General features: G+C 73.3%; 43 protein-coding genes and 2 pseudogenes (2 of these 45 cut by a window edge). 27 read left to right on the forward strand and 18 right to left on the reverse strand.

What is annotated here, in order from left to right:
• The 3 genes from I003_RS0111770 to recX form a co-directional block, all read left to right on the forward strand.
• On the forward strand, positions 1-341 hold the 3' end of the coding sequence (locus I003_RS0111770) for a TAXI family TRAP transporter solute-binding subunit (RefSeq protein WP_027771717.1). The gene continues 661 nt to the left of window position 1, outside the view; only the last 341 of its 1,002 coding nucleotides appear in the window; its start codon lies off the left edge, out of view; the stop codon is at positions 339-341.
• 180 nt (positions 342-521) lie between these two features.
• Positions 522-1,658, forward strand: a complete 1,137-nt coding sequence (gene recA / locus I003_RS0111775) for a recombinase RecA (RefSeq protein ID WP_027771718.1) — start codon at positions 522-524, stop codon at positions 1,656-1,658.
• Positions 1,659-1,661: 3 nt separating this feature from the next.
• On the forward strand, positions 1,662-2,345 hold the full coding sequence (gene recX, locus I003_RS0111780; RefSeq protein WP_027771719.1) for a recombination regulator RecX: 684 nt from the start codon (positions 1,662-1,664) through the stop codon (positions 2,343-2,345).
• A gap of 345 nt (positions 2,346-2,690) precedes the next feature.
• Here the strand turns inward: recX and lexA are convergent, their stop codons facing one another.
• Positions 2,691-3,482 (reverse strand): transcriptional repressor LexA, encoded by a 792-nt coding sequence (lexA, locus tag I003_RS0111785; protein WP_027771720.1) that lies wholly within the window; start codon positions 3,480-3,482, stop codon positions 2,691-2,693.
• Between the two features lie 501 nt (positions 3,483-3,983).
• On the opposite strand from lexA, the gene nrdR reads away from it, so the two are divergent.
• Both nrdR and I003_RS0111795 read left to right on the forward strand, forming a co-directional pair.
• Complete coding sequence (gene nrdR / locus I003_RS0111790; RefSeq protein WP_027771721.1) at positions 3,984-4,571, forward strand: transcriptional regulator NrdR; 588 nt, start codon at positions 3,984-3,986, stop codon at positions 4,569-4,571.
• Positions 4,572-4,720: 149 nt separating this feature from the next.
• Complete coding sequence (locus I003_RS0111795; protein ID WP_027771722.1) at positions 4,721-7,603, forward strand: vitamin B12-dependent ribonucleotide reductase; 2,883 nt, start codon at positions 4,721-4,723, stop codon at positions 7,601-7,603.
• A 132-nt stretch (positions 7,604-7,735) separates the two neighbouring features.
• Here I003_RS0111795 and I003_RS0111800 read toward each other — a convergent pair whose 3' ends face one another.
• On the reverse strand, positions 7,736-8,659 hold the full coding sequence (locus tag I003_RS0111800; RefSeq protein WP_037720670.1) for a LysR family transcriptional regulator: 924 nt from the start codon (positions 8,657-8,659) through the stop codon (positions 7,736-7,738).
• A gap of 96 nt (positions 8,660-8,755) precedes the next feature.
• On the opposite strand from I003_RS0111800, the gene I003_RS0111805 reads away from it, so the two are divergent.
• The 3 genes from I003_RS0111805 to I003_RS0111815 are packed head-to-tail and all read left to right on the forward strand — an operon-like array spanning position 8,756 to position 10,892.
• Positions 8,756-9,178 carry a RidA family protein gene (locus I003_RS0111805; protein WP_027771724.1) on the forward strand — a complete coding sequence of 141 codons (423 nt, stop codon included), beginning with the start codon at positions 8,756-8,758 and terminating at the stop codon, positions 9,176-9,178.
• A 53-nt stretch (positions 9,179-9,231) separates the two neighbouring features.
• On the forward strand, positions 9,232-9,837 hold the full coding sequence (locus I003_RS0111810; RefSeq protein ID WP_027771725.1) for a YdbC family protein: 606 nt from the start codon (positions 9,232-9,234) through the stop codon (positions 9,835-9,837).
• A gap of 23 nt (positions 9,838-9,860) precedes the next feature.
• On the forward strand, positions 9,861-10,892 hold the full coding sequence (locus I003_RS0111815; RefSeq protein WP_486584185.1) for an ADP-ribosylglycohydrolase family protein: 1,032 nt from the start codon (positions 9,861-9,863) through the stop codon (positions 10,890-10,892).
• Positions 10,893-11,126: 234 nt separating this feature from the next.
• Here the strand turns inward: I003_RS0111815 and I003_RS0111820 are convergent, their stop codons facing one another.
• The gene (locus I003_RS0111820; RefSeq protein WP_027771727.1) at positions 11,127-12,674 is read right to left on the reverse strand and encodes an MFS transporter; all 1,548 of its coding nucleotides are present in this window, start codon (positions 12,672-12,674) and stop codon (positions 11,127-11,129) included.
• A 114-nt stretch (positions 12,675-12,788) separates the two neighbouring features.
• Here I003_RS0111820 and I003_RS0111825 point away from each other — a divergent pair, with 114 nt between their 5' ends.
• From I003_RS0111825 to I003_RS0111835, 3 genes are all read left to right on the forward strand, one after another.
• Positions 12,789-13,427 carry a TetR/AcrR family transcriptional regulator gene (locus I003_RS0111825; RefSeq protein ID WP_027771728.1) on the forward strand — a complete coding sequence of 213 codons (639 nt, stop codon included), beginning with the start codon at positions 12,789-12,791 and terminating at the stop codon, positions 13,425-13,427.
• Positions 13,428-13,546: 119 nt separating this feature from the next.
• Positions 13,547-14,260, forward strand: coding sequence for a ribonuclease HII (locus I003_RS0111830; protein ID WP_027771729.1), 714 nt, complete (start codon positions 13,547-13,549; stop codon positions 14,258-14,260).
• A 120-nt stretch (positions 14,261-14,380) separates the two neighbouring features.
• Entirely contained in the window at positions 14,381-14,965 is a 585-nt protein-coding gene (locus tag I003_RS0111835) for a hypothetical protein (RefSeq protein ID WP_027771730.1), read from the forward strand.
• Between the two features lie 42 nt (positions 14,966-15,007).
• Here the strand turns inward: I003_RS0111835 and I003_RS0111840 are convergent, their stop codons facing one another.
• A complete protein-coding gene (locus tag I003_RS0111840; RefSeq protein ID WP_027771731.1) occupies positions 15,008-15,658 on the reverse strand; it encodes a hypothetical protein in 651 nt (216 codons plus the stop codon).
• A 371-nt stretch (positions 15,659-16,029) separates the two neighbouring features.
• Between I003_RS0111840 and I003_RS0111845 the strand changes: the two genes are divergently transcribed.
• Positions 16,030-18,189: a DEAD/DEAH box helicase gene (locus tag I003_RS0111845; protein ID WP_027771732.1), complete on the forward strand. Its 2,160-nt coding sequence runs from the start codon at positions 16,030-16,032 to the stop codon at positions 18,187-18,189.
• Between the two features lie 32 nt (positions 18,190-18,221).
• Here I003_RS0111845 and I003_RS0111850 read toward each other — a convergent pair whose 3' ends face one another.
• Complete coding sequence (locus I003_RS0111850) at positions 18,222-18,665, reverse strand: VOC family protein (RefSeq protein WP_199784280.1); 444 nt, start codon at positions 18,663-18,665, stop codon at positions 18,222-18,224.
• Positions 18,666-18,729: 64 nt separating this feature from the next.
• Positions 18,730-19,599: a methyltransferase domain-containing protein gene (locus I003_RS0111855; protein ID WP_027771734.1), complete on the reverse strand. Its 870-nt coding sequence runs from the start codon at positions 19,597-19,599 to the stop codon at positions 18,730-18,732.
• A 198-nt stretch (positions 19,600-19,797) separates the two neighbouring features.
• On the opposite strand from I003_RS0111855, the gene I003_RS0111860 reads away from it, so the two are divergent.
• The 9 genes from I003_RS0111860 to I003_RS0111900 all read left to right on the forward strand — a co-directional run bounded on the left by I003_RS0111860 (position 19,798) and on the right by I003_RS0111900 (position 34,711).
• On the forward strand, positions 19,798-21,096 hold the full coding sequence (locus tag I003_RS0111860; RefSeq protein ID WP_027771735.1) for a DUF4192 domain-containing protein: 1,299 nt from the start codon (positions 19,798-19,800) through the stop codon (positions 21,094-21,096).
• A gap of 209 nt (positions 21,097-21,305) precedes the next feature.
• Positions 21,306-23,741: a glycogen debranching N-terminal domain-containing protein gene (locus I003_RS0111865; protein WP_037720673.1), complete on the forward strand. Its 2,436-nt coding sequence runs from the start codon at positions 21,306-21,308 to the stop codon at positions 23,739-23,741.
• 75 nt (positions 23,742-23,816) lie between these two features.
• Positions 23,817-24,572, forward strand: coding sequence for an NUDIX domain-containing protein (locus I003_RS0111870; protein WP_027771737.1), 756 nt, complete (start codon positions 23,817-23,819; stop codon positions 24,570-24,572).
• A 216-nt stretch (positions 24,573-24,788) separates the two neighbouring features.
• Positions 24,789-26,798 (forward strand): ATP-binding cassette domain-containing protein, encoded by a 2,010-nt coding sequence (locus I003_RS0111875; protein WP_027771738.1) that lies wholly within the window; start codon positions 24,789-24,791, stop codon positions 26,796-26,798.
• A 67-nt stretch (positions 26,799-26,865) separates the two neighbouring features.
• Entirely contained in the window at positions 26,866-27,879 is a 1,014-nt protein-coding gene (locus I003_RS0111880) for a FadR/GntR family transcriptional regulator (protein WP_027771739.1), read from the forward strand.
• A gap of 628 nt (positions 27,880-28,507) precedes the next feature.
• The gene (locus I003_RS0111885) at positions 28,508-30,097 is read left to right on the forward strand and encodes an RNA polymerase sigma factor (protein WP_027771740.1); all 1,590 of its coding nucleotides are present in this window, start codon (positions 28,508-28,510) and stop codon (positions 30,095-30,097) included.
• A 276-nt stretch (positions 30,098-30,373) separates the two neighbouring features.
• Positions 30,374-31,327: a patatin-like phospholipase family protein gene (locus I003_RS0111890; protein ID WP_027771741.1), complete on the forward strand. Its 954-nt coding sequence runs from the start codon at positions 30,374-30,376 to the stop codon at positions 31,325-31,327.
• Complete coding sequence (locus I003_RS34195; protein WP_106966278.1) at positions 31,299-33,680, forward strand: protein kinase family protein; 2,382 nt, start codon at positions 31,299-31,301, stop codon at positions 33,678-33,680. The genes I003_RS0111890 and I003_RS34195 overlap by 29 nt, the downstream gene beginning before the upstream one ends.
• A gap of 188 nt (positions 33,681-33,868) precedes the next feature.
• Positions 33,869-34,711 carry a serine protease gene (locus I003_RS0111900; RefSeq protein WP_027771742.1) on the forward strand — a complete coding sequence of 281 codons (843 nt, stop codon included), beginning with the start codon at positions 33,869-33,871 and terminating at the stop codon, positions 34,709-34,711.
• A gap of 204 nt (positions 34,712-34,915) precedes the next feature.
• Here the strand turns inward: I003_RS0111900 and I003_RS0111905 are convergent, their stop codons facing one another.
• Positions 34,916-35,146 (reverse strand): DUF7455 domain-containing protein, encoded by a 231-nt coding sequence (locus I003_RS0111905; RefSeq protein WP_027771743.1) that lies wholly within the window; start codon positions 35,144-35,146, stop codon positions 34,916-34,918.
• Positions 35,147-35,578: 432 nt separating this feature from the next.
• On the opposite strand from I003_RS0111905, the gene I003_RS0111910 reads away from it, so the two are divergent.
• Positions 35,579-37,693 carry a DNA topoisomerase IV subunit B gene (locus I003_RS0111910; RefSeq protein ID WP_027771744.1) on the forward strand — a complete coding sequence of 705 codons (2,115 nt, stop codon included), beginning with the start codon at positions 35,579-35,581 and terminating at the stop codon, positions 37,691-37,693.
• Positions 37,694-37,732: 39 nt separating this feature from the next.
• Here I003_RS0111910 and I003_RS0111915 read toward each other — a convergent pair whose 3' ends face one another.
• The 7 genes and pseudogenes from I003_RS0111915 to I003_RS0111945 all read right to left on the reverse strand — a co-directional run bounded on the left by I003_RS0111915 (position 37,733) and on the right by I003_RS0111945 (position 46,836).
• Positions 37,733-38,818 (reverse strand): alpha-mannosidase, encoded by a 1,086-nt coding sequence (locus I003_RS0111915; RefSeq protein WP_027771745.1) that lies wholly within the window; start codon positions 38,816-38,818, stop codon positions 37,733-37,735.
• Positions 38,819-38,949: 131 nt separating this feature from the next.
• Positions 38,950-40,674: pseudogene (locus I003_RS0111920) on the reverse strand (glycosyl hydrolase family 28-related protein); the annotation flags it as partial.
• A 66-nt stretch (positions 40,675-40,740) separates the two neighbouring features.
• The gene (locus I003_RS0111925) at positions 40,741-42,399 is read right to left on the reverse strand and encodes a glycoside hydrolase family 13 protein (protein WP_027771747.1); all 1,659 of its coding nucleotides are present in this window, start codon (positions 42,397-42,399) and stop codon (positions 40,741-40,743) included.
• A 50-nt stretch (positions 42,400-42,449) separates the two neighbouring features.
• Entirely contained in the window at positions 42,450-43,331 is an 882-nt protein-coding gene (locus tag I003_RS0111930; RefSeq protein ID WP_037720676.1) for a carbohydrate ABC transporter permease, read from the reverse strand.
• A gap of 16 nt (positions 43,332-43,347) precedes the next feature.
• Positions 43,348-44,298, reverse strand: a complete 951-nt coding sequence (locus I003_RS0111935) for a carbohydrate ABC transporter permease (protein ID WP_027771749.1) — start codon at positions 44,296-44,298, stop codon at positions 43,348-43,350.
• Between the two features lie 2 nt (positions 44,299-44,300).
• Complete coding sequence (locus I003_RS0111940) at positions 44,301-45,695, reverse strand: extracellular solute-binding protein (RefSeq protein ID WP_027771750.1); 1,395 nt, start codon at positions 45,693-45,695, stop codon at positions 44,301-44,303.
• A gap of 136 nt (positions 45,696-45,831) precedes the next feature.
• Complete coding sequence (locus I003_RS0111945; protein ID WP_027771751.1) at positions 45,832-46,836, reverse strand: LacI family DNA-binding transcriptional regulator; 1,005 nt, start codon at positions 46,834-46,836, stop codon at positions 45,832-45,834.
• A gap of 200 nt (positions 46,837-47,036) precedes the next feature.
• Between I003_RS0111945 and I003_RS0111950 the strand changes: the two genes are divergently transcribed.
• Complete coding sequence (locus tag I003_RS0111950; protein ID WP_027771752.1) at positions 47,037-47,963, forward strand: sucrase ferredoxin; 927 nt, start codon at positions 47,037-47,039, stop codon at positions 47,961-47,963.
• Positions 47,964-48,200: 237 nt separating this feature from the next.
• Positions 48,201-48,441 (forward strand): annotated as a pseudogene (locus tag I003_RS36855) (histidine kinase); the annotation flags it as partial.
• A gap of 51 nt (positions 48,442-48,492) precedes the next feature.
• Here I003_RS36855 and I003_RS0111955 read toward each other — a convergent pair.
• From I003_RS0111955 to I003_RS0111970, 4 genes are all read right to left on the reverse strand, one after another.
• Positions 48,493-50,133 carry a sodium/solute symporter gene (locus tag I003_RS0111955; protein WP_027771753.1) on the reverse strand — a complete coding sequence of 547 codons (1,641 nt, stop codon included), beginning with the start codon at positions 50,131-50,133 and terminating at the stop codon, positions 48,493-48,495.
• The gene (locus I003_RS0111960; RefSeq protein ID WP_027771754.1) at positions 50,130-50,813 is read right to left on the reverse strand and encodes a DUF485 domain-containing protein; all 684 of its coding nucleotides are present in this window, start codon (positions 50,811-50,813) and stop codon (positions 50,130-50,132) included. Before I003_RS0111960 ends, I003_RS0111955 begins: the two co-directional genes overlap by 4 nt.
• Positions 50,814-50,898: 85 nt before the next feature.
• Entirely contained in the window at positions 50,899-51,861 is a 963-nt protein-coding gene (locus tag I003_RS0111965; RefSeq protein WP_027771755.1) for a pyridoxal-phosphate dependent enzyme, read from the reverse strand.
• Between the two features lie 88 nt (positions 51,862-51,949).
• Positions 51,950-54,403 carry a DNA topoisomerase IV subunit A gene (locus I003_RS0111970; RefSeq protein WP_027771756.1) on the reverse strand — a complete coding sequence of 818 codons (2,454 nt, stop codon included), beginning with the start codon at positions 54,401-54,403 and terminating at the stop codon, positions 51,950-51,952.
• A 177-nt stretch (positions 54,404-54,580) separates the two neighbouring features.
• Between I003_RS0111970 and I003_RS0111975 the strand changes: the two genes are divergently transcribed.
• The 3 genes from I003_RS0111975 to I003_RS0111985 form a co-directional block, all read left to right on the forward strand.
• A complete protein-coding gene (locus tag I003_RS0111975) occupies positions 54,581-55,942 on the forward strand; it encodes a M16 family metallopeptidase (RefSeq protein WP_027771757.1) in 1,362 nt (453 codons plus the stop codon).
• A 20-nt stretch (positions 55,943-55,962) separates the two neighbouring features.
• Positions 55,963-57,327 carry a M16 family metallopeptidase gene (locus tag I003_RS0111980; protein ID WP_037720687.1) on the forward strand — a complete coding sequence of 455 codons (1,365 nt, stop codon included), beginning with the start codon at positions 55,963-55,965 and terminating at the stop codon, positions 57,325-57,327.
• Between the two features lie 150 nt (positions 57,328-57,477).
• A protein-coding gene (locus I003_RS0111985; protein WP_027771759.1) for a GntR family transcriptional regulator crosses the window boundary here: on the forward strand, positions 57,478-57,671 show its beginning. 496 nt of this gene lie beyond the right edge of the window; the window shows 194 of its 690 coding nt (coding positions 1-194); the start codon lies at positions 57,478-57,480; its stop codon lies off the right edge, out of view.

The raw sequence follows: 57,671 nt of genomic DNA on the forward strand, positions 1-57,671 counted from the left end.
AGATCGAACTCGTGCCGCTCGGCGACCTCCTCGGTGCCCTCCACGCCCAGGGCGAGCTGGCCCGCTACTACCGCGCCGCGGTGATGCCGCCCGACGCCTATCCCACCGTCCAGCGCGACACCGCCGTGCCGACTCTCGCGGTGGCGAACCTGCTCGTCACCACGGACCGGGAGGATCCGCGGCTGACCGAGAGCGTGACCAGCACGGTGATACGGGACCGGGACCGGATAGGCCGCGTGGTCCACGCGGCACAGCGGGTCGACCTGCGCACGGCGGTCTTCACCGACCCGCTGGAGCTGCACGAGGGCGCGGTGCGCTACTACCGGGAGGAAAAGCCGTAGAGGCCGCGCCGGACCCGTCCGCGATTCGCCGGCGCGGGTTGACAGTGAAATCGAACATAGGTTCACATGAGGGGGTGGCCGGGTTCTCCACAGGCCGGGCCGACGCGCGGCGCGTTGTCAGTGGCAGGCGCTAGCGTCAGTGACGTGAAGCGATCGACTCAGACATCCCGGGTGGAACCCATGGCAGCGACTGACCGCGAGAAGGCGCTCGACGCCGCACTCGCCCAGATTGAACGGCAATTCGGCAAGGGTGCCGTGATGCGCCTCGGCGAGCGGCCGAACGAGCCCGTGGAGATCATCCCCACCGGGTCGACCGCGCTCGACGTGGCGCTCGGCGTGGGCGGTCTGCCGCGTGGCCGCGTGGTGGAGGTGTACGGCCCGGAGTCCTCCGGCAAGACGACCCTGACGCTGCACGCGGTGGCCAACGCGCAGCGGGCCGGCGGCACGGTCGCGTTCGTCGACGCGGAGCACGCCCTCGACCCGGAGTATGCGAAGAAGCTCGGCGTCGACATCGACTCCCTCATCCTCTCCCAGCCCGACAACGGCGAACAGGCACTGGAGATCGCGGACATGCTCGTCCGCTCCGGCGCGCTCGACCTGATCGTCATCGACTCCGTCGCGGCGCTCGTCCCGCGTGCGGAGATCGAGGGCGAGATGGGCGACTCCCACGTCGGCCTGCAGGCCCGCCTGATGAGCCAGGCCCTGCGGAAGATCACCAGCGCGCTGAACCAGTCGAAGACCACCGCGATCTTCATCAACCAGCTTCGCGAGAAGATCGGCGTGATGTTCGGCTCGCCCGAGACCACCACCGGCGGCAAGGCGCTGAAGTTCTACGCCTCGGTGCGCCTGGACATCCGGCGTATCGAGACGCTCAAGGACGGCACGGAGCCCGTCGGCAACCGCACGCGCGTGAAGGTGGTGAAGAACAAGGTCGCGCCCCCCTTCAAGCAGGCCGAGTTCGACATCCTCTACGGGCAGGGCATCAGCCGCGAGGGCGGTCTGATCGACATGGGCGTGGAGCACGGCTTCATCCGCAAGTCCGGCGCCTGGTACACGTACGAGGGCGACCAGCTCGGCCAGGGCAAGGAAAACGCGCGGACGTTCCTGAAGGACAACCCCGACCTGGCCAACGAGATCGAGAGGCGGATCAAGGAGAAGCTGGGCATCGGCCCGAAGTCGGAGAACCCGGAGGGCGAGCCGGGCGCGGACGCGGGCACCTCCGCGGCCGCGGTGGACGGCGCCGCCCCGGCGGGGAAGAAGACGGTGCCGGCCCCGGCCAAGACCGCGAAGGCGGCCAAGGCCGCGGCCAAGAGCTGACCCGTGGTCCGGCGCACCGACTGGCCGCTCCCGCCCCCGGACGACGGCGGTCCGCCGTTCGGGGACGACCCGGAGGACGGCGCCGCCCGGCGGGGCGGACGCCGGCGGCGGGGCGGACGCGGTCGGCCGGCGTACGGCGAGCGGGCCGGGCCCGAAGACACCCGTGCGGAGGGCCGGGCGCGGGAGACGTCGCTCAGCCCGGAGGAACGGGCGCGGTCGATCTGCCTGCGGCTGCTCACCGGGGCGCCGCGCACCCGCAGGCAGCTCGCGGACGCGCTGGCGAAGCGGGACGTCGACGCCGAGGTGTCGGAGGCCGTGCTCGACCGCCTTGAGGCGGCCGGGCTGATCGACGACGCGGCGTTCGCCGGCGCCTGGGTGGAGTCCCGGCACCATGGCCGGGGTCTGGCCCGCCGCGCGCTCGCGCGCGAACTGCGCACCCGAGGCGTGGCGTCCCCGGTGGTCGACGAGGCGGTGAGCCGGCTCGATGCGGACACCGAGGAGGAGACCGCCCGCGAGCTGGTCGCCCGGAAGCTCCGCGCCACCCGCGGACTGGACCGCGAGAAGCGCATCCGGCGCCTGGCGGGCATGCTGGCTCGCAGGGGCTACGGGGAGGGGCTGGCGATCCGCGTCGTGCGCGAGGCGCTGAAGGCGGAGGGCGAGGACATGGAAGACCTGCTGGAGGACTGAACGGCAGGGGCTGCGGCGCCCGGGGCGCGCTGCGGAGCGGGAAACGGCCCCCGCGTCCTGAGTCCTCCCGGCGTCACGACGCCGGGCGGACGAAGCAGGGGCTCTGCGCTGCCGTGGATGCCTGGCCCGGCAGCGAGTCGAACGGTCCGGAGTGACGCGGGTCCTTCGCGGGCCGGGGGCGGTGTCCTCGCCGCCCGTGCCCGCCGCGCACCCGTGTCGTACGCGAGGCAGTGCCTCCGCAGTGCCCGCGTGTCCGGCCGCCGCCGCGGCCGGTTCGCGACACTCCACGCCGCCCAAGGCGGCGGCCCGGGGCCAGGTCCCGGGCCAGATAGAGCGTGCCGGGCCTCAGACCCGGCGGAGGACCGCGACGACCTTGCCGAGGATCGTGGCCTCGTCGCCGGGAATCGGCTGGTACGCCACGTTGTGCGGGAGCAGCCACACGTGGCCGTCCTCGCGCTTGAAACGCTTGACCGTGGCCTCGCCGTCCAGCATCGCGGCGACGATGTCGCCGTTCTCGGCGACCGGCTGGCGGCGCACCGCGACCCAGTCGCCGTCGCAGATCGCCGCGTCGATCATCGAGTCACCGACGACCTTCAGCACGAACAGCTCGCCGTCTCCGACGAGCTGCCGGGGCAGCGGGAACACGTCCTCGACCGACTCCTCGGCGAGGATCGGGCCGCCGGCGGCGATCCGGCCGACCAGCGGCACGTACGACGCGGCGGGCTTGCCCGTGGTGTCGGTGGCGGCCTGGCTGGAGGGCGTCTCCGCGCCGCGCACCTCGTACGCCCGCGGCCGGTGCGGGTCCCGGCGCAGGAAGCCCTTCCGCTCCAGCGCCATGAGCTGATGCGCGACGGACGAGGTGGACGAGAGGCCGACGGCCTGGCCGATCTCGCGCATCGACGGCGGGTAGCCACGGCGCTGCACCGAGTCGCGGATGACCTCGATGACCCGGCGCTGGCGCTCGGTCAGGCCCGAACTGTCGGCCCTGATGCCCGGCGGGCGTCCCGGCATGGAGCGCTTGGGTGGCTGCGCCTCGCCCTCACGGCCGTCCCCGGAAGGCGGCGTGAGCTGCGGCTCTGCTGCCTGCGGGGGCCGTTCGTGGGCGGCGATGGCTGCGGTGTCTGCGGTAGTGGTCACGTCGGCGGGCCCCTCTCGAGACGGTTCTCTCTCTCGTAGGACCAACGGTAGTTCCTTTCGAAAGGTTGCGCCAAACACACGTTCGAGTGAAAAACTTCGGTTTCACTTCCGTGATCCATCAACTGGGTGTAAAGCGCTTGCCGGGCGCGGTGCGCCGCCGGCCGTCCGCCCCGTGCCGCCTTGTCTCCCACGGGGGATGCCGTCCAGGTTGTCACCCTCGCCCCCGCGGCGTCGCCGTCCGTGCGCTCACGTAGGCTGCCGGTGTTCCGTGCGGCTCCCGTCCGGACGCCTGCCCGGTCTCCGGGCACGCCAACACTCTCTCCGCCCTCAATGGCAGCCAAACCCCAGATCTAGTGGTTAGATGGGTGTCAGCAGCCCACAAGTTGTGGTCCCCCTTCCTCTCACCGGAAGGGCATCCCATATGCTTGGTGTCTGCTCCGGCGGGCCGCGGGGGGTCGCCGGACCGAGTGCCGTGCGCGAGAAGGGGAGCGTGAAGGAACGATGCACTGCCCCTTCTGCAGGCACCCCGACAGCCGGGTCGTCGACAGCCGCACCACCGACGACGGTGCAGCGATCCGCCGCCGCCGGCAGTGCCCCGACTGCTCGCGCCGTTTCACCACGGTGGAGACCGCGTCCCTGATGGTCATCAAGCGCAGCGGGGTCACCGAGCCCTTCAGCCGCGCCAAGGTGATCACGGGCGTCCGCAAGGCGTGCCAGGGCCGCCCCGTCACCGAGGACGCGCTGGCCCAGCTCGGCCAGCGGGTCGAGGAGGCGATCCGGGCCACCGGCAGTGCCGAGGTCTCCAGCCACGACGTCGGGCTCGCCATACTGGGCCCGCTGCAGGAGCTCGATCTCGTCGCCTACCTGCGCTTCGCCTCCGTCTACCGTGCCTTCGACTCCCTTGAGGACTTCGAGGACGCCATCACGCAGTTGCGGACCGCGGACAGGCCCCCCGCCGACAGCGGCAACCCGGACGGACAGGACGACCGGGCCCGACCTCCCGCGCCGGGCGACCCCGGCGCGCCCGGCCGCAGTCCGGGCCGCGGCGAGGCCCCGGGAGTCCCCTCACCCGGCAGAGCGGCCGGCTGACGTCCACCGCGGCCCACCCCGTCATCCACACACCCGGCCGGCGTCCGGTGCAGTGCGCCGTCCGCCTGCGGACAGCAGATCAAGAACAGGAAGCGTGCCCGGGAAGATGCGGGCACATCAGGGCGTTCACGCCCGTATAGGGAGGCGGCATGACAGAGACGACGAGCGGTCCGGCGCGTAGCACCCGCAAGGGCGGCGCCAAGGGGAACAAGGGCCTGCGCATCGAGCGAATTCACACCACCCCCGGTACTCACCCGTACGACGAGGTGGAGTGGGCGCGCCGTGACGTCGTCATGACCAACTGGCGCGACGGTTCGGTCAACTTCGAGCAGCGCGGCGTGGAGTTTCCCGAGTTCTGGGAGGCGAACGCCGTCAACATCGTCACGAGCAAGTACTTCCGCGGTGCGGTGGGCACCCCCAAGCGGGAGACCAGCCTCAAGCAGGTCGTCGACCGGATCGTGAAGACCTACCGCAAGGCCGGCGAGGACCACAGGTACTTCGCCTCGCCCGCGGACGCCGAGATCTTCGAGCACGAGCTGGCGTACGCCCTGCTGCACCAGGTCTTCAGCTTCAACTCGCCGGTGTGGTTCAACGTCGGCACGCCACAGCCCCAGCAGGTCAGCGCCTGCTTCATCCTCTCCGTCGACGACTCCATGGAGTCGATCCTCGACTGGTACAAGGAAGAGGGGATGATCTTCAAGGGTGGTTCCGGCGCCGGCCTCAACCTCTCCCGTATCCGTTCCAGCAAGGAACTGCTCTCCTCCGGCGGCAACGCCTCCGGACCCGTCTCCTTCATGCGCGGCGCCGACGCCTCCGCCGGCACCATCAAGTCCGGCGGCGCCACCAGGCGCGCGGCGAAGATGGTCGTGCTCGACGTCGACCACCCCGACATCGAGGCGTTCATCGAGACCAAGGTCAAGGAGGAGGAGAAGATCCGCGCCCTGCGTGACGCGGGCTTCGACATGGACCTCGGCGGTGACGACATCACCTCCGTGCAGTACCAGAACGCCAACAACTCCGTGCGCGTCACCGACGACTTCATGAAGGCCGTCGAGAACGACGCGCAGTTCGGCCTGCGCGCCCGGATGACCGGCGAGGTCATCGAGGAGATCGGCGCGAAGAAGCTGTTCCGGCAGATGGCCGAGGCCGCCTGGGCCTGCGCCGACCCCGGGATCCAGTACGACGACACCATCAACCACTGGCACACCGCGCCGGAGTCGGGCCGTATCACCGCCTCCAACCCGTGCAGCGAGTACATGCACCTGGACAACACTTCGTGCAACCTCGCCTCGCTGAACCTGATGAAGTTCCTCAGGCAGGACGCCGACGGCCGGCAGAGCTTCGAGGTCGAGCGGTTCGCCAAGGTCGTCGAACTGGTCATCACGGCGATGGACATCTCCATCTCCTTCGCCGACTTCCCCACCCCGAAGATCGGCGAGAACACCCGCGCCTTCCGCCAGCTCGGCATCGGCTACGCCAACCTCGGCGCCCTGCTCATGGCCACGGGCCACGCCTACGACTCCGACGGCGGGCGCGCCCTCGCCGGCGCCATCACCTCTCTGATGACCGGCACCGCCTACAAGCGCTCCGCGCAGCTCGCCGCCGCCGTCGGCGCGTACGACGGCTACGCCCGCAACGCCACCGCCCATAAGCGGGTCATGCGGCAGCACGCGGACGCCAACGGCGCGGCCAAGCGCATGGACGACCTGGACACGCCCGTCTGGGCCGCCGCCACCGAGGCGTGGCAGGACGTGGTCCGCCTCGGCGACAAGCACGGATACCGCAACGCCCAGGCGTCGGTGCTGGCACCCACGGGGACCATCGGCCTGGCCATGTCGTGCGACACCACGGGCATCGAGCCGGACCTGGCGCTGGTGAAGTTCAAGAAGCTCGTCGGCGGCGGCTCGATGCAGATCGTCAACCAGACGGTGCCGATGGCCCTGAAGCGGCTCGGGTACCAGGAGGAGCAGATCGAGGCGGTCGTGGCGCACATCGCCGAGCACGGCAGCGTCATCGACGCTCCCGGGCTGCGGCCGGAGCACTACGAGGTCTTCGACTGCGCCATGGGCGACCGGGCCATCTCCCCGATGGGGCACGTCCGGATGATGGCCGCCACGCAGCCCTTCCTCTCGGGCGCCATCTCCAAGACCGTCAACATGCCGGAGAAGGCCACGGTCGAGGAGATCGAAGAGGTCTACTACGAGGGCTGGAAGCTCGGGCTCAAGGCGCTCGCCATCTACCGTGACAACTGCAAGGTCGGCCAGCCGCTGTCGGCGAAGAGGAAGGAGGCCGACAAGGTCGCCGGCAAGGCGGAGGAGACGATCCGCGAGGCCGTGGAGAAGGTCGTCGAGTACCGCCCGGTGCGCCGCCGCCTCCCCAAGGGGCGCCCGGGCATCACCACGTCCTTCACGGTCGGCGGCGCCGAGGGCTACATGACCGCCAACTCCTACCCGGACGACGGGCTGGGCGAGGTGTTCTTGAAGATGTCGAAGCAGGGATCGACTCTCGCGGGCATGATGGACGCCTTCTCGATCGCGGTCTCTGTGGGCCTGCAGTACGGGGTGCCGCTGGAGACGTACGTCTCGAAGTTCACGAACATGCGCTTCGAGCCGGCGGGCATGACCGACGACCCGGACGTGCGGATGGCGCAGTCGATCGTCGACTACATCTTCCGCCGTCTGGCGCTGGACTTCCTGCCCTTCGAGACCCGCTCGGCGCTGGGCATCCACTCCGCGGAGGAGCGCGAACGGCATTTGGAGACCGGTTCGTACGAGCCGACGGACGAGGAACTGGACGTCGAGGGCCTGGCCCAGTCCGCCCCCCGCGCGCCGGCGTCCCCGCCGGCCCCGCCGGTGACGCTGGAGCAGGCCAAGCCCGCCCCGCGGGAGGCGCACACGTCGGCGGAGCTGGTGGAGATGCAGCTCGGCATCCAGGCGGACGCGCCGCTGTGCTTCTCGTGCGGCACGAAGATGCAGCGGGCGGGAAGCTGCTACATCTGCGAGGGCTGCGGTTCGACCAGCGGCTGTAGCTGAGACGGGCGGGTCCGCGTCGTGAAGCGCGGCGTGACGTGCCCGCGGCGCTGACCGTACGTTCCGGAGGGGACCGGCGACCGGCCGGTCCCCTCCGGCGTGTTCCGGGGCGGAAGGCGCCGGTGTCCGCTGCGATCAGGGCCGTTGTGGCCCGTGCGGGCTCTTCGCGGCCCCCGCCGCCCGGCGCAGACAGCTCAGGAAGCCGCTGACCGACGGGGGGCGGGCGGTGGCGCGGGGGACGGCTGTGTGGACCGTGCGGATGGGGGCGTCCTCGGGGTGGAGGGCCGCCAGGGCCAGGCCGTGGGGGAGGGCGCCGGCGGCGAGTGCGGGGACGAGGGTGAGGCCGAGGCCGGCGGCGACGAAGCCGAACTTCGCCGTCCACTCGCGGGCGACGTAGTCGATACGGGGCCGGAAGCCCTGGCGCAGACAGGCGCTGATCAGCGTCTCCTCCGGTGTCTGGCTGCCCGCCACCCAGCTTTCGCCCGCGAGGTCCGCCAGCCGCAGCGGGCGGGAGCCGCCGGCCAGGCGGTGGCCGGCGGGCAGCGCCACGAGCACCGGGTCGTCGAGGAGATGCGTCAGCTCCACCGCCTCGTACGCCGCGAGCTGATCCGGATAACCCGCCACCAGCGCCAGGTCCAGACCGCCGGCCGCCAGCGCGGCGACGTGGTCGCGGCTGTAACCCTCGACGTGCGTCACGTGTACGCCCGGGTGGTCGGCGGTGAAGGCGGCCAGCGCGCGGGGGACCAGGGCGGCGTCCGCGGTGGCGAACGAGCCGAGCCGCAGCCGCCCGGCGGCCAGACGGTCCAGGGCGGCGAGGTCGCGGCGCGCGTCGGCCAGCCGGTCGAGGGCGGCCTCGGCGTGGCCGAGCGCGTGGCGCCCCTGCTGCGTCAGCCGGACGCCCCGGGGCATCCGGTCGAAGAGCGGGGCGCCGAACTCCGCTTCGAGCGCGGCGATCTGCCGGGACACGGCGGACTGGGTGAAGCCCAGTTCGGTGCCCGCGGCGGTGAAGGAGCCGTGGCGGGCGACGGCGCGGAAGACCTCCAGCCAGGCGGTGTCCATGCGGGCTCCCGGGAGAGAAGATATGCGGCCTACGCATGGTATGCATGCGGGACATTCGTTGGTCGGATGGATGGCACTCGCCTAGCGTTGCGGCACATGACGCTGCAGAAGACCTTCGACAACCCCGCCGCGGTCCCGCCGCCCGCGGGCAACTTCTCCCACGTCGTACGCCTCGGCCTCGGCGGCGACGGCGCGCTGCTGTTCGTCTCCGGGCAGGTGGCGCTGGACGCCGACGGGCGGGTGGTCGGCCCCGGGGACATGCGTGCACAGGCCCGGCACGTGATGGAGAGCCTGAAGGCGATCCTCGCCGCGCACGGCGGGACGTTCGCGGACGTGGTGAACATCCGCTCGTTCGTCACCGACATGAGCAGGCTCGCCGCGTACGCGGAGGTGCGCCGCGGGTACTTCCCGGGCCCGCCGCCGTCCAGCACCACCGTCGAGGTCTCCCGCCTCTTCCGCGACGGCGCGCTGCTGGAGGTGGAGGTCGTCGCGGCGGTGACCGGCGGCCCGGGGGCGTGAACTGCCGCTCGCACGCCGGTGATCGCCGCTGAGTCAGGCCGTACGATGGCGCGGTGCTGGTCAAGTGGATTCGCTGCACCGTGGTGGACCGCCGGGGTTTCGAGCGGGGGCAGCGGAAGTGGGCGGGGCTGCCCGGAGAGCCGGGTTTTCTCGGGCAGGGCGGGGGCTGGAGCCGGGCGCGCGAGGGCGTCGTGCACCTCGTCGGCTTCTGGGAGAGCAGGGCGCTGTACGACTCCTTCATGGCCCGCTCCCACGACCGGCTCGCGGCGGCCCAGCTCGGCACGTACCGCGACATGCGGGTACGGCTCTTCGAGCACCGTATGGACGTGAAGGTGGGATTCGAGCCGCGGTTCGAGGGCGCGGACGTGATGCGGCTCGCGCACTGCCGGGTGCGTGAGGAGCGGGTGGAGCACTTCACGCTGATGCAGGAGAAGGTGTGGAACCCGGCGATGGCGGGGTCGCCGGGGATGCTGCGGGGGGTGCTGGGACAGTCGGGGGAGGGGGAGTTCCTGGTGCTGTCGCTGTGGTGGTCGGAGGCGGAGCACGGCAAGTACCGCGAGGAGCGGGTGGAGCGGCTGGCGCTGCGCGCGCAGACAGCGGCGGACGTGGCGGCGCTGGCGGGGGACGTGGTGGATCTGGAGGCGTCCTGGACGGTCTGACCGGGGCAGCCGGCCGCTACGCTGTGCCCGAGATGACACCGGATCCCGCTTCCGCCCCTCCGCCGGGCCCGGCCACGCCTGGGGGCCCGGCCCGGGAACCCGCCCCGGCCGCGGTGGCCGGCCCCGGTCCGGGCGCCCGGGTACCCGATGCGCGCCTTGCCCGCGCCCTGGCGAGCCTGCGCGGGCTCTCCGTCGGCGACGCGCTCGGCGCCCGGTACACCGAGCCCGGCAGCTTTCCGCTCCTGGCCCACCGTGAGCTGCCGTCCGCGCCGTGGCGCTGGACCGACGACACGGAGATGGCCGCGTCCGTCGTGGCGGTGCTCGCCGCGCACGGCCGCGTCGAGCAGGACGCGCTGGCGACGTCGTTGGCCCGCCGGCAGAACACCGGCGGCCCGCGCGGCTACGGGCGCGCGGTGAACCGGATCCTGCGGCAGGTGCGCGACGGCGAGGACTGGCGCCGCCTCGCCGCCGCCCTCTTCGACGGGCAGGGCTCCTGGGGCAGCGCCGCGGCGATGCGGGTGGCGCCGCTGGGCGCCTGGTATGCGGGGGACGTCGAGGAGGCGGTCCGGCAGGCGGAGGTCTCGTCGTACGTCACCCATCAGCACCGCGAGGCCGTCACCGGCTGCATGGCGGTGGCCGCTGCGGCGGCGCTGGCCGCCGCTCCGCCGGACGGCTCTCCCGGCCCGGCCCCCGGCGCCGCACTGCTCGACCGGGTGATCGCGCTCGTGCCGCGCAGCGCTGTCGCCCAGGGGCTGCGCCGGGCGCGGGACATGCTCGACTACGACGACGTCGCCACCGTCGCCGCCGTGCTGGGCAACGGCCGCCGTACCAGCGCGCACGACACCGTGCCGTTCGCCTTGTGGTCGGCCGCGCGGCACCTCGGCGACTTCACGGGGGCCTTCTGGGCGACGGCGCAGGCCGGCGGGGACGTGGACAGGACGTGCGCGATCGTCGGCGGAGTGCTCGCCGGCGCGGCGGCCGGGGCGCCGCCGGCGGGGTGGCTGACGCACATGGAGCCGCTGCCGGAGTGGGTGCCGGAGGCAGGGGACTTGTGAACGGGGCCGGCCCGGGCCGTCCCGGGCCGGCACGGCACCGCCGCGGGCCCGCGCGTGACCGGCGCGGGCCCGCGGCGGAGCGGGACGGCGAGGTACGTGGCGCGGGCCGCACCCGTGTCCGGCGAAGCCCGTGGCTACGCGAGGCGAGGCGGCGACACCGCGTCGTACGGGGTGGGGATACCCGGTGACCCCGCCCCGCTACTGGCGGGGCCACCGGCTTTCGGGGGCGCCGCCTCAGCCGACGCCCGGTCCCGCCGCGCCGGAGAGGGCTTCGAGATCGCTCTTGCGGATCTTGATCGCCACCACGGCGACGACCACGGCGAGCAGCACCATGATGGTGGCCGCGACGAACCCCATGGACATGCCCTCCGCGAGCACCTTCTGTCCCCACGGCGGGGGCAGCTCGCCGGTCTTTTCGAAGACCGCCTTCTGATCCGGCGTGGCCTCCGCCATGAACGACGGGATCTGTTCCTTCGCCTCGCCCCTGCTGGCGGTGCCGAACACGGTGGTCAGGATGGACAGACCGAGTGAACCGCCCACCTGCTGGGTGGCGTTGAGCAGGCCGGAGGCGGCGCCCGCCTCCTCCAGCGCGACCCCGGAGACGGCGGCGATGGTGAGCGTCACGAAGTTCATGCCCATGCCGAAGCCGAAGACGATCTCGGGCCCGAACACCCCGCCCATGAACGTGCTGTCGGTGTCCAGGAACACCAGCCAGCCCATGCCGACCGCGGTGATGAGCGAGCCGCCGACCATGAACGGCTTGGGTCCGAGCACCGGCAGGAACCGCTGCGCGAGGCCCGCGCTGACGACGATCGCCACGGTGATCGGCAGGAACGCCACGCCCGCCTTGATCGGGCTGTAGTCGAGGACGTTCTGCGCGAACAGCACGAGGTAGAAGAAGATGCCGAACATGGCGGCGGCCAGGCTCAGCATGATCACGTATGTGCCGGAGCGGTTGCGGTCGGCGAACATCTTCAGCGGCGTGATGGGGTCCTTCGCGCTGCGCTCGACGAGGACGAACGCCACGAGCAGGATCACGGCCGCCGCGAACGAGCCGATCGTCAGGCTGTCACGCCAGCCTTCCTCGGCGGCGCGGATGAACCCGTAGACGAGCGCGGCCATACCGAGGGTCGACGTCAGTGCGCCGGCGACGTCGAAGCGTCCGGGGTGCCGCTCCGACTCGTTGATGTACAGCGGGACGGCGGCGATGATCAGCACGCCGATGGGGACGTTGACGAAGAGCACCCAGCGCCAGTCGAGCCACTCGGTCAGCATGCCGCCGGCGAGCAGGCCGATGGCGCCGCCGCCCGCCGAGACCGCCGCGAACACGCCGAACGCCCGGTTGCGCTCGGGACCCTCGGGGAACGTGGTGGTGACGAGCGCGAGCGAGGTGGGTGAGGCGATGGCACCGCCGACGCCCTGCAGCGCGCGCGCCAGGAGCAACTGCCACGGCTCCTGCGCGAGGCCGCCGAGCAGGGAGGCGACGATGAACAGGGCGATGCCGAAGGTGAAGACGCGGCGGCGGCCGAGGATGTCGCCGGCCCGGCCGCCGAGGAGCAGCAGACCGCCGAACGTCAGGGTGTACGCGTTGACGACCCAGGTCAGGCCGGTGGTGGAGAAGTCCAGATCATCCTGGATGTGCGGAAGCGCGATGTTCACGATCGTCGCGTCGAGCACGACCATGAGCTGACAGGCCGCGATGATGACGAGCGCCATGTTGCGCCGGTCGCCGCGAGGAGCCTTGCCCGTCTCCCGCTGGTTCGCTAGTTGAGAGGTTGTCACCATGTTCCCCATACATGTGAAATAGTGAACGGTAGCGTTCACTGATGAGCAGAGCGTATGCGGCCCCGAGAGGGAACGCAAGCGTTCACTATGTCCGCTAATGGAGAGACCGATATGGGTAGTTCGCGCCGGACCGCTCCCGGAGCGTGCACCGAGACCAGCCAGAGCCAGGCGGGCGGAGTGCGCCGCCGAGGTGACGTGCTGGAACGCGCCATCCTGGATGCCGCCCTCGAACAGCTCGGCGTCGCCGGCTGGAAGGGGCTGACGATCGAGGGCGTCGCCGCCCGCGCGCAGACCGGGAAGGCGGCCGTCTACCGGCGGTGGGCGTCGAAGTCGGCCCTCGTCGCGGACGCGCTGCGGGCCGGGGTGCCGCCGCTGGAGACGCAGCCCGACCGGGGCAGTCTGCGGGCCGACCTCACCGAGTTCTGCCGGGCGCTGCGCGATCGGATGTACTCCAGCGGCGGCCAGGCGCTGCGCGCCGTGCTCGACGAGTGCGACCGCGAGCAGGCCGAGCAGTTCCACGAGGTGGTGATGGGGCAGATCATCGAACCGGGCAAGGAGCGCATCGCGGAACTGCTGCAACGGGGTGTCGAGCGGGGAGACGTCCGCCCGGAGGTGAACGGCGACCTGGTGCTGGACGTACTGCCGGCGATGATGATGTACCGGCACAAGACCACCGGCCGGGACCTCAGCGAGGAGGACATGGACGAGATGGTCGATCAGGTGATGGTGCCGCTGCTGCACGCGGAGTGACGCTCCGGGGGCGGCTCGGGTGTGCACGGCGAACGGGCGGCGCAGGCGTCCCCGAGCCGGACGGGCGGGCCCCGCGGGTGGGTGTGAGGCGCCCGGGGGCCGCGTCGTAAGGTGGAGTTGTGAGTCCTTACGAGCCGCCCAGCCATCGCGTCGAGCGCTCGATTCGCGCCACCACGGGCGCCAAGATCGTCGCGGGCGTCGACGAGGTGGGCAGGGGTGCGTGGGCGGGGCCGGTCACCGTGTGTGCGGCCGTCACCGGCCTGCGGCGCGCGCCCGAAGGGCTCACCGACTCCAAGCTGTTGACGGTCAAGCGGCGTGAGGAGCTGGCCGCCGAGCTGACCGGATGGGTCACCGCTCACGGGCTGGGCCACGCCTCGTCGCAGGAGATCGACGAGCTGGGCATGACGGCCTGCCTGCGGCTGGCCGCGGGCCGGGCGCTGGCGGCGCTGCCCGTACGGCCGGACGCGCTCATCCTCGACGGCAAGCACGACTACCTCGGGGCGCCCTGGCGGGTCCGTACGGTGATCAAGGGCGACCAGTCGTGCGTCGCCGTCGCCGCCGCGTCCGTGCTCGCCAAGGTCCACCGCGACGCCCGCATGGCCGAACTGGGCGCCGAGCGGGCCGAGTACGGGCCGTACGCCTTCGGCGACAACGCCGGCTACCCCTCGCCCGTGCACCGCGCAGCCCTGGAGGAGTACGGGCCCACGGATCAACACCGGGTCTCCTGGGCGTACATGGACGCGCTGGCGAAGTGGCAGCACCTGAAGCGCCCGCGGCTCGCGCCCGAGGCGGCTGAGCTGGAGGCGGCCGGGCAGATGGGGCTGGACATCTGACCTGCGGGCCCCGAAGCCGGGGCCGCAAGCCGCTGCCGGCGCGGCGCGGCGTGACGGCCAGGTCCTTCAGTGGCCCACCCGCTGATGTGCTTGTCACATCGGTTTGATAGACATGCGCCCATGCCTCTCCCTGCCGAGGACTCTCCCACCCACGAGAGCGTCCCGGGCCGCAGTGCGTCCCCTCGTCCCATCCCAGGCCCCCGACCCGTACGGCCGCGTGGCGGCCCCCGTTCCGGCCCCGGCGGCCGCGGCCCCGGTGACACCGCGCCCGGCGCCCGTCCCGCACCCGCCGGCGGCCAGGGCAGGCCCGCCGCCGGCCCGCAGCTCCAACTGATCCCCGCGACGCCCGACGGTGCCGTCGACGCCGCCGACGAAGCCGTCGACCTGCTGCTGGACTCCGGCCGTGCGCCGGCCGAGATCCTGGTCCTCACCACCGGTGAGCTGCACCCGTGGGCGACGCACGAGTTGTCGTTCGGCGAGGACGGCTACTGGGCGCAGGAAGCGGCGGGTGACGACGTCTTCTACGCCGCCGCCGCGGCGTCGGAACGGCTGTCCCGGCGGCCGGTCGTCGTCGTCGCCGTCAACGGCGGCGGCGCCGAGGCGACGGCGGCGGTACTGCCGGCGGCGATGACGCGCGCGACGGCGCTGCTGATCCTCTGCGGCGACGCGGACTACATCAACGGGGTCCTGGGCGTCTCCGCCTGAGGCCCTCTCCCGTGCCCCGCTCGCCGGCGGGGCGTGGGAGGCTCACACGGCCCACGAGATGCCCGCGTCCGCCGCCGCCTGCTGAGATGCCGCCTCCGGCGGCTGCAGTGCGCGGGGGCCCGGTGCCGTGCCGATCCGCGCCGCGGGCGCGTCCGCGGCGAACTCCGCGTCCGCCGGCGGCCCGTCCGCGTACGGGCGGCGGCCACCGCGGCCCTCGCCCAGCACCTGCCAGCCACCGCCGGTGAGCGTGATGTACGCGCCGCAGCGCAGCCCGTGCAACGTGCAGGCGTCCCGCAGCCCCCACATCCACGCCCCGTCCTCCTCCGTCCATCCGGTGTCCCCGGCACGGCAGTACAGCAGTACCGCCGTGCGGACCGGGAAGCGGCGGCGCAGGTCGTGCGGGATGATCCGGCGGAGCCGTTCCAGCAGGGCGTTGCGCAGATCCCAGCCGTCCGCGGCCGCATCGGGGCGCCCCGCCCCGCGCCGGGTGAGCGACGCGCTCGCGCGCAGCCGGTCGTCGGGGTCGAGCACGGCGATCACCGCCGTCCGCGGCGCGGGAAGGTGGCGGGCGTGCAGGCCGGTGACGATCTCGCGGGGATTGCGCAGGAGCGGGATGCCAGCCGCCGCCCACTCGGCGGGCTCGAGGATGCGGCCGGACGGGCCGGTGTCGCCGGTGGCGGGGCCGAAGACCAAGGGCCCTCCCTAAACCTGGGGCGTACGGGACGCACGGCGGGGGCGAACGGGTGTGGGCGCGCAGCGTCGAGCAGCCCGGGGGACCGGGCCGGCGCTGGGAGCGAACCTCAATTCTCGCTGCTGAAATGGCCTGCGGCAATGCGGCATTGCCGACGGGTCCGTCTTCTCCGGCCGCCGGCCGGCCGCGGTACGGACCGCCTGCGGGCCCCGTTCCGGCCGCCGCCGGGCTGCTTCAGGCCCGCCGCCGGGCCCTGCCCTGCCGCTCCCGGGCCGTCGCCGGGCCGGTGTCCCACCGCTGTCCGACGGCGTTTCAGCAGTAATCACCGTGCGTGAGGTGGCTGACTGTCGGTGCCATCGGGTTGCATGGGGGGATGGACGATCAGGAGCTGCGCGCCGAAGCCGACGCCGTTCTCGCCGGTCTCGTCGGTGGCCCCGGCGGGCCGGCCCGGCTGCGCGAGGACCAGTGGCAGGCCGTGGCGGCGCTGGTGCGCGAGCGCCGCCGCGCGCTGGTGGTGCAGCGCACCGGCTGGGGCAAGTCGGCGGTGTACTTCGTGGCCACGGCGCTGCTGCGGCGCCGCGGCGCGGGCCCCACGGTGATCGTGTCGCCGCTCCTGGCCCTGATGCGCAACCAGGTCGAGGCCGCGGCGCGGGCCGGCATCCGGGCCCGTACGATCAACTCGGCCAACCCCGAGGAGTGGGGTGCCATCCACGAGGAGGTCGAGCGCGGGGAGACCGACGTGCTCCTCGTCAGCCCCGAGCGGCTGAACTCCGTGGACTTCCGCGACCGGCTGCTGCCCGAGCTGGCCGCCACGACCGGCCTGCTCGTCGTCGACGAGGCGCACTGCATCTCCGACTGGGGCCACGACTTCCGCCCCGACTACCGGCGGCTGCGCGCGATGCTCGCCGACCTGCCCGCGGGCGTGCCCGTGCTCGCCACGACCGCGACGGCAAATGCGCGCGTGACCGCCGACGTCGCCGAGCAGCTCGGCACCGGCGGCGGCGAGGCCCTGGTGCTGCGCGGCCCGCTGGACCGGGAGAGCCTGCGGCTCGGCGTGGTCCGGCTGCCCGACGCGGCGCACCGCCTCGCCTGGCTCGCGGAGCACCTGGGTGAGCTGCCGGGCTCCGGGATCGTCTACACCCTCACCGTCGCCGCCGCCGAGGAGGCCGCCGCCTTCCTGCGGCAGCGCGGCTTCCCCGTGGCCTCGTACACGGGGCGCACGGAGAACGCCGACCGGCTGCAGGCGGAGGAGGACCTGCTGGCGAACCGGGTCAAGGCGCTGATCGCGACCTCCGCGCTGGGCATGGGCTTCGACAAGCCGGACCTGGGCTTCGTCGTCCACCTCGGCTCCCCCTCGTCCCCGATCGCGTACTACCAGCAGGTGGGCCGCGCCGGCCGCGGCGTCGACCACGCCGACGTGCTGCTGCTGCCCGGCCGGGAGGACGAGGCCATCTGGCGCTACTTCGCCGACACCGCCTTCCCGCCCGAAGCGCAGGTCCGCCAGACCCTCGCCGTGCTGGCGGACGCCGGCCGGCCGCTGTCCGTCCCCGCCCTGGAAGCGGCCGTCGACCTCAGGCGTACGCGGCTGGAGACGATGCTCAAGGTGCTCGACGTCGACGGGGCCGTCCGGCGGGTCAAAGGCGGCTGGACGGCGACCGGGCGGGAGTGGGAATACGACACCGAGCGGTACGCGTGGGTGGCGCGCCAGCGCGCCACCGAGCAGCAGGCCATGCGGGATTACGCGGGCACGCCGGGCTGCCGTATGGAGTTCCTGCGCCGCCAGTTGGACGACGAGGGGGCGGCGCCGTGCGGGCGCTGCGACAACTGCGCGGGCCCGTGGATCGGCGCGGGCGTCTCGGCGGAGGCGCTGACCGGGGCGGAGAAGGAGCTGGACCGGCCGGGGACCGAGGTCGAGCCGCGCAGGATGTGGCCCACCGGCATGGCGGCGCTGGGTATCGACCTCAAGGGCCGCATCCCCGCCGGAGAGCAGGCGGCCACCGGCCGTGCCCTGGGACGGCTCTCCGACATCGGCTGGGGCAACCGGCTGAGGCCGCTGCTCGCGCAGAACGCGCCCGACGCGCCTGTCCCGGACGAGGTGCTGCGCGCGGCGGTCGACGTCCTCGCCGACTGGGCGCGCTCCCCGGGAGGCTGGGCATCGGGCGGAGAGGGGGGCACCGCGCGGCCGGTGGGCGTCGTCGCCGTGCCGTCCAGGAGCCGGCCGCTGCTGGTCGGCTCGCTCGCCCACGGCATCGCGACCGTCGGGCGCCTGCCGTACCTCGGCATGCTGGCGTACGCGGACCCGGACGGCGGCCGCACCGTGCGCCGCAGCAACTCGGCCCAGCGCCTCGCCACGCTGACCGGCACCGTCACCGTCCCCGAGGACCTCGCCGCCGCGCTCGCCGGCACCCCGGGACCGGTGCTGCTCGTCGACGACTACACCGACTCCGGCTGGACCCTCGCCGTCGCGGCCCGGCTGCTGCGCCGGGCGGGAGCCGAGGCGGTGCTGCCGCTGGTCCTCGCGGCGAGCGGCTGAGGCGGGCGGGGGCGGGGGAGGGGCGTCGGGCCTCAGCCGCCGAGCGGCTGGGCGAGCGCGACGATCACGCCGGCCGGGCCGCGGAGGTAGCAGAGCCGGTAGGCGTCGTCGAAGTCGGCCAGCTCGCCGATGAGTTCCGCGCCGTGGGTGTGCAGACGGGCGATGGTGTCCTCGATGTCGCCGACCGTGAACATGACGTTCCTGAGGCCGAGTGTGTTCGGCGGGGCCGCCTCCGGCTGCGTCCTGATGACAGCCGGTGAGTCGAACACCATCAGCTCCAGCCGGTTGTGGCCGTCCGGGGTGCGCATCATGGCGATCTCGACCCGCACGCCGTCGAGCCCGCAGACGCCGTCCACCCACCGCCCCGCGACCGGTGTCCGGGTTTGCAGCTCCATGCCGAGTTCGGTGAAGAACGCGACGGCGGCGTCGAGGTCGTCGACGACGACGCCGACGTGGTCCATCCGCTGAAGGGTCACGGGCCGAGCATAGGCGCGCGGTCCGGCGCCGCCGGGCTGCCGCACCGGACGGGCCGCGCGGTCGCTACGGCTTGCGCAGGAGGTAGAGGAAGTAGCCGAGGTGGTCGCGGACGAAGGTGCGGAACAGCGGGATCGAGGCATCCATCGCCGCGGTCGTCTCGATCCCGAAGTGCTCCTGGATCTCGTCGTGGTGGTCCCGGTAGAGAACGGTCATGACCTCGCCGTTCATGATGACGTCGTGGGTCTGGTTCTCCAGCCTGACGAGCTCGAAGCCCGCCTCGTACACCAGCCGCAGCCCCTCCGCGAGGGACAGCGGTGGCGGCGACGTCCACAGCCGCCGGAACGTGTCCAACTGCGTGCGCGACGGTTCGCCACGAAGCGTGAACTCCGTCATCAGGAACCGGCCGCCGCTCGGCAGCACACGCCACGCCTGGCGCAGCGCGCGCAGGCGGTCGCCGATGTGGGCGAAGGAGTCGATGGCCCAGGCCGCGTCGAACGCCCCGTCCTCGTAGGGGAGTTCCAGCGCGTCGGCGAGTGCGAACGACACCCGGTCCGTGAGCGACGCGGCGACGGCCCGCTCCCGTGAGCGGGCGACCTGCGTCTCGCTGACGGTGATCCCCGTGACCCGTGCTCCGGTGCGCTCCGCCAGGCGTACGGCAGGACCGCCGGTGCCGCTGCCGACGTCGAGCACGTGGTCGGTCGAGCGGGGCGCCAGAGCGTCGATGTAGTAGTCGGTCTGGCGGTCCATGGCCAGGTCGGCCAGTTCCCCGAGGGTCGTCGCGGGAAGGGCCGGGCCGCCCGCCGACCAGCGGCCCACGTGGATGGCGGACGTGCCCTGCGTCAGGTCGTACAGCGGGCCGAAGCGGTCGTACGCGGAACCGACCTCCTCCGGCGACGGGGGAGCGGAATCGCTGTCGTGCGCGTCGGATGACATGGCGCGTGGCCCCTTCGTATCGGCGGACGTCGCCTTCCCCGCGTCACCGTAGAGCCGGCCCGGGTGGCTGGGCCCGAACCGAACCGGCCAATGCGCGCATTGGCCGGATCCCCCGGGTCCGGGAGGGTCATGGCATGCCCCGGTCAGGGGTTATCCACAGGGGTCGCGAATCCCGCGGCGACACGAAACCCTCGTGTCATGACATCGCACAACGAAACGCAGGTCGTGCTGCGCAGCCCGGCGGAGCTGGCGGACGCGCTGCCGTATCTGATGGGCTTTCACCCTGACGACAGCGTCGTCCTCGCCGCGCTGCACGGTGAGCGCGGACGCTTCGGCGGCCGGCTGCGGCTCGGCATCCCGCCGGACCGCGAGGGCTGGCCGGACGTGGCCGCGCAGCTCGCGGAGTGCCTCATCGAGGGCAGCGCGAAGCGGGGCGACAAGCCGGACGGCATCGTCGTCTTCCTCTGCCAGGACGCCGCCCCGGGGGAGCGGCCGCATGAGGTGATGGAGCGGCTCAGGCCGCTCGCCCAGCGCCTCCGGGTGGCCTGCGGACGACTGGAGGTGCCGGTGGTGGAGGCGTTGTGCATCTCCGCCGGACGCTTCTGGTCCTACCTCTGCCCGGACGAGCGCTGCTGCCCGCCCGAGGGCACGGAGCTGGTCGCTCCGGGCAGCTCCGCCATGGCCGCCGCCGCGGCGTACGCGGGCGTGCAGAAGCCCGGGTCGCTGCGCGCACTCCGGAGCAGGCTCGCCCCCCGGCATCCGGACGCGGACCGGCAGACGCGGGCGCTCGACGCGGCCGGCGGCGCGCTCGTGCCCAGGATCCTGGAGCAGTCCGGCCGGGAGACCGTGCGCGCGGAGACCCTGGCGCTCACCGACCGGCTGATCGCCCGGCTCGCCGAGGCTCCGCCGCCCGCGGGGGAGGCGGCGGCGGACACCGATGCGCGAGACGACGCGCTGCTCACCGACGACGAATGCGCGGACCTCGTCGTCGGGCTGCAGGACCGGCTCACCCGCGATCGCGCCGCCGAGCGGATGGAGGGCACGGAAGCGGCGGGCGCGCTGCGGCTCTGGCGGGCGCTGGCCCGCCGCTGCGTCGGGGCGTACGGGGAACACGCCGCGGCGCCGCTGTCGCTCGCCGGCTGGGTGGCGTGGTCGAGCGGCGACGAGGCCGCGGCCCGGGTCGCCTTCGGCTGCGCGCTGGAGTCCGACCCGGAGTACCTGTTCGCACGGCTGCTCCACCAGGCGGTCAACGAGGGCCTGGACCCGGAGCCGTTGCGGCGCTCCCTGCGCCGTCAGCGCGAAACCCGGGACGCCGCCTCGCCGGCGCCGGCCACGGAAGCGGGGCGCCCGCCCTCCGGGGCGCCACCGCGCCGGTCGCGGGCACGGCCGCTGTGCCTGCCGCCGGCGCGGCCGTCGGGCCGCGGATCCCGCCGTCCGCCCGGCCGCCGCGCGTCGCGCCGCACCGCCCGGCGCCGTGACGTGCGGAGCAAGGAGTAGCGCGTGCGGGACGAGAGCGGCACGGGGCAGCCGGAGGGCCGCACGCGTGACCTGGAGGGGCTCGTGGGCGTTCTCACGGCGGCGGCCGGTCGCCGCCTCGTCCGTCCACGGCTTCCCGAGAGGACTGCCGCGTGTCTCCCAGCCTTCAGCAGCCGCGTCAGCGGCCCCCCGTCCCGGGCCCCGCGCACGATGCGCTCGTCTGCGTCGCCATGCCGGCGTTCGCCGTCTCCGCCCGCCACGGCCAGCTCGACGGCAACGGACTCGAAGGGTTCTACCGGGCGGGGCGCAGGCTGGTCGGACGGCTGCGGCTGCGGGTGGGCGGCGTCGAGCCGCTGCCCGTGCAGGGCCGGCGCGCGGGGGCGGACCGGGTGCGCTTCGTGGGCACCGTGCGCACCGGTGCGGAGTCGGGGCCGGACCCGGCCGTGGTCGTGGAACGGGTGCGGCACGCCGCCGGCGTCGAGCGGATCACGCTGCACAGCAGCGCCACCCGCGTGCTGCGGCTGACGCTGGAGGCCGAGCTGGGCACGGACCTGGCCGAGCTGAGCGCGGTCGCCGCCGGCCACGACCGCCGCGAAGTCCCGGCCAGCGTCCACGAGTCGGGCCTGCGCTGGCGCCCGCCGGCGGCGCCCGCGGATTCCGGCCGGGGAGCGGACACCGCTCGCGGGGACAGCGGGGGAGCGGGAGCGTGCGCCACGGATCCGCCACGGGCCGGCACCGGGGACGGCGGGGGCGTGACCGGCGCCGGAGCGCCTGGCGGCGAGGGGTGCGTGGACGCCGCGGGCGGGAGCGACGGGCGTGGCGGCGGGCCACGCGGCAAGGGCGTGGCGGGTGTTGCGGCGCGCGGGGGCGGCGGGCCCGGCGGTGGACCGCGCGGGCGTGCGGCGGCTCCCGGGCGCGGGCCCTCCGGCGGTGCGCGGGGGGCCACGGCCGGAACCGGCGGAGAAGGAGGGGGCGGGGGTGGGGGTGGGGCCCCCGGGGTGGGGGCGCTGGTGAGTGCGGAGCCGCCTCCCGACGACGTGATCGCCGCGGCCGGGCTGCTGCGGTGGCACCTGGAGCTGGCGCCGGGCGGGTCCCGCACGCTGGAGCTGCGGATCGGCCCGGACCAGGCGGGTCCGCGGGAGCTGCCCCGGGTGCCGTGGTCCCCGGCCGCGGCGGCGGGCGACCACCCGGGGATCGCCCCGTTGCTGGGCACGGCCCTCGACGACCTGCGCACCCTGCTGCTGCGCGACCCCGCGGAGCCGGCCGACATCCACCTCGTCGCCGGGGTGCCGTGGCGGTGCGCGCTGGCTCCCGCCGACGCGCTCTGGGCCGCCCGCATGCTCCTTCCGCTGGGTACGCGCCTGGCCGCCGGCACCCTCCGCGCCGTCGCCCGCACCTGGCCCGCGGTCCCCGCCGGAGGCGCTCCCGGCGCCGGCCGGCTGCCCGGCACCCTCCGGGACTCCGGCCCGCATCTGCCCCCGGCGGCCACCGGCGTCGAGGCCACCCTCCTCTTCCCCGCCGTGCTCGCCGAGGCCCGCCGCTGGGGGCTGCCCGAGAGGGATCTCGACGGACTCCTGCCCGCCGCCGAGAGCTGCCTCGCCTGGCTGCGCGACGCCGCGGACGGCCGCGGCTACGTCCCCGACCCCGCCCCCGGCGGCCCGTACCGGTGCGAGACCCAGGCCCACGCCCACCGCGCGGCCCTCCTCGGCGCCGAACTCCTCGACGCCTGCGGCCGTCCCGGAGCCGAGGACTGGCGGCAGTGGGCCGCCGGCCTACGTGAGCGCTTCCGCGCCGACTTCTGGACGGAGGACACCGCCGGCGGCAGACCCGCGGCGGCCCTGGGCCCCGACGGCCGCCCTCTGACCCACCTCGGCAGCCCCGCCGCGCATCTCCTGCCCACCACCGCCGACGCCCTCGTCCCCGCCCCCGCCGCCACCGCCCTCGCCGCCCCGGGGCCCGCGAACCCCGCCGGCTCCGGCCCGGCCGACCCCGGCGCCGAGAGCCCCGCCGACCCCGGCGGCGACGGCACCGCGGGCCCCGGCACCGCTGCCACCGGCACCCCCGACCCCGGCGGCGACGGCACCGGCCCTCCGGCCGCCGGCCGCGCGCCCGGACTTCTCGACGGAGACCAGACCGGCCGGCTCGCCCGCCTCCTCGGCGGCCCCGCCCTGGACTCCGGCTGGGGCCTGCGCAGCCTCGGCGCCGCCGAGCCCGGCTTCAACCCTTTCGGCCACCGCGCCGGCGCCGTCCACGTGCACGAGACCGCGGTGGCCGTCTCCGGCCTCTTCACCGCGGGCTACGACAAGGAGGCCGGCGTCCTCCTGCGCGGACTCCTCGACGCCGCCGCCCACTTCGGCCACCACCTCCCCGAGATGTACGCGGGCGACCAGCGCACCGCCGGCGGCGCCCCGCTCCCGCACCCGGCCGCCTGCCGCCCGTCCGCCGTCGCGGCGGCCGCCGCCGTGCACGTCCTCACCGCGCTCGCCGGCGTCGTCCCCGACATCCCGGCCGGCGCCGTCCGCGCCCGTCCACCGCGCACGGCCCCGCTGGGCGCGCTGCGGCTCACCGGCTGGCGGCTGGCCGGCGAGTCCTTCGCCGTACGGGTCGACGGCCTCGGCCGGGCCGTCGTCGAAAAGTCCGCCACCGGGCTCCGGCCCTGCTTGTGAACCGCCGCTCCCGTCCGTCGGCCCGTCTCCAGGGAAGTCCTGATTATCGTCAGGCAGACGACTAAGATCCCCGCCATGCCCCCCTACGAGCCGTCCGCCTACCCGCCGTTCGCGGTGACCGTCGACCTGGTCGTGCTCACCGTGCGACGGCACGCCCTGAGCGCCCTGATCGTCCGCCGCGGCGAGGCGCCCTTTCAGGGCCGGTGGGCGCTGCCCGGCGGCTTCGTCCGCGAGGAGGAGGACCTGGCCGAGGCGGCTGCCCGCGAACTCGCGGAGGAGACCGGTCTGCACGCGCACGGCCCGGCGGAGGAGGGCACCCCCGCGTACGCCGCCCACCTCGAACAGCTCGCCACCTACGGCGATCCCAAGCGCGATCCGCGGATGCGCGTCGTGAGCGTCGCCCACCTCGTGCTGGCCCCGGACCTTCCTGCGCCGCGTCCCGGCGGCGACGTCGGAGGCGCCCGCTGGGCACCGGTCGAGACCCTGGTCGGGCCCGCCGACGGCGACGAGGAGCACCCTCCGCTGGCCTTCGACCACCGCCGGATCCTCGCCGACGGCGTGGAGCGCGCCCGGTCCAAGATCGAGTACTCGTCCCTGGCCACGGCGTTCTGCCCGCAGGAGTTCACGGTCGGGGAGCTGCGCCGGGTCTACGAGGCGGTGTGGGGCGTCGCCCTGGACCCGCGCAACTTCCACCGCAAGGTGACCGGCACCCCCGGCTTCCTGGTGCCCACCGGCGGTACCACCACCCGCCAGGGCGGCCGTCCCGCGCAGCTCTTCCAGGCGGGCGGCGCCACGATCCTGAACCCCCCGATGCTGCGCCCCGAGGTCTGACCACCGGATCGCGCCCGCTCCCACCGTGCCGTCCCACCGCGCGCGGAGAGACTGCCCCGGGCCCGGGGGCGGCCTGTCCCGCCCGTCCGGACATACGAGTCGTACGAGCACACATCCACGACGCCGCACCGCGCCCCGGGGTGAAATCCCGGTCCCGCCGCCCCTCCTGCGCAATCATCCCTGTATATCGGATATCGGCTGATTTCGGGAGGTGCGGTGATCCAGGCCATCGGACTCACGAGCAGGCCCCGCGGCGGCCGCCCGCCGGCGGTGCGCGACCTCACGTTCGAGGCCGAGGCGGGCACCGTCACCGCGCTGCTCGGCGAGCCCGGCGCGGGAAAGACCGCCGCGCTGCGCCTCATGCTCCAGTTGGACAACGGCCGCGGCATCACGCTGTACGACGGCCGCCCGCTCAGCCGGCTCCTCGCCCCCGCCCGCGAGGTCGGATCCGTGCTCGGCGACGTCTCCGGTCACCCCGCCCGGACGGTGCTCAGTCACCTGCGCATGCTCGCCGCCGCGGTGGGCGTCCCCGCGGCCCGCGCCGACGCCCTCCTCACGCACGTCGGCCTCGACGCGCTCGCCGACGACCGCCTCGACGCCCTCTCCCTCAGCATGGACCGCCGCCTCGGCCTCGCCACCGCGCTCCTCGGCCAGCCGCACTCCCTCCTGCTCGACGACCCCGTACGCGATCTTCCCCGCCGCGAGGCGGCGTTCTACTACGCCCTGCTGCGCGAACTGGCCGCCGCCGGCGTCTGCGTCGTGCTCGCGACCGCCCAGCCGCGCGTCGCCGCCCGCTTCTCCGACCGGGTGCTGACGCTGCGGTCCGGGCGGCTCGTCGCCGACGAGGAGGCCGAGGAGTTCGCCCGGCTGCGGCTGCGCCCCTGCGTCCTCATCAGGACGCCGCAGTCCGAGCGGTTCGCCAGCTATCTGACCCGGCAGGCGAGCACGCCGGAGCGGCGCATCGAGGTGGTGCGCCGCGACGGCGGTGCCCTCGCCGTCTACGGGACCGACAGCGCGGCCGTCGGCGAGCTTGCGTACCGCAACGGCATCCTGCTTCATCAACTCACCGACTCCTCCCACGAGTCCGTCCTCACCGCCGCCTCCGGGGCGGACGCGCCGGGCGCCTCCGCGGCCTCTCCCGCCGCCACGGCCACCCTGGAACCCGGCACTGACACGGGCGCCGGGTCCGCGGACGCCGGCGACACCCCGCCCGCCGGGACCCTCATCCCCGCCCCCGGCGCCGCCCGCGACGGCACCACCCACGGCACCCCCCGTGGCACCGCCCCCGGCCCCGCTCATGACGCCGCTCCTGACACCGCCTGCGACACGGCCCCCGACGACACTCCCCTCGCCGGCCCGCTGCGCCGCCGCTGGTTCCCCGGCCCCGCCCAGCCCCTGCGCTACGAGCTGCGCCGAGCCGCCTCCGGCTCCCGCCTGCCGCGCGTCGCCGCCGCCGGCACGCTCGTCGCCTCCGTCGCCGGTGCCGCGCTCCTCGCGCACTCCGCGGGCGGCTCCGCGGTCTCCGACGCCCCCGCCGTCCGCATGCTCACCGGCTGGGCGCCGGTCTTCCCCCTGCCGCCCGCCGCGATCGGGGCCGGGCTGCTCGGCGCGCACGCCTTCGGCCAGGAGTTCAGCTTTCCCTTGCTCACCCCGGCCATCGGCGCCGTGCCGCGCCGTCTCGGCCTGCTCTTCGCCAAGCTCGCCGTGAGTACGGCCGTGGCGGTGCTGCTCTTCGTCGCGGCGCTGCTCGCGGACGCCACCGCGCTGCTCGTGCTCTTCGGCGACGTCGTGGACATGCCCGCGGACGGCAGCCGGCAACTGCTGAGCTGGGCGGTCGTGACGGTGGGCTGCGCCTGGACCGGGGTGCTGGCCGCCGGGCTGTTCAGGTCCGCGTCGCTGGGGCTGGCCGCCGTGCTCACCGTGCCCGTCGCCGTCGCCCCGGGCGTCCACGCGCTCGCCGGCACCGGGGCCGTCCGCCGCCTCGGGGAACTGCCGCTGCAGCTCATGCGCGTGCTGCACATCCCGCGGCCCGGCGGCGGACTGCACCCCGGCGGCGTGTTCGGGGTGCCCGCCCAACCCTTCGGACACGCGCTGGTGTTGTCGCTCTGCGCCCTCCTCGGCGCGTACGTCCTCACCGCGGGCCGCACCCGTTCCCTGGGGCGCGCGCTGGAGCGGAGCGGGTGTCCGAGTTTCGTACGGAAGGTTTTCAACTCACCAGGTGAATAGCCGGTTTCCCACCGATTTGCTGCCGCGGCGGCGTCAATGGAGGGACGCTGGGCGATCACCCTTTCGTGTGCTTTTCACCAAAGCCCTCAAGGAGGCGGGGACGTCCGCCGACAAAGGTTTCGTGAGTACCCTTGCGCAGACCATGATGACGGCCCGTTCCTCCGAGTCCGGCTTCGCCGGCCACGGGGATCTGGACCGCTACCCGTACGCGGACGGCCCCGCGGCGGCCGCCCCCGCCGCTCCCGTCCCCCCGGCCGCCACCCCCGCCCCCGGCCCCGCCGCGCCGCCCGCCACCCCTGCCCCGCCGCCCGCGTGGGAGGGCGGGGATCCGGAGATCGGCCGCGTCGGCCGCCGGGCGGCGACCAGCAGGGGCCGTGGCCTCCACGGCCAACTCGTCCAGCAGCTCGGCCAGATGATCGTCTCCGGCGATCTGGGCGCCGACCGTCCGCTCGTGCCCGAGGAGATCGGGCAGCGCTTCGAGGTCTCCCGCACCGTGGTGCGCGAGTCCCTGCGCGTGCTGGAGGCCAAGGGCCTCGTCAGCGCCCGCCCCAACGTCGGCACCCGGGTCCGCCCGGTCAGTGACTGGAACCTTCTCGACCCGGACATCATCGAGTGGCGGGCCTTCGGCCCGCAGCGCGAGGACCAGCGCCGGGAGCTGTGCGAGCTGCGCTGGACGATCGAGCCGCTGGCCGCCAGGCTCGCCGCCGGGCACGGCCGCGGCGCCGTCCAGCAGCGCCTGACGGACATGGCCGAGATCATGAGCCACGCGCTGGTGCAGGGCGACACGGTCACGTTCGCCCGCGCCGACGCCGAGTTCCACGGGCTGGTCCTGCAGGTCGCGGGGAACCGGATGCTGGAGCACCTGGCCGGCGTGGTCACCGCGGCGCTGCAGGTCTCCGGCGGCCCCGCCGGCGGCTGTGACCGCCCGAGCGAGGCGGCCCTCGCCCACCACGTGCACATCGTGGAGGCGCTGGGCAGCGGCGACGGCGCCGCCGCCGAATCGGCCATGCGGCAGTTGCTCGGCGTGCACACCGAGATCGGCACGGGTGACCGCGTCGTGCCGGCGCCGCGCGAACACTGACGGCGGGACGCAGGCGCGAGGCCCCCGGCCCGCGCGGCCCCGCGGTACGGGCACGACACCGCCGCCGGCCCCGCCAGGGGACGGCGGCGCCGTGCTCCGAGCACCCGCCGACCACTCCCTGCCGGCCGGCCTCTGCCGTCAGCCGGGCCCGGGACACCCCCGGACGGCCCCGGGAGCACACGGCGGGCAGCCACCCGGCCACGTACCGCGACACCCTGCCCCGGCGCGCAGGAGACCCCCCGGAGATCACCCCGCGCACCCCCGGGGACGCCGGAACGCCGCAGGACCACCCGTCCGGGCGCCCACCGGGGTGAACGGCCCCGCCATCCCTCCACCGGCTCCGCGCACCCCGCGCCCGCCGGCGCACAACCCCCGGGGCAGCGGGGGTGCGGCGCGCTCCACCCGGGCACCCACACGCCTGCCGGGCGCCCGGACGGGCGGGCGCCTGCCCGGCGGCTTTCGTGCGTCCGGGCCGGCGGCGGTAGATTGTGACCTGGGCCACGTGGATTGGGCGTAACGCTGTGCGGGAAGGCGCGATGACCTAAGAGGTGGTGGCGCACATATCGCGGTTCCGCCTCTACACCGGTGGTCCATCCCCGCCACCGGTCGTTCCCATCGTTTCGAGAGGTTGTTCGTGTCGGCCAGCACATCCCGTACGCTCCCGCCGGAGATCGCCGAAGCTGAGTCCGTGATGGCACTCATCGAGCGGGGGAAGGCCGAAGGGCAGATCGCCGGTGATGACGTGCGTCGTGCCTTCGAGGTTGACCAGATTCCGCCCACCCAGTGGAAGAGCGTCCTGCGCAGCCTCAATCAGATCCTCGAAGAGGAGGGTGTGACACTGATGGTCAGTGCCGCAGAGGCGCCCAAGCGCACCCGCAAGAGCGTGCCGGCGAAGACCCCGGCGAAACGGACCGCCACCAAGGCGGTCACCAAGCAAGCCGTCCCCGCCAAGACCGCGACGAAGAAGCCGACGGCCACGGCCACGGCGCACGCGGTCCAGGAGGCCCCCATGGACGATCCGGTGCCCGCGGGCCTGGGCGACCCGGCGGACGAGCCGGAGAAGAAGGCCGCCGCCAAGAAGACCACCGCCAAGAAGACGACCGCCAGGAAGACCGCGGCGAAGAAGGCCCCGGCGAAGAAGGCCGCGGGCAAGAAGGCCGCCGGCAAGGACGGCGAGACCGGTGCCGACGGCCCGGAGGCCGGCCCCCTGGAGAAGGAGGAGCCGCCCGCCGAGGCCGAGGCGGAGGGCTTCGTCCTCTCCGACGAGGACGAGGACGACGCCCCCGCGCAGCAGGTCGCCGCGGCCGGTGCCACCGCCGACCCGGTCAAGGACTACCTGAAGCAGATCGGCAAGGTCCCCCTGCTCAACGCCGAGCAGGAGGTGGAGCTCGCCAAGCGCATCGAGGCCGGCCTCTTCGCCGAGGACAAGCTCGCCGCCGCCGACAAGCTGGCGCCCAAGCTCCGCCGCGAGCTGGAGATCATCGCCGAGGACGGCCGCCGTGCCAAGAACCACCTGCTGGAGGCCAACCTCCGCCTCGTGGTCTCCCTCGCCAAGCGCTACACGGGGCGCGGCATGCTCTTCCTGGACCTCATCCAGGAGGGCAACCTCGGTCTGATCCGCGCCGTCGAGAAGTTCGACTACACCAAGGGCTACAAGTTCTCCACGTACGCCACCTGGTGGATCCGGCAGGCGATCACCCGCGCGATGGCCGACCAGGCCCGCACCATCCGCATCCCGGTGCACATGGTCGAGGTCATCAACAAGCTGGCCCGCGTGCAGCGCCAGATGCTCCAGGACCTGGGCCGTGAGCCCACCCCGGAGGAGCTGGCCAAGGAGCTGGACATGACCCCGGAGAAGGTCATCGAGGTCCAGAAGTACGGCCGCGAGCCCATCTCCCTGCACACCCCGCTGGGCGAGGACGGCGACAGCGAGTTCGGCGACCTCATCGAGGACTCCGAGGCGGTCGTCCCGGCCGACGCGGTCAGCTTCACCCTGCTGCAGGAGCAGTTGCACTCCGTCCTCGACACGCTCTCCGAGCGCGAGGCGGGCGTGGTCTCCATGCGCTTCGGGCTCACCGACGGACAGCCCAAGACCCTGGACGAGATCGGCAAGGTGTACGGCGTCACGCGCGAGCGCATCCGCCAGATCGAGTCCAAGACCATGTCGAAGCTGCGGCACCCGTCGCGCTCGCAGGTGCTGCGCGACTATCTGGACTGAGCCGGGCGGCCTTCAACGCCTCCGACCTGCCATGCGGCGGGTCGGAGGCGTTTTGCCGGCCGTTGCGCGCCGCCCGTCCGCGTGTCCGCGATACGCGCAGAAGACGGTATGTATCCATGAACTCTCCCGGAATTGACGCCACTTGCCGGGCATGACAATCTCGGATGCCCAGGGAGGACATGACTCATGAGTAGTGCCATGCCGTGGCACGCGGACCATCCTGTGCTGGCTGCCTTACGCCGTCGCCGGGAAAAGGGGCATACGCACGACAACCCCGTGGACGACCTCAAGATCGGGCTGGCCGTCGAGGGGGGCGGCATCCGGGGCGTCGTCTCCGCCGCCATGCTCTGCGCACTGGAGGACTGCGGCCTCAATCAGGCGTTCGACACCATATACTCCGCTTCCTCCGGAGCCATCAACAGCGCCTACTTCCTCAACGGCGAGACGTGGTATCCGCTCTCGATCTACTACGACGACCTCGCCACCCGCACGTTCGTCGACTTCCGGCGTGCGCTGCGAGGCCGCATCATGGACCTGGACTACGCGTTCGAGGTCGTGGACAACGTCAAACCTCTGGACTACGAGAAGGTCATCGCGTCCCCGACCAGGCTCCACGTCGCCGTCACCCTGGTCGACGAGATCCGCACCGCCGCCGTCAACGACTTCACCTCGCGCGCGGACCTGCGGTCCGCCCTCGTCGCCAGCGCCTGGCTGCCCGTCGCGCTGCGCGGCACGGCCGACTTCCGCGGCTCCCGGGCGGTCGACGGCGGCGTCCTCACCCCGCACCCGTACAAGCTGGCGCTGGAGGACGGCTGCACCCACGTGCTCTCCCTGAGCACCCGCCCCATCCAGCCGCCCGCGCAGAAACTGTCGGTTTCGCAGCGCTGGGCGATCCGCCACCTGGACCGCATCCGCGCCGGCCTCGGCAAGGGCTATGGCGAGGCCATCACCCGCTACCGGGACGAGCGCGTCATGCTGCAGCGGCGGATGACGGAGCCGGGTGACGCCCCGTACGTGCTCGACCTCGCGCCCCTGTCGTGGATGCCGCAGGTGAAGCGGCACGAGCTGGATCCCGGCCGGATTCTCAGCGGCGCCCGCGGCGGGTACGAGGTGATGTTCTGCGCCGTCGAAGGCAAAGACCCCGCGCTGATAAGGAACGGCCGCATTCGTGCCGTACCCCAACTGACCATCGTGACGAAGGATGATGCCAACAACCGGCAGCGCGCGTAATCTCCGCGCCATCATCCGCGCCCTCTCCGCGGCTTCGCCCGCACAGGTCGCGGCCGGGGCCGCGGCCCCGGAAGAGAACGAGTTATGCACCTGGGGCCCGGAGGACTGGAGCCGAGTCCTTTTCGCCCTGCCGTTCGAGGCGCACAGCTTCAGCGGCGAGTTCGAGCTGTCCTGGGAAACGGTCATCGAACAGGTGGCCCGCTGGCGTACGGAATTCGCCGCGCGTCCGGCGCCGTTTCGCAGCGAGTTCCGGTCGGTCGGCGGATATCTCGGCCTGCTCCTCCTCACCCTCGTGTCGCTGTCGCACTCCTACCAGCGCCGCTACGACCAGGGTGAGCGGGCGTCGCACGACTGCGCGGCCCTGTGCGTGCCGGCGGTCGCGGACCCGGCGGTGCGGGACGCGATACGGACGCTGTACGCGCCCGACACCCCGATCCCCGACGTGGAGGGCAGCGCGGACGAGGACCCCGTGACGCTCGACGCGTGGCGCGATGTCGACATGGAGACCCTGCGCTTCCACCGCCACGGCACCACGTCGTTCATCCTGACCGGCCTCCCGCTGCGCCAGGCGCACGGCCGGCGCATCCCGTTCGCCCTGAAGTGCATCGTCTACCCGTACCTGAGGGTGCCGACCATCGTCCGGGCCACCCGTGAATACCGCTCGTCCTACGGCGACGTCCGCGCGGGGGAGGAGGCGGCGACCGAGGCGCTGCCGCTCGCCCGCGCGTGGGCGAGCAGCGGGCGGTGGATCCTCATGGACTTCGTGCCCGGCGAGACGCTCGCGGAGTATCTGGACCACCAGCCGGACAGTCCGCGCATCCGGCTCGATCTGCTCCGCGACCTCGGGCCGCGGCTGCTGGGGGTGCTGGACGCACTCGACCGGTGCGGCCTGCGCCACGGCGACCTCTCGCCCTCCAACATCATCCTCAGCGGCTCGGGTCCCGGACCGGGCGGCGGCAGAGGGCTCGGGGACCGCCGCTTCGTCCTGATCGACCTCGGCGTCAACTACCTGTACTCCCACGCCGTCCCCGGCTCCGGCGGCCCGGACGCGGCGTTCGTCGCGCCCGAGGTGCGCAGCGAGACCATGGCGGTCGATCCCCGGCAGGCCGACCTGTACTCCGTCGGGCAGCTCCTGATCGAGATCGGCAGCGGTCACCACGAGCAGGCCGGAGCAGGCGTGCGCTCCGTGACCGTACCCGACGCCTTCTACGCCGAGACGCCCCTGCTGGCCCGCTTCATCGAGGACCTCACCGACCGCGTCCCCGAGAACCGGCTGCTGCTCTTCCGGCCCACACCGGGGGAACGGCTCTACCCGCAGTTGCTGCACTTCTACGAAGAGGAGCTGGCGGCCGTCGAGGCGACCCGCGCGGCCAGCGCCGGCACCCGCTTCGTCCGTCTGTACACGCCGCTCGCCGGGGCGCCGCGGCAGCAGCTCCAGATGTGGCGGATCCGGCGCACCCAGTCGCTGTACCACGACCCGCACCGCGGCATGCACGTGCGCTGGCTGCTGTTCTTCTCCTGGCTGTCGGCGGTGGCCTGGTACGTCGCGGCGAGCATCGTCATCACGTACTGGCTGCGCGATCTCAACTGGAGCTGGGGCAACAACTACGTCACGCTCCTGCAGCGCACCAACAGTGCGGGCGAGGAGGAACTGCCGCTGCTCGACGGGCTGCGGCTGGACGGCTACACCGTCCCCGACCACTCCGCCAACGCCCCGGTGCGGCTGGTCGGCATGAGCTTCCTGCTGGCCGGTGCCCGCTACTACCAGAACCTCTTCGCCGGCCTCACCCCGCTCGTCGCGGGCCGCCGGCAGGGGCGGCTGAGCCGCCGGGCCATGCTGGCCGAGGTCGCGATGCGGCTGTTCACCCTCATCCCCGCGGTGCTGGTGCTGTCGGCCACGCTCTTCCACCGCGACTGGTGGCCCATCTGCACCGCGATCGGCATCCTCTGCACCGCCCTGGGCAACGCCGCCTGCCTGGTCTTCGCCCGCGCCGCCATCGCCGAGGCCCGCGGCAGGCAACTGGGTACGATTCCGCAGGGCCGGATCGCCGGCCTCGACGCGCTCTACAGCTGGACGCTGACGGCCGGTTTCTACTGCGTGGCCTGCTGGGGCATCGGGCTGTCGATCTACGCGGGCACCGCGAAGGACGTCTACATCTACGCCGGCTCCGTGGCCGCCATCAACATCGTGATCTTCTACCTCGCCCGGTGCAGCGGCAGCGCCGCCGACGAGGTACGCACCATCCTGACCCGCGCATGCCTCGCCTCCGAACGGCTGCGCCACCTGCCGGCCCCGGCGGCGGTGGCACCCGCGGTGACGGCGGCCCCGGCGGCCTCGCCCGCGACGCCGTGACCGCGGGCCCCGGGCGCCGCCAGAAGCCGCGGGTCGTCCGGATGCCACGCCGCGGCAGGAGCCACGCCACCGCAGGTCGGGCGGGGTGTTCGAGGCTGCGCCGGCCACACGGCTGACGTGCGGCCGGCGCCCTGCTGCCCGAGGCTGGGTGCACGACCGCCCGCGCCCCACGCCGTCAGGGAGACCTCATGCGCCTGTGCCTTCGCCCGATAGTCGCCGCCGCCGTCGCCGTGCTGCTTCCCCCGGCCGTGCTCGGGCAGGCACCACCGGCGGCGGCGGACGGCGTGGTGGTCGGCGGGCGCCCGGTGCACATCGACGACAGCCCCTGGACCGTCGCGCTGACCAGCCGGAAGCTCTTCGGCGACCAGCGCTCGGGGCAGTTCTGCGCCGGCGTGCTGGTGTCCGCGAAGGTGGTCCTGACGGCCGCGCACTGCCTCGGCGAAGAGACGCTGGGCGTGCACTGGAGCAAGGCGGGGGATCTGAGCGTCGTGGCCGGCCGCGGGGACCTCGCGGGCACCGGAGGCGAGGAGCTGGCCGTCGAGGGGGTGTGGGTGAACCCCGCCTACGACGGCCGGACCAACGCCGGTGACGTCGCCGTGCTGCGCCTCGACCGCCCGGCGGCTGCCGGGAAGTCCCTGAAGCCGGCGAAGGAGCCGGACGACCCGGCCTACCGGCCGGGCTCGCCGGCCCGCGTCTACGGGTGGGGGGACACCGGGGGGACGGCGGACCACCCCGCGACGCTGCAGGCCGCGGATGTCGAGGTGCTGCCGGACGCGGTCTGCGAGCGGGCGTACCCGGGCGATCGCCACGGCCGCTATCTCGCGGCGTCGATGGTCTGCGCCGGACTGATGCGCGGCGGCCGGGACGCCTGCCAGGGTGACAGCGGCGGCCCGCTGGTCGTACGGGGACGGCTGGTGGGCCTGGTCTCCTGGGGCGAGGGGTGCGGTGAGAGGGGCCGCCCGGGCGTCTACACACGCATCTCAGCGGTCGCGGGGACCGTCACGGCACACACACTCCGGAAGGGCTCCTGAGGAGCACACGAGCCGGCCTCGCCGCCCCTACGGCGTCCTGTGCCGTACGGGTCGCGCCGCCCGCTCATCACCGGACGCGCCGCGCCGTGCCGGCCGTACGGGCCCGTACCACCCCGGAAACCGACGAGGCGGCCACCCCCTGCGGGAATGACCGCCTATCCGGCCCGGGGGCCGCACGAGGCTCGTCGGGCTGACGTCGGAGCGTCAGCGTTCGTCGGCGGATGCCGACGCCGGAGTGGCCTGGAGCCGCTCCGTCTCGTCCTGTATCTCGGCAGCGATCTTCTTGAGCTCCGGCTCGAACTTACGGCCGTGGTGCGCACAGAAGAGCAGATCCCCGCCGCTCGTCAGGACAACACGCAGGTAGGCCTGGGCTCCACAGCGGTCGCACCGGTCGGCGGCCGTCAGCGGGCTTGCGGGAGTCAGAACAGTAGTCACGTCGCCTCTTCTCTAGCTCGACGAGCTGTCGTACCAGGGTCAACATCCAACCAGGCCGAAAACGTTCCCGCTCGTGGCTCGGGATCGGGAAAGCCTTCCTCACCAGGGCCGATGTCGCCAGGTGGCGGCGGATGAGCCGTAGTGCTTGTCGTGCTTGTGCGGTATTGAGCGTCTTTGGTCCCTTTTGGCCTCCCCGGCTGGGTTGCCGGTTGTTCATGAGGACGTGCCCGGAGCCTAAATGGTTCATGCGTGTAAGGGAACGTGATAAACGAATCACCCCTCCGAGGGATCGAACATGCACTCGAAGCGGGACTAGTATCGAGTCACATGCGGGTGGCTGCGTACCGGCTCTATAGAGCCTCGGTACCCTCTGACCGGCAGATGAGGCCCGCCACCGCCACCCGGGCCCGAATTCAGCGAGGAGCGAACTGAGTGACCGCCGACACGTCCGTGCCGTCCGTGCTGGCCGCCGCCGAGCGCGACGGCTCCAACTACACCGCGCGGCACCTGCTCGTTCTGGAGGGTCTGGAGGCCGTCCGCAAGCGGCCCGGCATGTACATCGGCTCCACCGACAGCCGCGGCCTGATGCACTGCCTGTGGGAGATCATCGACAACTCCGTCGACGAGGCCCTCGGCGGTTACTGCCGGAACATCGAGGTCCTGCTCGCCGCCGACGGCTCCGTGGAGGTCGACGACGACGGCCGCGGCATCCCCGTCGACGTCGAGCCGAAGACCGGCCTCTCCGGCGTCGAGGTGGTCATGACCAAGCTCCACGCCGGCGGCAAGTTCGGCGGCGGCGCGTACGCGGCCTCCGGCGGCCTGCACGGCGTCGGCGCCTCCGTGGTCAACGCGCTGTCCGCCCGGCTCGACGTCGAGGTCGACCTCTCCGGCAGGACGCACGCGATGAGCTTCCGCCGCGGCGTCCCCGGGCGGTTCTCGGGCAACGGCCCCGACGCCTCCTTCGAGCCGGCGAGCGGCATGACCAAGGGCAAGAAGATCCCCAAGACCAGGACGGGCACCCGCATCCGCTTCTGGCCGGACCGGCAGATCTTCCTCAAGGACGCCGAGCTGTCCCTCGACGACCTGCACGCGCGCGCCAGGCAGACCGCCTTCCTCGTGCCCGGCCTCACGCTCGTCGTGCGGGACGAGCGTTCCGCCGACAAGGCCGAGCACACCGCGGAGACCTTCCGCTACGACGGCGGGATCAGCGAGTTCTGCGAGTTCCTGGCCCCCGACAGGCCGGTCTGCGACGTGCTGCGGCTCTCCGGGCAGGGGACGTTCAAGGAGACCGTCCCGGTGCTCGACGACCGCGGGCACATGACGCCCACCGAGGTCACCCGCGACCTGGGCGTGGACATCGCGCTGCGCTGGGGCACGGGGTACGACACCACGATCCGTTCCTTCGTCAACATCATCGCCACCCCCAAGGGCGGCACCCACGTCGCCGGCTTCGAGCGCTCGCTGACCCGCACCGTCAACGACGCCCTGCGCAGCCTGAAGCTGCTGCGTGTCGCCGAGGACGACATCGTCAAGGACGATGCGCTGGAGGGCCTGACCGCGGTGGTCACCGTCCGGCTCGCCGAGCCGCAGTTCGAGGGCCAGACCAAGGAGGTGCTGGGCACCTCGGCGGCCTCCCGGATCGTCGCGCAGGTCGTCGGCAAGGAGCTGAAGGCGTTCCTGACCTCCACCAAGCGGGACGCCAAGCAGCAGGCGCGCGCGGTGCTGGAGAAGGCCGTGGCCGCGGCCCGTACGCGCATCGCCGCCCGGCAGCACAAGGAGGCGCAGCGCCGCAAGACGGCGCTGGAGTCCTCTTCGCTGCCCGCCAAGCTCGCCGACTGCCGCAGCGACGACGTGGACCGCTCGGAGCTTTTCATCGTCGAGGGCGACTCCGCGCTGGGCACGGCCAAGCTCGCCCGCAACTCCGAGTTCCAGGCCCTCCTGCCGATCCGCGGCAAGATCCTCAACGTCCAGAAGGCGTCGGTCGCGGACATGCTGAAGAACGCCGAGTGCAGCGCGATCATCCAGGTGATAGGAGCCGGCTCGGGGCGGACGTTCGACATCGACCAGGCCCGCTACGGCAAGGTGATCTTCCTCGCCGACGCCGACGTCGACGGCGCACACATCCGCACCCTGCTGCTCACCCTCTTCCAGCGCTACATGCGCCCGATGGTCGAGGAGGGCCGGGTGTTCTCCGCGGTCCCGCCGCTGCACCGCATCGAGCTGATCCAGCCCAAGAAGGGCCAGGACAAGTACATCTACACCTACTCGGACAACGAGCTGCGCGAGACCCTGCTCGACCTGCAGCGCAAGGGCAGGCGCTTCAAGGACTCCATCCAGCGCTACAAGGGCCTCGGCGAGATGGACGCCGACCAGCTCGCGGAGACCACGATGGACCCCCGGTACCGCACGCTGCGGCGGATCAACATCAGCGACCTGGAGGCCGCCGAGCAGGTGTTCAACCTGCTGATGGGCAACGAGGTCGCCCCCCGCAAGGAGTTCATCACCAACTCGGCGGCCACCCTGGACCGTTCGCGGATCGACACCTGAGCCCCGGCCCGCGAGGACCGGCCGGGGCCCGGGCCCGCCTCAGGTCCGGCCGGACGCCGTCTCGAACTCGGTCACCCAGTGCCGGGTCCGGTCCAGATACGCGGTCTCGGCCTCCGCTCCGGTACGCCCGTAGGCGCCGTCGTACGTGACGTAGACCGGCAGCGGCGGCGCGGACGCGGCCGGCTCCAGTTGGCTGCCCTCGTGCCACTCGTTGAAGGACGTGAGGGTCACCCAGTCCGCCGGCCCGCCCTTCGCCGGGTCCAGCACGTAGCCCCAACTGCGGTCGTACACCTCGCCGTCCGCGCGGTCCACGGTCGGCGAGGTGTTGCCCGGCACCGCGCGGTCGTCGAGGTAGCCCGGGCCGATGGACGGCGCCCACACGAAGTCGTTGGCGCGGCACCACGCCGCGACGCCCGCCCAGTCCGGGTTGTTCGCGCCGGCGATGGCGTCGTAGGTGTAGATGCCGCCGAAGTGCTCGACGCGGGAGACGTCCGTGGTCTGGGCCATCACCAGGGCGCTGTCCCGGATCGCCGCGATCGGCGCCCAGTCGGTGACGTTCAGGCTGTTGAAGACGTAGTACGCGCAGCGCCCGCCCCGGTCCGCCGCGCGGTGGTAGGCGGGGTGGCCGCCGTAGGTCTCCTCCAGGTACGCCACGTCGGCGACGACCGACGCCCCGTCGCGCCCCGCGTAGGGCTCGATGTGCCAGGCGATCTGCAGCCCTTCGGCCGCCGCGGCGTCCAGCACGCCGGCCGCCAGCCGGTCCTCGTAGCCGCCGCGGCCCCACCAGCTATAGGCCAGTACGCCGATGCCGGCCTGCCGCGCCCAGGTCATGTGCTGCGCGACGGCGCCCTCGTAGTCGCCCGAGTCGTAGGCGCCGAGGGCGGGGTGGAAGTCGGCGCCGATGTCGTCGGGCGGCGTGTGCCCGCCCTGCTGCCAGTGCACCCACGAGCCGTGATGGCCGGGGTTTCCGTACCAGGAGTAGTAGAAGGCGTGCACGTACGGGGACGGTTCGGCGGCGCCGGCCGCGCGCGTCCCGGCGGCGGGTGCGGCGGCGGACGGCAGGCCGCCTGCCGTGGCGAGGCCGGCGCCCGCGGCGCCGGCGAGGAATGCTCTTCGGGTGGTCACGGTGGTGCTCCTCTCATGGGGGACGGGCTCCCGGCCCGCGGGGGTGAACCGGGAGCCCGGACGAGTGGACCGCTGTGCCGTGGTGCGCTGTGCGGAGCGCTGTGCCGTGGGGAGGCGGGTCAGTCCTGGCCGGGCCAGGCGGAGCAGTCCTCCCAGGCGCTGTCCCAGCCGGAGTTGCCGCCCCCGTCGGTCAGGGTGAAGGTGCCGCTGCCCTCCGGGTACGGGCAGTTGTAGACGCCCGCGACGCCGACGTCCGTGGCGGTGACGTTGCCGGCGGTCACCTCGCCCTGGGTCTCGGCCTGCACGACGACGCTGCCGACGCCGCTCACGGTGGCGCCGTCGATGGTGACGTTCTGCACGGCCTTGCCCGTACCGCTGCCGGAGACGAATTCGAAGGCGCTCCACGGGCTGTCGGTGACGACGGTGTCGGTGATGTTCACGTCCGCCTCGATGGCGCTGTCGTAGGCATCGACGCGCAGCGCGCCCATCGGGTGGTTCCAGTTGGGGTTCATCGCGCCGGTGCGCACCAGCTCGTTCCCGACGACGGTGACGGTGCCGGCCAGCGGGTGGAAGGGGTCCAGGAACTTCTGGTTCGAGATCGCGATGCCGCTGCCCAGGGCGTTGGTGTCCAGAATCCGGTTGTTCGCGACGGTGATGTCGGTGCCGCCGTAGATCGCGATGCCATTGGCCAGGTTGGGCTGCGAGATGGTGTTGTCCGCGAAGGTGCAGTCCACGTCGGGCGCGTTGAGCGACCACATGGCGAGCGCGTCGTCGCCGGTGTTGCGCAGGAAGTTGTCACGCACCCGGACGCCCTGGGCGTTGCCGTTGAGGTTCAGGCCGTCGGCCGCCATGTCGAGGAACCGGTTCCCCTCGACCACGAGGTTGTCGTTGGTGCCGGTCAGCCAGAGCCCGACCTTCAGATGCTGCAGCCACATCCCGGAGACGGTGGAGCCGGAGCCGAGGCTGCCGTTGACGAAGTTGTCCGGATTGCCGTCGACGCGCTCGGTGACGTCGCCGATGACGGCGAAGTCGGCGAGGTGCGCGTTGCCCGCAGAGCCCGACTGGTTGACGAAACGGGAACTGCGTACCACGGAGTGCCAGGAGCCGGCGCCCTTGAGCGTCACGTTCTCGACTCCGGACAGTTCGGAGCCGACCTTGAAGTCGCCCGGCGGGATCCACACCGTTCCGCCGCCCCTGGCCTCCGCGATGGCGGTACGGAACGCCTCCGCCGAGTCGGCCGCGCCGGTCGGATCGGCGCCCTTGTCGACCACGGAGACCGAGCCGGCCGGCTGCTCCACCGGCGCGGCGACCTGCTCGAAGTCGGCGACGTCGACGGTGTACGGGCCGCCGGCGAGGTCGTCGGCCTGCAGCCGCACGGTGTCGCCCGCCTCCAGGTTCTGCCCCAGGAGGACACGGGCGTTGTCGAGCAGGTGGTGGGTCTTGGCGCCGGGAATCCAGGGGGTGTCGAGGTAGGAGTAGCGGGAGGTGACGGCGAGAGGGGCGTCCAGTTCGGTGCCGTTGGCGTAGACGGCGAGGCTGCCGGACTTGCCGTCGGGGACGCTGTACGCGACGTTGACGGCGTTGGCCGGCGCGGTGAGGGTGAACTCCACGTACTCGCCCTGGGCGTCGAGCTGCACCGCCTGCCGCCCCGAGGATTCCGAGGCCAGGGTGCCCTGGGTGTAGTCGGGGCCGACGAGGCTGCCGCTGGTCTCGGCCGCCTCCGCCTCGATCGAGACGAACGGCAGGTCGGCGCCCGCTTCGGGCGCGCCGTGAGCGCCGCCGGGCACGGCGACGAGTGCCGCGGCGGCGGCCACGGACGCGGCCAGCGTGATCCTTCCTATGCGTGCTCTGCGCATGACATACCTTCCCGTGGGGGGTGGGTGGGGGTGAGGGCGGCGATCCGGCCGCGCGGCGCAGCGGAGCTAGATGCGCAGCCAGACCGCCGTGTCCCGCGGCAGCCGCCCGTCGTCCAGGGGGCCGCTGCCGATCAGGACGTCTCGGTGTGCCGGGAGCGGCGCGGGCTCCGAGGCGACGTTGACGACGCAGACGAAATCCTCGGAGCGGGCGAAGGACAGCACGCCCTCGGGGGCGTCGAGCCAGCGCATCGGCCCGTCGCCCAGCCCCGGTTCGCTGCGGCGCAGCCGCAGCGCGTCGCGGTAGAGGTGCAGCATCGAGCGCGGGTCGTCCGCCAGGCGCTCGACGGCGTACGCGCCCCAGCCGGCCGGCTGCGGCAGCCACGGCTCGGCCGGAGCATGGCCGGCGCCGTTGACGTGCGCACCGCCGGGGCCGCCCGGGTCCGCCGGGTCGCTGAATCCGTACGAAGGCCCGCCGGTCCGCCAGGGCAGCGGCACCCGGCAGCCGTCCCGGCCGGGGTCGCGGCCCTCGGAGCGGAAGTGCATCGGGTCGACGATGCGGTCCCGCGGCACGTCCGCCTCCGGCAGGCCCAGCTCCTCGCCCTGGTAGAGGTAGACGGACCCGGGCAGGGCGAGCGAGAGCAGCGCCGCGGCGCGGGCCCTGCGGGTGCCGCGCACGGGGTCGCTCGGGGTGCCGAAGCGCTTGGCGGCGAAGTCGAAGCCGGTGCCCGGGTCGGCGTCGTCGCGGCCGTAGCGGGTGACGGTCCGGGTCACGTCGTGGTTGCAGAGCACCCACGTCGCGGGCGCGCCGACCGGGGCGTGGTATTCGAGCGTGGTGTCGATGGACGCCCGCAGCTCGGCGGCGTCCCAGGGGCGGGCGAGGAAGTCGAAGTTGAACGCCGTGTGCAGCTCGTCCGGGCGCAGGTAGCGGGAGAAGCGCTCCGGCTCGGGCACCCAGAGCTCGCCGATGAGCACGCCGTCGTACTCGTCGGCGACGGTCCGCCAGGAGCGGTAGATCTCGTGCAGTTCGTCGCGGTCGACGTACGGGTTCGGCTCGCCGCGCGGGTCGCCCTCGTCCCAGTCGGGCAGCGCCGGGTCCTTGGCCAGCAGGGCGGCGGAGTCGATGCGTACGCCCGCCGCGCCCCGCTCGAACCAGAAGCGCAGAACGTCCTCGTGCTCCCTGCGCACCGCGGGGTGGGCCCAGTTGAGGTCCGGCTGCCGCTCGGAGAACAGGTGGAGGTACCAGTCGCCGTCGGCGTGCCGGGTCCAGCACTCGCCGTTGAACTGGGAGGGCCAGTTGTTCGGCGGCAGCTCACCGCGGGGGCCGCGGCCGGGGCGGAAGTGGAACAGCTCGCGCTCCGGGCTGCCGGGCCCCGCGGCCAGCGCGGCGCGGAACCACGGGTGGGCGTCGGAGACATGGTTGGGCACGACGTCGACGATCGTGCGGATACCGAGGGCGCGGGCTTCGGCGATCAGCTTCTCGGCCTCGTCCAGGGTGCCGAACGCCGGGTCGATCGCCCGGTAGTCGGCGACGTCGTAGCCGCCGTCGGCCATCGGTGAGACGTACCACGGGGTGAACCAGATGGCGTCCACGCCCAGCTCGGAGAGGTACGGAAGCCGGGCGCGGACGCCGGCGAGGTCGCCGGTGCCGTCGCCGTCCCCGTCGGCGAAGCTGCGTACGTAGACCTGGTAGATGGCGGCGTCGCGCCACCAGCTCGTATCCGACACTGAATCCCTCACAGGAAATCCCTACTGGTTCAGGAAGAGGGCCCTTACCGTCAGCCCTTGAGGCTGCCGGCGGTCAGGCCGTGCATGATGTTGCGCTGGAAGACGAGGAAGATCACCAACGTGGGCACCGAGGCGATCGCGAGGGCCGCGATGAGCTGGTTTTCCGGGACGCTGGCGGCCAGCGAGTAGATGCCGACGTTGAGGGTCTGCTTCGACGGGTCGGGCAGGGTGAGCATCGGCCAGAGGAAGTCCTTCCACACGGCGACGACCGCGAAGATCGAGACGACGCCGAGGACCGGCCGGGACATGGGCAGGACGATCGACCACAGGGTGCGCATCGGTGAGGCGCCGTCCATGGCGGCGGCGTCCATCAGCTCCCGGGGGATGGAGTCGAAGAAGCGCTTGAGCAGGAAGATGTTGAAGGCGTTGGTGACCGACGGCAGCCAGATCACCCACGGCGAGTTGATGAGGTTGCGCTCCACCAGCGGCACGTCGAGCACCGTGAGGTACTGCGGTACGACGAGCACCGTCGCCGGGATCATCAGGGTCGCGAGCATCGCGCCGAGGATGACCTTGCCCAGCACGGGGCGGAGCTTGGACAGCGAGTACGCCGCGGCCACGTCGAAGACGAGCTGGAAGGCCAGCGCGCCGAAGGCGTACACGCAGGTGTTGAGGAGCAGTTCGGACAGGTCCAGGACGCTCCACGCCTCGGAGTAGTTGTCCGGCTCGACCTCGCCGGGCACGAGCGTCGGCGGGGTCTGCGCGAACTCCTGGGACGACTTCAGTCCGCTGGTCACCATCCAGTACAGCGGCCCGATGAAGGCCAGCGTGAAGACCACTATGACCAGCGCGAACGCGCACCAGTACAGGGCCTTTCCGCGCGGCCTGGCCAGCACTGCCGGCGAGATCAGCGTCCTTTGCGATACGGCCATCTGGGATCTCCCGGCTTCAGTCTTCGCTGCCGCGGTCGAGGCGGACGAACGCGGCCGAGAAGACGGCGAGCACCAGCATCAGGACGACCCCGAGGGCCGCGGCGCTGCCGTAGTTGTTGAAGGTGAAGGCGTACTGGTAGATGAGCTGGACGACGGTCAGCGTCGAGTTCTCCGGGCCGGCGCCGCCGGTGAGCAGGAACGGCTCCACGAAGACCTGCATCGTGGCGATGATCTGCATCAGCAGCATCAGCGACAGGATGAGCCGGGTCTGCGGGATGGTGACGTGCCAGATCTTGCGGAGGATCCCGGCGCCGTCCAGCTCCGCGGCCTCGTAGAGCTCACCCGGTATGCCCTGCAGCGCGGCCAGGTAGATCAGTGTGGCCGCGCCCATGTTCATCCACGTCGCGGCGATGACGACGGAGAGCATCGCGGTGTCGCTCGACTGCAGCCAGTCCTGCGCGGGCAGCCCGAAGGTCTCCAGGACCCGGTTGAAGAGCCCGTGGCCCGGGTCGTAGAAGTACTTGAAGAGCAGCACGGAGGCGACCGGCGGCAGCATCACCGGCAGATACACCAGGACCCGCAGGTACGCGCGGCCGTGCCGGAACTCGTTCAGCACGAGCGCGACCGCGAACGGCACGGCGAAGCCGAGGAGCAGCGCGAGTCCGGTGAAGGCGAGCGTGTTGCGCCACGCCTGCCAGAAGGCGGGGTCGTTGACGATGTAGCTGAGGTTCGACCAGCCCGCCCAGACGGTCTCGCCGTCCTCGTTCTTCTGAAAGGCCAGGATGAACTCCCTGACCATCGGATACCAGGAGAAGAGCGAGAAGCAGAGCACGGCGCCGATGAGGAAGCCGTGGGCGGTGAGGTTGCGGCGCAGCGCGCGGCCGAAGTTCTCGCGGCCCGTGCGCCGCCGGCCGGCGGGCCGCCCCTTCGCGGGGGCGGCCGGCCGGGACAGGGTGGGCGCCGCCATGGCTACTGGTTCGCGAGGACCTGGTTGACCTGGTCCTCGGCGGTGTCGAGAAGCCCGGCGGGGTCGGCGTCCTCGTTGGTGAGCACGCCGGACATCACCGTGTCGAGGACCTTGTAGATCTCCTGGGCCCTGGGCGGCTCGGCGCGGCCGGGGACCGGGTCGTCGCGGAACGGCTTGAAGTTCTCGACCGGCATCGTGGAGTGCTCGGCGCGCAGCTCGTCGTCACGCTGCTTGCTCTCGCCCTTCCAGAAGTCGGGCTGCGGCAGCCCGACCGGCAGCTTGTCGGCCTTGGTGCGTCCCCAGTCGAACTGGCCCTTGCCGGGGGTGAGGAACTTGAAGTTCAGCCAGGCGATGGCGGCCTTGATCTGGTCGGGCGAGCTGCCCTTCTTGATCAGGTAGTCGTTGCCGCCGAAGAGGGTCGCCTCGCCGCCGGGCATCGGGCCCATGCCGTAGTCGGCGTAGTCACCGCCCAGTTGCTGGACCATGTACGTGATGTCGTCGGGCGCGGCGAGGAACATGCCGAGCTTCCCGGACGCCATCTGCTTCTGCAGATCGCCCCACTTGAGCAACTGGGTCTTGCCCATGCTGTCGTCCTCCCAGCGCATCGCGTGGAGGTTCTCGACGTACGCGCGGCCGGTGTCGTCGTTGAAGGCGGCCTCGGTGCCGTCCTCGGAGACGATGTCGCCGCCGAGGCCGTACATCGAGGCGGTGAAGTGCCAGCCGCCGTTGTTGCCCGCGCTGTACTCGCCGAAGCCGCTGATGCCGTCACCGAGGCCGGCTATCGCCTTGGCGGCGGAACGCACCTCGTCCCAGGACGACGGCGGGTCGTCGGGGTCGAGGCCGGCCTCCTCGAAGAGCGTGCGGTTGATCAGCAGGCCCATGGTGTAGTTGCTGGTCGGCAGCCCGTAGATCTTGCCGTCCTGCTTCAGCACGTCGAGGACCTGCGGGTCGATGTCCTCGAGCGCCGGGACCGTCTTCTCGTTGACGTACGCGGTGATGTCCGCGGCGCCGTCGTTGTCGAGCACCTGCTGCAGGTCGGTGAAGTACGTGTAGAAGGCGTCCGGCTGGGACCTGGCCTTGAGCATGGCCGTGAACCGCGGGGGCTCCAGACAGGGGTCGGTCTGCTTTCCCTCGATCGTGACGTTCGGGTACTCCTTGTTGAAGGCCGCTACGTCCTCTTTCCACTCCTTCAGCTCGGCCTTCTCCGCCGCCGGCGGCATGCAGTCGATCGTCAGGGTGACCTCGGTCTCCGGGTCCAGCGGGGCGGCGGCATCGGCCGGATCGGCCGCGTCGTCCCCGCCCTCGTCGGAGCTGGAGGTGCCGCACGCGGCGACGAGCGCCAGGGTGGCGCTGACGGCGAGGGCGGCGCTGGTACGGCGGAACCCGGTGTGTCTCATCTCGGTGACCCCTCTGGGCAGGAGCGGGAAGCCACGGCTGCACGCTGCCGTGGCGCGCACACTCAACCACCGTCGACAGGGGTTCGCAATATGTCGCGCGAGAATTGCAAGAATGAGACTAGAAGTTGAAGATCCCTCACTGCGCCGGGCCGGTGGAGCCGCGCACCACCAGCTCCGGCTCGAACAGCAGCTCGTCGGCGGCCACCGGGGCGCCGCCGATCTGCGCCGACAGCAGCTCGACCGCCGCCCGGCCCATCGACTCGATCGGCTGCCGCACCGTCGTCAGCGGCGGTGCGGTGCAGTTCATGAACGCGGAGTCGTCGTACCCCACCACCGACACGTCCCCCGGCACGTCCAGCCCGCGCCGCCGCACCGCCCTGATCACCCCGAGCGCGAGCGGGTCGCTGGCGCATACGAAGCCGGTGACGCCGTCCTCCAGCATCCGCGTCGCCGCCGCCTGCCCGCTCTCCAGCGAATACTGCGCCCGCGCCACCCGCGAGGCCGGCAGCTCCAGGCCGGTCTGCCGCGCCAGCTCCTCGGCCGCCGCGAGCTTGCGTGCCGAGGGCACGTGGTCCGCGGGGCCCAGCAGCATGCCGATGCGGCGGTGGCCGAGGGACGCCAGGTGGCGCCATGCCTGCTCGACGGCGACCGCGTCGTCGCAGGAGACGCGGGGGAAGCCCAGGTCCTCGATGGCGGCGTTGATCAGCACCACCGGGATGCGCCGCTCGGCCAGCCTGCGGTAGTGCTCGTGCGGGGCGGCGGACTGCGCGTACTGGCCGCCGGCGAAGACCACGCCGGAGACCTGCTGTTGCAGCAGCAGTTCCACGTACGCGGCCTCGGAGACGCCGTTCTTCGTCTGCGTGCACAGCACCGGGGTCAGGCCGAGCTGCGCCAGCGCGCCGCCGACCACCTCGCCCAGCGCGGGGAAGATCGGGTTCTGCAGCTCCGGCAGCACCAGGCCGACCAGCCGGGCGCGCTCGCCGCGCAGTTGGGTGGGCCGTTCGTAGCCGAGCACGTCGAGGGCCGACAGCACCGCCTGCCGGGTCGCCTCCGACACCCCGGGCTTCCCGTTCAGCACGCGGCTGACGGTGGCCTCGGAGACCCCCACCTTTTTGGCAACCTCAGCAAGTCGTCGAGTCATGACCGCAAGATTAGCGCAAGAAACGCAAGTTGCTTGCGGCCGGTGCCGGACTGATCGGTTCCGTCCGCGTCCGCGGTACGGCGGGGCGCGGCCGTACGCCGCCGCCACGGCGGCTCCGCGGGCAACCCGGGGCGCGAGGGATCACCGGGACGGATGGGCCCCGCGGGACGAGGCGTTGAAGAACGGTTAGGCTCACCTTCGTGAGTACGTGCGCGACCGCCTCCGGAGAGCTGGGCGAACCACTCGCCGGGACCGCGGCCGTCGCCGCGACCTGGCTGCTCGTCGAGCAGACCGGCCCGTGGGGGAACGAGGCGCTGACCCAGAGCCACCTCGACCCCGCGGTCGGCCGCGCCCTGGAGGAGCGCGCCGAGGGCACCGGCGTGCGCGTCGCGCTCATCCGCCGGCCCGGCCGGCACGCCGACGTCCGCGTCCCCGCCAGCCGCCGCGTCCTCGCCGCCCACACCGCCCCCGGCGGCGCCTGGATCCGCACCACGGACGTGCGCGACCCGGCGCACCTCGTCGGCCTCGACTTCGCCGCCCTCGGCCGCGGCGAGCACGCCGGCTTCGACGCCGCCCTCGGCGCCGGCCCGTACCACGGCGACCCGCTGGTGTGCGTCTGCACCAACGGCCGACGGGACCGCTGCTGCGCGCTCCTCGGCCGCCCCCTCGCCGCCGACCTCCACGCCTCCGGGGGGACCGCGACCTGGGAGATCACCCACATCGGCGGCCACCGCTTCTCACCCACCCTTCTCCTGCTGCCGCACGGCTACGCCTACGGCCGCATGACCCCGCACGCCGTCAAGGAGGTCGTCGAGTCGCTCGCCTCCGGACAGGTCGTCCCCGACGGCTGCCGCGGGCGCTCCACCTGGGAGCGCCCCGGACAGGCGGCGGAGCTGGCGGTGCGCCGGCTGACCGGCGTGTACGGCGCCGACGACCTCACCGTCGTACGCACCGAAGGCGACGCCGGCGGGGGCGACGGCCGGCTGGTGACCGTCGCGCACCGCGACGGGCGGGCCTGGCGCGTGCCCGTCACCCCGCGTGCCGCCGCGGCGGCCACGCCGGCCAGTTGCGGCGCCGCGCCGGTGGCGCAGACGCACATGGCCGCGGGAGTGCCGCGCGCGCTGTGAGCGCGCGAGCGGGAGGCGCCGGGACGCGGTCCGCGTCGTGCGCGGGCCCGGCGGGTCCCGCGCGGCCGGTCCGGGACGCCCCCGCGCCGCGCCGATGCAACCGCCGTCCGGAGCGGCGGCGTTCGCCCGGCCGGGCACGGGCGCCGGTTTCCGGCCCGGTCCGGCCCGCCGCGAAGCCGCGCCCGGGGGAGTGCCCGTGGCGTCCCGGTCCGGTTGCGGTTCGCCCATGGGTGCAACGCCGACATAGCCGCGCTCCTCGACGAGCGCGAGGCGATGCTGCACGGCATCCGCGAAGGCGTCGTCGCCCTCGACGGCTGCGGCCGGCTGCGGCTGGTCAACGGCGAGGCCGCCCGGCTGCCCAGCATCGCCCCGGACACACCGGCCGGCCGCCGGACGAGGTGCTGCCCCCGGCCGTACCGCCGACGTGCTCGGCGGCCGGGTCGCGGGATCCGACCTGCCGGCCGTCAGCGACGGCCGGGCGCGTACCCGCCCGCCGGCTGCCGGCTCCGTAGCCCCGAGGGCTCCGCCGCTAGACGGCCCCCGCCCCGGTCAGCGCCCGGACCTCCGTCTTCGCGTGCCGTACGGGATCCGCGGGCTCCGCGGACGTGACCGCGCCCAGCCAGCCCGCGAGGAAGCCCAGCGGCACCGACACCAGACCCGGGTTCTGCAGCGGGAAGACGTGGAAGTCCACGCCCGGGAAGAGGGCGTCCGGGCTGCCCGAGACCACCGGCGAGAACACCACCAGCAGCACCGCGGGGCCGAGCCCCCCGTACAGCGCCCACAGCGCACCGCGCGTGGTGAAGCGGCGCCAGAACAGCGCGTAGAGCAGCACCGGCAGGTTCGCCGAGGCCGCCACCGCGAACGCGAGCCCCACCAGGAACGCCACGTTCAGGTCCCGGGCCAGCAGCCCGAGGCCGATGGCGAGCGCCCCGATGACCGCCGCGGCCACCCGCGCCACCGCCACCTCGCGGGCGCCGCCGGCGGACGCGCCGTCCCGGTCCGCTCCCGTACGATCCGCGCGGCGCCGGGCGCGGGAGCGGCGCACCGTCGCGTACAGGTCGTGCGCCACCGACGCCGACGACGCCAGGGTGATCCCCGCGACCACCGCGAGGATCGTCGCGAACGCGACCGCCGCCACCACCGCGAAGAGAACGGTGCCGCCCGTGGAAGCCGCGCCGCCGCCGAGGTCGAGCGCCAGCAGCGGCACCGCCGTGTTGCCCGACGGATCGTCCGCGCGCACCGCGGCACCGCCCACGAGCGCCGCGGCCCCGAAGCCGAGCACGATCGTCATCAGGTAGAAGCCGCCGATCAGCCCGATCGACCAGACCACCGAGCGGCGCGCGGAGGCGGCCGTCGGCACGGTGGAGAAGCGGGCCAGGATGTGCGGCAGCCCCGCCGTGCCCAGGACCAGCGCGATGCCGAGGCTGAGAATGTCCAGCCGCTCGGCGAGCCCGCCACCGTAGGACAGCCCCGGGGCGAGGAAGTCGGCACCGTGGCCGCTGCGCCCGGCCGCGGCCTCCAGCAGCGCGCCGGGATCGCCGTGGAAGCGCAGCAGCACCAGCACGGTGAGCGTGAACGCCCCGGCGAGGAGCAGCACGGCCTTGACGATCTGGATCCAGGTCGTCGCACGCATCCCGCCGAGCACGACGTATGTCACCATCAGCGTGCCGACGCCCGCGACCGCCGCGGTGCGCGCGCCGGTGCCGGTGTGGCCGCCGGCCAGCAGGGCGACCAGGCTGCCCGCGCCGACCATCTGCGCGACGAGGTAGAGCACGGAGACCGTGACCGACGAGACGCCCGCGGCGAACCGCACCTGCGGCCGGCGCAGCCGGGAGGCGACGACGTCGGCGAGGGTGAACCGGCCGCAGTTGCGGACGAGTTCGGCGACGAGCAGCAGGACGACGAGCCAGGCGACGAGGAAGCCCACGGAGTAGAGCACGCCGTCGTAGCCGTAGAGCGCGATGAGTCCGGAGATGCCGAGGAAGGAGGCGGCGGACATGTAGTCCCCGGAGAGGGCGAAGCCGTTCTCCATGGGCGTGAACAGCCGCCCGCCGGCGTAGAACTCGTCCGGCGAGCCGTGCCGCCGGCCCGCCCACAGGGTGATGGCCAGCGTCAGCGCCACGAAAGCGCAGAACAGCAGCAGCGCGAGCTTCTGGTGCTCCCCGGTCACCGGTCCGGCTCCTGCCGCGGGGTCCTGCGGGTGTCCACATAGCCGTCCGTGCGCCGGGTCCGCATGGCGATGTCCCAGCGCAGGTCGAGCGCGGCCGGGTCGCGGCGCAGCCGGGCGTGCCGGGCGTACGCCCAGGTGAGCAGGAACGTCGTCGCGAACTGGCCGAGGCCGGCGAGGAGCGCGACGTTGACCGGGCCGGCGACCCGGCGGCTCATCAGCTCGGGCGCGACGGTGGCGGCGACGACGTACGACAGGTACCAGGCGAGGAACGCGAGCGCGGCCGGGACGACGAACCGGCGGTAGCGGCTGCGGACGCGCCGGAACTCGGGTGCGGCGTGGACGGCGAGGTACACCTCGTCGTCCGGCTCGGCGTCGATGCCGCCGCTCCCCGCCCCGGGGTCCGGGCGGCGCCCGCCGCCGTCCGCCGCCGCGCGCGGCTCACCGGCCCGGGGCGGCGGCGGTGCGGACTCCGGCTCCCAGCCGTCCCAGCCCCAGCCGGGGGCGGGGGCGTCGGGCGCGTAGAACTGCTCGCGCCGGTCGGTCGGCGCCGACCGGGCGGGCCAGGGCGATGCGTCCGGCCAGGACGCTGCGTCCGCACGGCCGGACCAGTCCGGCCGGTCGGACCACGGATCGTGGGGCGGGGCTGGCGGGGCCCCCTCGGGCCCCCGGGGGTTTTTCACCGCAGTGCTCTCCTCGCTCGGCGGGATTGCCGAGTGCCCAGAATGGGCAACGGAAGGAGATCACAGACAGGGCATTCCCGACCCTTCACACCTTCAGGTGAACAGAACTGGCAATCTCCGCTTCCCGGGCGTTCCCTCCCGTACACACGACCGCCACGCGCTGCCCGGCGAAAGCGTCCGGATGCGCGTGCAGCGCCGCGTACGCGGCGGCGCCCGCGCCCTCCGCCAGCGTGTGCGCGTCGCGCATCAGGCTGCCCTGGGCGCGGGCGATGTCCTCGTCGCCGACGAGGAGGAAGTCCGCCAGCCCGGCACGCATCAGCGCCTGCGGCAGCGCGAAGCCGCTGCCGGTGGCGAGCCCTTCGACGCGGGTGCGGTTGGGGCGTTCGACGACGCGGCCCGCCCGCCACGACTCGTACGCCGCCGGGGAGGCACCGGACTGCACCGCGACCACCCGGCAGCCCGGCGCGAACGCCGCGGCCACCAGGCACGCAGCCGCGGCGCCGCTGCCGCCGCCGACCGGGACGATCACCGCGTCCAGGTCCGGCGCCTGCTCGAACAGCTCCAGGTATGCGGTGGCCACTCCGGCGACGATCTCCGGCTCGTCCGCGGCGCTGACCAGCCGGGCGCCGCGCTCGGCGGCCAACTGCGCTGCGTACGGGCGGGCTTCGTCGAACGTCGCGCCGTGCTCGATCAGTTCCGCGCCCAGGGCGGTGACCGCACGCGCCTTGCCGGGGTTGGGGCGCTCCGGCATCACGATCGTGCACGGCGCGCCGTGCCGGGCGGCGGCGTAGGCGAGCGACTGGGCGTGGTTGCCGGTGGAGTAGCCCACGATGCCGCGGGCGCGCTCCTGCCCGGTCATGGAGGCGAGCAGGGTGAGGCCGCCGCGTACCTTGAACGCGCCCGTCGGCTGGGTGTTCTCGTGCTTGACGAGCACGGCCGCGGCGGCACCCGGGTCCAGCGTCGGGTACGACCACAGCGGGGTCGGCGGCAGCGCGTCGCGGATCAGCCGACGGGCGAGCAGGGCGTCGGTGACGGTCGGAGTCCTCATGGCACCCCACGGTGGCAGCCGGCGACCCGCGGGTCCAACGACATCCCGCCGACGCGACCGGCGCCCGACGCCCGCCCGGCGGGACCGGCTACACCGGCCCCGCCACCGCCGTCACCTGCTTGGCCAGCGGTGTCCCCGAGCCGTCCCGGCGCGGGTCCGGCTCCGGCAGCTCCACCGGGCCGCCCGTGCGCCCCGCCGCGCGGGCCGGCGTGGGTCCCGCCCAGGCGAACGTCAGACGGTCCTCGCCCTTCAGGAACCGCTGGCAGCGCACGCCACCGGTCGCCCGCCCCTTCCGCGGGAACTGGTCGAACGGCGTCAGCTTCGCCGTCTGCACCCACGCCCCGTCCAGCGCCCCGGAGGAGCCCGCGACCGTCAGCACCGCCGCGTCCGCCGCGGGGTCGACCACGTGGAACGCCACGACCTTCGCGCCCGCGCCCAGCTTCACGCCCGCCATGCCGCCCGCCGGCCGGCCCTGCGGCCGCACCTGCCCCGCGGGAAAGCGCAGCAACTGGGCGTCGCTGGTGAGGAACACGAGGTCCTCCTCGCCCGTCCGCAGCTCCGCCGCGCCCACGATCCGGTCGCCTTCCCTGAGCGAGATGACCTCCAACTCCTCCTTGTTCGCCGGGTAGTCCGGCACCACCCGCTTGACCACGCCCTGCTCGGTGCCCAGCGCCAGGCCCGGCGAGGACTCGTCGAGCGTGGTGAGACAGACGACCTTCTCGCCGTCCGCCAGCGTCAGGAACTCCGAGACCGCCGCGCCGCCGGCCAGGCTGGGCCGGGCCGCGGTCTCCGGCAGCACCGGCAGGTCGATCACCGGCAGCCGCAGCAGCCGCCCTTCCGAGGTCACCGCGCCGATGTGCGCCCGTGACGTGGTGGGCACGGCGGAGACGATCACGTCGTGCTTGACGCGCTTCGCCGGCGCCGGGTCCCCGAAGGGATCGCCGTTGGCGGTACGGGCCAGCAGGCCCGTGGACGACATCAGCACCCGGCAGGGGTCGTCGGACATCTCCAGCGGCACCGCCGCGGCCGGCTCCCCGCCGGCCTCCAGCAGCACCGTGCGGCGCCGGCTGCCGTACTTCTTCGCCACCGCCGACAGCTCCCCGGACACCAGCTTGCGCAGCTCGGCGTCCGACTCCAGGATCTGCGTCAACTCGGCGATCTCCGCCGTCAGCCGGTCCCGCTCGGCCTGCAGCTCCAGCCGGTCGAACTTCGTCAGCCGGCGCAGCGGCGTGTCCAGGATGTACTGCGTCTGGATCTCGGAGAGCGAGAAGTGGCCGATCAGCCGCTCCTTGGCCTCGGCGGCGTTCTCGCTGGCCCGGATGATGCGGATGACCTCGTCGATGTCGAGCAGGGCGACGAGCAGGCCCTCCACCAGGTGCAGCCGGTCGCGGCGCTTGGTGCGCCGGAACTCGCTGCGGCGCCGCACCACCGTGAAGCGGTGGTCGAGGAAGACCTCCAGCAGTTCCTTCAGCCCCAGCGTGAGCGGCTGGCCGTCGACGAGCGCGACGTTGTTGATGCCGAAGGTCTCCTCCATCGGCGTCAGCTTGTACAACTGCTCCAGCACGGCCTCGGGGTGGAAGCCGTTCTTGATCTCGAAGACCAGCCGCAGGCCGTGCTCGCGGTCCGTGAGGTCCTTCAGGTCGGCGATGCCCTGCAGCCGCTTCGCCCCGATGAGGTCCTTGACCTTGGCGCGGATCTTCTCCGGGCCGACGGTGAAGGGAAGCTCGGTGACGACGATGCCCTTGCGGCGCGCGGAGACCTGCTCCACCGTCGCGGTGGCGCGGATCTTGAAGCTGCCGCGGCCCGTCTCGTACGCGTCCCGGATGCCGTCGAGGCCGACGATCCGGCCGCCGGTGGGCAGATCGGGGCCCGGCACGTGCCGCATCAGGGTCTCCAGGTCGGCGCCGGGATGCCGGATGAGGTGGCGCGCCGCGGCGATGACCTCGCCGAGGTTGTGCGGCGGCATGTTGGTCGCCATCCCGACCGCGATCCCCGAGGCGCCGTTGACCAGCAGGTTCGGAAAGGCGGACGGCAGGGCGACGGGCTCCTGCTCGCTGCCGTCGTAGTTCGCGGTGAAGTCGACCGTGTCCTCGTCGATCGACTCGACCATCAGCGTCGCGGCGGGCGCGGGGCGGCACTCGGTGTAGCGCATGGCCGCCGGCGGGTCGTCGTTGCCGAGGGAGCCGAAGTTGCCGTGGCCGTCGACCAGCGGCAGCCGCATCGAGAACGGCTGCGCCATGCGCACCAGCGTGTCGTAGATGGCGGAGTCGCCGTGCGGGTGCAGGCGGCCCATCACCTCGCCGACGACGCGCGCGCACTTCACGTACGACCGCTCAGGGCGCAGCCCCATCTCGTTCATCTGGTGCAGGATGCGGCGGTGCACGGGCTTCAGGCCGTCGCGGGCGTCGGGGAGCGCGCGGGAATAGATGACCGAGTACGCGTACTCGAGGAAGGAGCCCTGCATCTCGTCCACGACGTCGACGTCGAGGATCCGCTCTTCGAACTCCTCAGGCGGCGGGGCACTGCTTCTGCGGCGGGCCATCTCGGCTGCTGCTCCTCATCGGCTCGTTCACGGGGGGTCGGCGTGCGCCCCCATTGTGGACCCACGCGCCGACATCGCCGACCACGACCCGGCGCACGGCCCCCGGCATACAGTGGGGGCGCGACACCGGACCTCCGGTGTCCCGCGTACAGCAGCGATCGAAGGGACTCCATGCCCATGGGTCAGACGGCCACCCCGCAGGCCAACTCAGGCGGACTGACACTGGAAGAACACCGCTTGGACAACGGGCTGCGGGTCATCCTCTCCGAGGACCATCTCACGCCGGTCGCCTCGGTGTGCATCTGGTACGACGTGGGCTCGCGCCACGAGGTGGCCGGGCGCACCGGCCTGGCCCACCTCTTCGAGCACCTGATGTTCCAGGGCTCGGCGCAGGTCTCCGGCAACGGCCACTTCGAGCTGGTGCAGTCCGCCGGCGGCTCGCTCAACGGCACCACCAGCTTCGAGCGCACCAACTACTTCGAGACCATGCCGGCCCACCAGCTCGAACTGGCGCTGTGGCTGGAGGCCGACCGGATGGGCTCGCTGCTCACCGCCCTCACCGAGGAGAGCCTGGACAACCAGCGCGACGTGGTGAAGAACGAGCGCCGGCAGCGGTACGACAACGTTCCGTACGGCACGGCGTTCGAGAAGCTCGCCGCGATGACGTACCCCGAGGGCCACCCGTACCACCACACGCCGATCGGCTCGATGGCCGATCTGGACGCCACCTCGCTCGCGGACTGCCAGGCGTTCTTCCGCACCTACTACTCGCCGAGCAACGCCGTGCTCTCCGTCGTCGGCGACATCGACCCGGCGCAGACACTCGCCTGGGTGGAGCGGTACTTCGGCTCGATCCCCGCGCACGAGGGCAAGCAGCCTCCGCGCGACGGCTCGCTGCCCGACACCCTCGGCGGCGGGCAGCGCGTGCGGCTGGAGGAAGAGGTGCCGTCGCGGGCGCTGATGGCCTCGTACCGGCTGCCCGAGGACGGCACCCGCGAGGCGGACGCCGCGGACCTGGCCCTGACCGTGCTCGGCGGCGGCGAGTCCTCCCGGCTCTACAACCGCCTGGTGCGCCGCGACCGGCTCGCCGTCGCGGCCGGGTTCGGGATGCTGCGGCTGGCCGGCGCGCCGTCGCTCGGCTGGCTGGACGTCAAGGCGTCCGGCGGCGTCGAGGTGCCCGCCATCGAGACCGCCGTCGACGAGGAGCTGGCCCGCTTCGCCGAACAGGGGCCGACGCCCGAGGAGATGGAGCGGGCGCAGGCGCAGTTGGAGCGCGAGTGGCTGGACCGGCTGGCGACGGTCGGCGGCCGGGCGGACGAGTTCTGCCGCTACGCCGTGCTCTTCGGCGATCCGAAGCTCGCGCTCGGCGCGGTCGAGCGGATCCTCGGCGTGACCGCCGAGGAGGTACAGGCCGTGGCCAAGGCGCGGCTGATCCCGGAGAACCGCGCGGCGCTGGTGTACGAGCCCACGGCACCCGCGGCCGACGAGGCGGACGAGAACGGCGCCGCGGGCACCGAGGAAGACGAGGTTCAGGCGTGAGCGCCCAGACGACCGGCACGATGACGTTCCACCCCCGCCCGAAGGGCGGCGAGGCCCGGCCCTGGGCGTTCCCGGCCCCGGACCGCGGCACGCTCGACAACGGGCTCACGGTGCTCACCTGCCACCGCCCCGGCCAGCAGGTCGTCGCCGTCGAGGTGTGCCTCGCCGCGCCGCTGGACGCCGAGCCCGCAGGGCTCGACGGCGTCGCCATGATCATGGCGCGGGCGTTCTCCGAGGGCACGGACACCCACACCGCCGAGGAGTTCGCCGCCGAGCTGGAGCGCTGCGGGGCCACCATCGACGCGCACGCCGACCACCCCGGCGTCCGCGTCTCCCTGGAGGTGCCCGCCTCGCGGCTGCGCCGCGGCCTGACGCTGCTCGCCGACGCGCTGCGCGCGCCCGCCTTCCCGGACGACGAGATCGAGCGGCTGGTCGCCAACCGGCTGGACGAGATCCCGCACGAGCTGGCCAATCCCGGCCGGCGCGCCGCGATGGCCCTGTACGCCGAGCTGTTCGCCGCCGGCGACCGGCTCTCCCGCCCCCGCTGGGGCACGGCGGAGTCCGTCGCACGGATCGACGCGGCCGCCGTACGGGCCTTCTACGACGCCCACGTCCGGCCCGCCACCGCCACCGTCGTGGTCGTCGGCGACCTGACCGGCGCGGGCGTCGAGGACGCGCTGGCCGGCACCCTCGGCGCCTGGACCGGCACCCCCGCCGAGGCCCGCCCGCTGCCGCCCGTGGCCGCGGACGACACCGGCCGGGTCGTCATCGTCGACCGGCCGGGCGCGGTGCAGACGCAGATGCTCGTCGGCCGCGTCGGCGCCGACCGGCACGACGCCGTCTGGCCCGCCCAGATCCTCGGCACGTACTGCCTCGGCGGCACCCTCACCTCCCGCCTGGACGTCGTGCTGCGCGAGGAGAAGGGCTACACCTACGGCGTACGCGCCTCCGCTCAGTCGCTGCGCTCCCCGGCCGACGGCACCGGCGCCGCGCTGCTGGCCATCGGCGGCTCCGTGGAGACCGACGTGACCGGGCCGGCGCTGGCGGACACCTGGCAGGTGCTGCGCTCGCTGGGCGACGGGCTGTCCGACGCGGAGCGGGACGCGGCGGCCGACTACCTGGTCGGCGTGGCCCCGCTGCGGTACGAGACCTCGGCCGCGGTCGCCGGCACGCTGGCCGACCAGGTCGAGCAGCAGCTCCCGGACGACTACCAGGCCCGGCAGTACGCCAGGCTCGCCGAGACCGGCACGGTGGAGGCCACGGTGGCGGTGCTGAACGCCTTCCCCACGGACCGGCTCGTCACCGTGCTCGTCGGCGACGCGGAGAAGATCGCTGAGCCGGTGCGGGAGCTGGGTATCGGTGAGGTGAGGGTGATCTCCGGCTGACCGCCGGCTTTCCGCCCCCCGCGATAAAGGGCCCGTAGCAGACCGGAAAGAGCCCGGCGGTACCGCCGGGCTCTTTCGCGTTCCTGCCGCAATTCGCATACCACTGCCATACTGTTCACCCGGGCGGCGCTAAGGGGCGTGGATGATGCGGTGTGCGCGGTGAACGGCGGTATTTCCCAGGCGGTGTGCACGGCGATCCGCGACGACATCGTCTCGGGATTCTTCGCCCAGGGCGCCCGGCTCGCCGAGGAGCACCTCGCGCGCCGGTACGGCGTCTCGCGGGTGCCGGTCCGCGAGGCGCTGCGCACGCTGGAGTCGGAGGGCTTCGTCACCACCAAGCGGCA

It is taken from the genome of Streptomyces sp. CNQ329 (assembly GCF_000482585.1).

Excerpts from the sequence above, each read along its gene's own strand:
- recA (WP_027771718.1), top strand. The coding sequence starts at position 522 with ATGGCAGCGACTGACCGCGAGAAGGCGCTCGACGCCGCACTCGCCCAG.
- nrdR (WP_027771721.1), top strand. The coding sequence starts at position 3,984 with ATGCACTGCCCCTTCTGCAGGCACCCCGACAGCCGGGTCGTCGACAGC.
- I003_RS0111795 (WP_027771722.1), top strand. The coding sequence starts at position 4,721 with ATGACAGAGACGACGAGCGGTCCGGCGCGTAGCACCCGCAAGGGCGGC.
- I003_RS0111800 (WP_037720670.1), bottom strand. The coding sequence starts at position 8,659 with ATGGACACCGCCTGGCTGGAGGTCTTCCGCGCCGTCGCCCGCCACGGC.
- I003_RS0111805 (WP_027771724.1), top strand. The coding sequence starts at position 8,756 with ATGACGCTGCAGAAGACCTTCGACAACCCCGCCGCGGTCCCGCCGCCC.
- I003_RS0111825 (WP_027771728.1), top strand. The coding sequence starts at position 12,789 with ATGGGTAGTTCGCGCCGGACCGCTCCCGGAGCGTGCACCGAGACCAGC.
- I003_RS0111835 (WP_027771730.1), top strand. The coding sequence starts at position 14,381 with ATGCCTCTCCCTGCCGAGGACTCTCCCACCCACGAGAGCGTCCCGGGC.
- I003_RS0111845 (WP_027771732.1), top strand. The coding sequence starts at position 16,030 with ATGGACGATCAGGAGCTGCGCGCCGAAGCCGACGCCGTTCTCGCCGGT.
- I003_RS0111855 (WP_027771734.1), bottom strand. The coding sequence starts at position 19,599 with ATGTCATCCGACGCGCACGACAGCGATTCCGCTCCCCCGTCGCCGGAG.
- I003_RS0111860 (WP_027771735.1), top strand. The coding sequence starts at position 19,798 with ATGACATCGCACAACGAAACGCAGGTCGTGCTGCGCAGCCCGGCGGAG.
- I003_RS0111865 (WP_037720673.1), top strand. The coding sequence starts at position 21,306 with ATGCCGGCGTTCGCCGTCTCCGCCCGCCACGGCCAGCTCGACGGCAAC.
- I003_RS0111870 (WP_027771737.1), top strand. The coding sequence starts at position 23,817 with ATGCCCCCCTACGAGCCGTCCGCCTACCCGCCGTTCGCGGTGACCGTC.
- I003_RS34195 (WP_106966278.1), top strand. The coding sequence starts at position 31,299 with ATGATGCCAACAACCGGCAGCGCGCGTAATCTCCGCGCCATCATCCGC.
- I003_RS0111900 (WP_027771742.1), top strand. The coding sequence starts at position 33,869 with ATGCGCCTGTGCCTTCGCCCGATAGTCGCCGCCGCCGTCGCCGTGCTG.
- I003_RS0111930 (WP_037720676.1), bottom strand. The coding sequence starts at position 43,331 with ATGGCCGTATCGCAAAGGACGCTGATCTCGCCGGCAGTGCTGGCCAGG.
- I003_RS0111935 (WP_027771749.1), bottom strand. The coding sequence starts at position 44,298 with ATGGCGGCGCCCACCCTGTCCCGGCCGGCCGCCCCCGCGAAGGGGCGG.
- I003_RS0111940 (WP_027771750.1), bottom strand. The coding sequence starts at position 45,695 with ATGAGACACACCGGGTTCCGCCGTACCAGCGCCGCCCTCGCCGTCAGC.
- I003_RS0111945 (WP_027771751.1), bottom strand. The coding sequence starts at position 46,836 with ATGACTCGACGACTTGCTGAGGTTGCCAAAAAGGTGGGGGTCTCCGAG.
- I003_RS0111965 (WP_027771755.1), bottom strand. The coding sequence starts at position 51,861 with ATGAGGACTCCGACCGTCACCGACGCCCTGCTCGCCCGTCGGCTGATC.
- I003_RS0111970 (WP_027771756.1), bottom strand. The coding sequence starts at position 54,403 with ATGGCCCGCCGCAGAAGCAGTGCCCCGCCGCCTGAGGAGTTCGAAGAG.
- I003_RS0111975 (WP_027771757.1), top strand. The coding sequence starts at position 54,581 with ATGGGTCAGACGGCCACCCCGCAGGCCAACTCAGGCGGACTGACACTG.
- I003_RS0111980 (WP_037720687.1), top strand. The coding sequence starts at position 55,963 with ATGACGTTCCACCCCCGCCCGAAGGGCGGCGAGGCCCGGCCCTGGGCG.